Origin of the sequence: uncultured Brachyspira sp. (genome assembly GCF_910588665.1) — a bacterium.
Lineage (GTDB): Bacteria > Spirochaetota > Brachyspiria > Brachyspirales > Brachyspiraceae > Brachyspira.
Genome location: NZ_CAJUPR010000004.1, coordinates 78,693 through 136,363 on the forward strand (window position 1 = coordinate 78,693; position 57,671 = coordinate 136,363).

Genomic DNA, 57,671 nt, shown 5'->3' on the forward strand with positions numbered 1-57,671 from the left:
CAGCTAAACAGCTAAAAGTTTATCTTTTACATTCTATTGCCTTCCTTTCGGCATTGCATCAATTTATTGTTTTGATAATAAACATTATAGATATGATGTTTTATTATAATAAATTTATTTTAGTATTAAGGAGATTTTTTTAAATGAAAAAATTGTTAAAAATATCCTTTATTTTAATGATATTAAGCATATTTTTTATTTCATGCGGTAATTCGGTCACAGAACCTAAATCATTTTATGTAAGAGATTTAATAGGAAGATGGCAGACAAAAAATGATGCTTCAGATTATTTTCTTATTACAGTAGACGGCTATATTCAGCTTTCTAACGGAAATAAAGTACGCATAGAAAATTGGGCTCCGTATGAGTACGGTAATTCATATAAACTTACGGCACAAACTACAAATAATCATTTTATTACCTTTTTATTTGAAAGTACATCAAAATGTGAAGTTTCTGTTACTACAGGAGAAAAAAAGTATTATTATAAATTATAATTAACCTTTAGGCAGAAGTTTTATAGGATCTATAGATCTTCCCTGATATGATATTTTAAAATAGAGCTCGCTTTTATCTATCATTCCCGTATTTCCTATATTTCCTATATATTCTCCTTTTTTTACAATATCTCCAAGCTTAACATTAACTTTTGACAGATGAGCATATGAGGTGTTGTATCCGTTTTTATGTTTTAGTATTATAACTGTACCGAAACCTCTGATATTATCTGCATATTCTACTATTCCGTCATCGGAAGCCGCAACCTTATCTCCGACATCTCCTAATATATTAACTCCTCTGTTTGCATGATTATACGATGAGGCTCCGTATCCTGAAATTATTATGCCTTTATAGGGCCATATAAAAGAGCTGTAAGGAAGCATGCTGTCATCATTAAAAGAATAAGGTATCATTTTTATAGTTTTTATTTTTATAGTTGCGCCTGCATATAATTTATATTCGCCTGCATTTTTAATATTGTTTAACTGCATTAAATCTCTTAAATCCATTTTATTATTTCTGGCTATAGAATACAGACTATCTCCGCTTTTTACTTTGTAGTCCGATATAATTAATGATGCGGTTTTTTTAGCATTTGCATATACTTTAATCGTATCTCCCGCCTTTAATATGTATTTGTCATTAATATTATTCAAAGAGTATAATTCCACTAAATCCATTCCTCTAGACAATGCTATTTCGCTTAATGTGTCTCCGTTTTTTACTTTATAATTTTCCAGATTTCTGTATTCCGCAGGTTTTGAAGAGGCATTAATATTTATATTGTCATATATTTTCAGAATGTCTCCTATTTTAAGAACATAATTATTTTTTAATTTATTTAATTCTAAAAGTTCTTTTAATGACATTGAATTTTTTAAAGCTATTTCGCTTAATGTATCTCCGTTTTTTACTTTATAGTTTTTTACCGTTTTGCTTTGAGGGCTTGAATTATTTGACTTTGCATATATTTTTAATTTTTCTCCGATTCTTAATTTATATTTAAGAGGATCTTCTATGTTATTAATCTTTAGAAAATCATTTACGCTTATATCATTTTGAAAGGCTATGCCGTATAAAGTGTCTCCGCTTTTAACTATATAATTCTGCGTTTCATTTTTATATTGTTTATCAGAGACGATTTTTTTTTCAGACGGCGTTACATACATATTCTTTCCCACATAAAGTTTGTATTTTTCAGGATCTTCTATATTGTTAATTTTTAAAAATTCGCCTGCATTCATTCCATGCGAAAAGGCTATGCCGTATAAAGTATCCCCGCTTTTAACTTTATATATATCATAATTTTTTATATTATTACTGCCGCTTTCATACTTTTGATTTGAATTATTTGCCACTTTGAGAGTTTCGCCTATTTTCAGATTGTATTTATTTGCATCTTTTATATTATTTACAGCTAAAAATTCATTAGCCGTCATATTATGAGCAAAGGCTATGGCAAACAGAGTGTCTCCGTTTTTCACTTTATAGTCTTTGTATGCAGTTGATTCCTCTCCTTTTAATCCGTAAACTTTATTTTCAGAATCGTATGCCAAACTATATTCTGATATTTTTACCTTAAGAGTTTCGCCTATTTTCAGATTGTATTTGTATGGATCTTTAATATTATTTAGTCTTAGAAATTCATTTGCACTCATATCATGGGCGAAAGCTATTCCAAATAGAGTATCGCCGTTTTTTACTTTATAATTTCCATAATCTGCCGCAAGACCTATTGAAGCAAAAGCGTATCCTATAACGGAAGCATATTTAAAAATATTTTTCATAATTATTTCTGTTCAATTAAAGCCCTAGTTTACTATTTCAAAAATTTCATCTAGCGGAGGATCGCAGGGAGTAATAACAATATTTGACTCTTTTACGCTTGACATTTGAGGTCCTATTTTTATTTTTTCTGTAAATTCATCAATATCTTTTTTTGTCTGCAAATATCCTATAACCTCTACGGATCCGTCATAATTATTCCATACTTTTCCGCTTACTTTCATTTCATCAGCTATCTGCTTAGCATAGTATCTAAAACCTACGCCCTGAACTCTTCCTTTTAATATAATATTTACCTTAAACATATAAAGATTATCGGAAATATTTTTTATTGAATTTATATCTGTATATAAAAATTGACAATTTCTGTATATAATTATAAAATATATTTGTAATGCATAATATAGAAGTTGTAATAAAAGATATTAATTTAAAATTTATCACAAATAATAAGCTTTTTTCTCCCAGAAATATAGATATAGGCACATTGTCTATGCTTGAAGAGATAGATTTTAATAATGAGGGTAAAATTTTGGATTTAGGCTGCGGTTACGGAGTTGTTGGAATACTGGCTGCAAAAATAATAGGAGAAGATAAAGTTGTGATGTGCGATATAGACTCAGAAGCTATTGACACTGCAAAAGAGAATGCCGTTTTAAATAATGTATCAGGCATTGATATTCTGCAAAGCGACGGATTAAAAAATATATATGATAATAATTTTTCTTTAATTCTTTCCAATCCTCCATATCACAGCGATTTTTCTACAGCAAAGCATTTTATAGAATTAGGATTTTATAAGCTTATATTAAACGGAAGATTTTGTATGGTAACTAAAAGGCTTAATTGGTATAAAAATAAACTTATTTCTGTTTTCGGCGGCGTAAAAATATCGGAAAAAAACGGATACTATATATTTATATCAGAAAAAAGAAGCAGCGTTTATTCAAATAAATTAAAGAAAAAATTAAAAAAGAAAGAATAAATATCTATAAATGACCTATTACCGGGAGTCCTGTTATATAGAAAAATGCTAAATTAGTTAAAAAGCCTATCATAGTCCCGAAAATTATTCCGAAGATAACATCAAACGGATAATGCAGACCTACATATACACGGCTGAATGCTATCAGAGAGGCTATCGGATATAATAGAGCAGCTGAATATTTACTGTAGCTTCCTATTGAAAATGCAACAGCAAATGCCACCATAGTATGTCCTGATGGAAAGGAATGTTTATCTGGCGGATGCATAATCGGTATTTTTGAATGTTTTTTATACGGACGGGTTCTGCTGAAAAAACCTTTAATATAAAGAAAGAAAAATATACAGATAAAAATTCCGCTTACGGCTCTTGATAAATATAGAATTGGGTAATCTATTCTGAACATATAAAATATTAGATAAATTATTATCCATATATAACCGTCTCCCATTCTGCTCATAAATTTCATAAAGATTTTTACAGGACCTTTTCTATTATCTTTGAATATTTTGAGGAATAATTTGCTGTCTATATTGGATAAAAATTTTATTAGTGCAATATTATTTATATAATTAATTCTTTTTTGTTTTCTTTTTCTTTTTAGAATTTTTTTTATTTTCTTTTGATTTTTATAGTTATCATTAATATTGATTTTTTCATTATCCATTTAAAAAGCCCGAATTTAGCTATTTTATATAAAATATCATAAAATATAAATAAATCAACTATAATATATATTTTAAATTGAAGGCAATAATATAGTATTTTAAAATATTTAGTGATTTTTTAAAGTTTCCGAAGATAATAAAAATATTATATAAAAAAATTTAGTTTTAGGATATAAGAAAGTGCTTGTGGGAAATGATGCTTATGAAAAGTTTATTTATTATATAGAAAATAATATAAACTTTGATTTTTTATCGCATATACCTGGTTCGGACGATGCGGCTGAAATACAAAGAGAATCAATTATTAATTTGATAAAAAGATCTAATAATAATGAATCTTTTTTGGATTATATATCATATACCTATACAATATTTAAAAATGATATAATAAATCAATTGCTGTATTTATCTTGGATTAAAGGCAATGGAGAAGAAGATAAATTAATTAACGATGATAAATTCAATCTTAATGATAATGAGCTTATTAATTATATATCAATACTTTTAGTTTTAAGAGATATAATGCATACAAGTTATATAGCTTCTCTTCCAATATACTATGAATATAAATACGAGCAAAAAGAGTTTATTGATAAAGCTAGAGATATGATAGATCATTCAATATCAAATATATCAACATTGGAGCATATTAATCCGATATTCATAGCAATAGCGGCAAAAAGCGTCTTGCCTTATTCTGTAACAAACGATGAACTTTCCTCTTCATCTAAATTAATATCAATACTTTTTAATTTGTCAAGAATAATGGCATCATATCCTTATACAGATAAAATTATAGAGAATACTCAGCCTATATTTTCAAGCGCTTTGTATAATTTAGTAAATAATGCTTCTTTTTTAGGATTAGATTATAATATGATTAGAGTTATTTATGATAAAGCAAAAATAGGAGAAATAAAGTGGAAAAATTAAGTAAATATAATATTACCTTTATAGTATCTGCTGTATCGTCTTTAACTATAATATCAATGTGCGCATATATGATATTGGATATGCATACATATATTATAAGAGTATTAATATTTATAGAGTTTTTATGCTCTTTTTATTTTGTATGCGTTTTTTTTTATAAGATAAATAAATACTCTAGAATTGAAACATTTTTTTATCTTGTTATATATTTAGTTCCCTTTATATTATCAATATTCGGTCTTTTTTATGTAGTTAATTTCTTTTCGCTGAACAGAGTTTTTTTAAAAGAAAATATTATAGCCTCTTTTCTTACAAGAGGATATCATGTATTATTTATATTTTATATATCCCATATAATATATTTCTTTTACTTATTCAGTATGGAAAATAAAAATACTTTTTATTCTTTAATATCATCTCATTTTATTATTGCAGTTTCTATTATTATTGCTGTCATATTTATAATATTATACGGAATAATAAATTGGGTATTTGATAATAAAATAATAACTTCATATAAAAATACAAAAAATGAAATAATATATGAGGCGGGATTAGCTTTTTCTCAGAATATAAATACTGATGAGCTTGAGTATGAGGGATTTGCCAAGAGTTATAACATGTATTTGCTTTATTATGATAATGAATTAAAATACAGGTCTGATGATTGGGACGATTTTGAAGGAAGGCATTTGCTTTTTGAAGCATCAATTATGCAGGGCAACGGCTTTTTATTTATAGGAAGCGGAAAAGAATTTACTTATCCCTATTATATGTTTATACTTATATATGTTATAGTAAACTCTGTAATGATAGCTTTTTCCATTATATTTTTTAAATTATTTTTAGAGAAAAAATTCAGTAATTATATTAATATTATGATAAAAGGATTTAAAGAGGACAGCTATATATATGCAATAGATACCGATAATATTGATAATACTGAAATAAAGAAATTAGCGCAATTATATAATAAAAAATTACTTCCTTATAAATACAGAGAAAGATTTATAAAAATGTTTACCAGATAAAAACATCTGTCTTTATTATAATTAATATTTAACTATTAAGTCTTTATAATAGTGAAATTTGCTTTTATATGATATAATAATAAATAGTTATATAATAATTAGCAAATAGGTATCTGCATCTATGAACAGTATAATAGAAATAGTTGTTAAAAGACCCGTAACTGTACTTATGGTAATAATATCAATATTAATACTCGGTTTTATCAGCTTATCAAGACTTTCAATAGATTTTATGCCTAATATGCAGATGCCTTATATAAGCATATATACAAGATATGGAAATGCAGGACCTAATGAAATTGAAAAATCGGTAACTAAAATTATTGAAGGGGCGGCTGCAACAGTAAATAATATAAAAGAAATCAAATCCCAATCAATGGAAGGATTTTCATATATAAATATAGAGTTTAATTGGGGCACAAACTTATCTGAGGCTCTGGAAGATATAAGAGAGGCTTTAGAGGAAGTGAAAAATTTACTTCCAAGCGAAGCCGATAACCCTATTATAAGAAAATTTAATATTAACAGCATATCTTTAATGGAAATAGCCGTTTACGGCATAGATGATCAATCGGCATTATATAATATAGCATATAATCAAATAGCTCCTAAAATAAAACAGGCAAAAGGCGTGGCTCAGGCTGAGGTTTCAGGGGGATTAAAAAATGAAATAAAGATAGATGTTAATCAAAACAGATTAAAAGCATATAATATAAATATCAATGAAATAGCTTCAGCGCTTGCGAGAGATAATAATAATTTAGTAGGCGGGCAGGCAGATCAAGGATTTTATAAGTATACCATAAGAACTATGGGGGAGATAAAAACTATTGATGATATAAAAAATACTATTGTTTCTTTAAAAATAGGTAGCAGAAATAACACTTCTATAGTAAAAATACAGGATTTGGCAAATGTATATCAAGGATATGATGATAATTCCAGCATAATAAGAATCAATGGAGAGAGATCGGTATTTATATCAGTAAGCAAAGAATCCGAAGCTAATACTGTTGAGGTTTATAAAAATGTAATAAAGCAGCTTAAAGGATATGATTTTCCTATAGGTGTAAAATATGAAATAATGTTTAATACAGCCGAGAGTATAAATGAAGCTATAAAGGGAGTTCTTAATTCCGCTTTGCATGGATGTATTTTTGCGGTTCTGGTGCTTATGCTTTATATATGGAATATAAGAACTGTATCGGTAATAGCAGTATCCATACCGCTTTCTATAGTAATAACTTTTACGCTTATGTATTTTATGAAAATAACTTTGAATATAATTTCTCTTTCGGGTCTTGTTCTTGGCATAGGAATGATGGTTGATAATTCTATTGTAGTTCTTGAGAATATATTTTACTATAGAAATAACGGATTTGGAAAATATTCATCTTCTATTAACGGTGCTTCTAAGGTATCTCTTGCAATTTCTGCTTCTACTTTTACTACTATTGCTGTTTTTTTACCTTTTTTATATATTGACGGAATGGCAAGCCGAATTTTCAGAGATTTATGCTTAACCGTTACAATATCAATGATAGCTTCGCTTTTGGTTGCCATTTTAATAGTGCCTATGTTTGCTGCGGTTATTCTTACAAGCAGCAGATTAAAGATCTTTTCAAGATTAGAAATTTTAACTGATAAATATATACATAGCAGGATAAACGGTATTTACGGCAAGATTTTAAGTTTCTCAATTAAGAAGAAAAAAACTATTATAATACCTTCTATGGCTTTTGTATTAATGATAATAATAATTGGTATTATTTTTATCGGAAAAGAAGGATTTCCGCATTCAGATGAGGGGCAGTTTATGGTAATAGTGAATATGCCTATAGGTACAAAATATGAGCAGACAGAGTCTTTTATAGGTTTAATGGAAAATGATATAAAAGAAATTATTAAAGATGATTTGAAAAGAATGCAGTCATATATAAGGAAAGGAGATGAAGCCAGCAGCGCTTATATAAGAATAGAGTTAAAATCTAAGGCATTAGGAAGAATTGGAGATATTAATAATTATATAGAACATACAAGAGATAAACTTAAAGTATATCCTGCAAGAATAAATGTAAACTCATTATCATCAAGATATAGTTCAGGAGAGGGAGGATATGTTACTATAGAGATGCTTGGAGATGATATTGATAAAGCAAAGCAGCTTGGAAACAGAATAGTTAATGTACTTTCCAATATAAATGGTGTTAGCGCTGCTGTACTTGATATTGACGAATCCAACAGAGAACTTAAGATTTATGTTAATAGGGATATTGCTTCAAAAATGGGGCTTAAAGTCAGTGATATTGCAAGTATAATAAATACAAGTTTTTCGGGAAGAAAAGCAACTGCTATAACATCTGAAAGTTTTGATTTTACAGATATAGATGTTAATGTGAGATTAGAAAATGTTGATAATACCACAATAGAAGATATTGAGAAAGTAAGCATACCTGTTAATGGTGCTTTAATACCATTATCTTCAATAGCCGATATAGTAAAAAGCTACGGACCTAATATAATAAACAGAAAAGACAGAAAAAGATTTACAGCTGTGGAAACTTATATTTACGGCAGACCTTTAAATGAAATAATGACGGATATAAAATCTGCTATAAATGAAAATGTATTTATACCTTCAGGAATATCAATAAATTACGGAGGAGATTTTGAAGATATGAATGAAGCTTTCTCTCAGCTGATTTATGCATTAATATTAGCTTTAGTATTGGTATATGCCGTCATGGCAGGCCAATTTGAATCTTTTATAGCTCCTTTTGTTATAGCCTTTGCAATTCCGTTCGGTTTTGCAGGATCATTAATTGCTATGTTTATTACCAATACCACATTAAATCCATACAGTGCTGTTGGAGGCATAGTATTAATTGGGATTGCAGTTAATAACGGTATAGTATTGATTGATTACATGAATCAGATAATGCGTAAGAATAGCATAAACGGAGATGAAGCTGCATTGATTGCAGGAAATAGAAGATTAAGACCTGTTCTTATGACAACATTTACAACAATACTTGGAATATTTCCTATGACTTTTAGTGCTGAAAGCGGAAATGAGATGTATAAGCCTCTTTCCATAGCTTTATTCGGAGGGCTTATAGTTTCAACATTATTTACACTAGTTATAGTTCCCTCATTATATGCAGGAATAAGAAATAAAATACCTCTTAAAGATTATGATAAAAAAGATAATAAAAGTGCAGATGATTTTTATGTTAAATAATAATTTTTAATACTTTTATATCCGATTTTTATAATGATATTTTTTATCAGTTGTTTTTATTGTAAAAAAATTATATAATAAATCAGCAATTTAGGAGAACATATAATGAAACTTTATAAATATATTTTAATAATTTTAATTTTATCTGCAGCGCTTTCATGCAAAAAAACAAGCCTTACTGTAACACAGCCGGGTCCTGATTTCTTTTTAAATAAAATGAAAGATGGAAATTGGAAAGGAGTTACGGTAGACGGAGATAAATTAAGTATTAACGGAACAAATTATACATTTGAAAAACCTATATTGGGCGTAGGAGGCGTATATAATGACGGAAAAGGAGGATATATTCTTACTTTGCCTGCAGGCGATAGTTTAGGAACCGTTACTATGGATAAAGAAGCTAAAGAGACCATTGATGAAATAATTGATATAGTCGGAGAAAATAATGTATTAGGCGTTATCAGCGGTATAATAGACAGCGAGGATTCAGATAATATAGATGCAGATAGAATAACTGAAAAATTTGATATTACGGAAGAAGATAAAAAAAGAATAGAGAATTTAATTAATAACCTTAATGGAGAAAAACATTTCGGAGATCCTGAAATAATAGAATCAAATAATTGAATAAAAATATAGCAAAGTCTGAATATTCTGAATTATGAAAAAAATTATTTATTTATTTATAGTGTTTAATACATCATTAGTTAATTTATATGCTAACGGAATATCTCTGTCTTCAAATTCTGATACAAATACTTATAATTGGATTAAAGGAAGAAATATTATAAGCGTAAATTTAAGTCCCGGATATGCGGGTTTATTTCCTCCGCTTATCAATACTGTATTTAATAATTATAAAACTTTCACTGGTTTGCTTGGAATTAATTTGGGAACAATAGAAAAATTGGAGACAGATAAATATATAGATGCTGTAGATGCTAAGGGAATGTTTTGGTATGTGCCTAATATATCATATACATTACTGGTTCATCCGAGAGTGGGCATAGAAGTCGCATTAGGGGTGCAGTCAATGTCATTTAATCTGACTATGCCGAAAGATAAAGCCGCTGAAATAATTGATGCTTTAGGCATAAATATAGGAAATAACGGAAGCGTAAGCGGAAATATAATAGCATCAGATACGGCATTAAGAACATCAATGCTGTTCATTCCTGTAACTTTAGGAATAAAGTTCTACGGCGGAAAAAACAGGCAGGTTGTAAATACTTTCAGATTTGGCATAGAAGCTTTAATATCTAATGTTGAAACAGAAAACGGAATTACAGGTGTAAAAACAAAAAGGAATACTATTGACACAGGTCTGTATATATCTTATGAGCTTGGCTGGAGTATAGAATTATTTCCTTCTAAAGAATGGCGTGTTAAGCCTTATATTGATATATCATTATTTGAAATAGGTTATTATGTGCGTTCAGGTCTTCCCGGAGTTTACGGAGATGTTGTTGAAGGCATTAGTTTCTTTGGAAGCGGTATTATTGATATTGGCAAAACTATACCTTCTTGGAATTCTTTTCCTTCATGGGTTAATTATGTTTCTGCAATAAGATTTTCTATATTCCCCAGAATAGGTTTCAGCATAAGATTTTAGAGAGGCGGAAATATGAAAAAGAATATATTAATAACTTTATTTCTATTTATAATTGCCAATGCCTTATTTGCAGATGAAATTTCAAATATATTCATAGATAAATATACGGGTATTGATGTTGATGAAAGCAGCATAAAACTTCACAGACATTCTGCAGGAGTAAATTTCGGCTCAACTGTATTTTATACATTATTAGCGCCTGCTGTATTTAATCTTTTGCTTCCCAATAATAACAATAATAATTTAAAGCTTCAGGGAAATTTCGGATTAGATATTACATATACTTTCAGAGTTTCAAAAAAAATTGATATAAATGTTGATGCTGGTTTTTATGCTATGAAAACATACTATGATAATTCAAAAATATTATATAACGGAAGCGTATACGGATTAGGCTTGTCTGTAGGCGGAAGATTTTATTTTAATAAAAAAGACAGGGCTTCAGGATTTTTTTTAATGCCTAAGATAGGAACTACATTATTTATAACACATGGAAGAGAATATCAAAAGGATCCACATGTATATATAAATAAAAATAATAATATATGGGATTTTTATGTGTCTGGCGAAATGGGATTTAGAATAGATATGTCAATAGGCTCAGAAGCTAATAGAAAAGTATCTCCTTTTTTAGATATATCATTATTTGATATAGGATTTTCATATAAAAGTATAATAAGATTCGTGCCTCTTCCGAGACTGGCTATAGGAATATTATTTTAAGGAAATTATTTTATGATAAAAAAGTTTTTATTCGTTTGTCTGTTTATAATTTGCTTAACTAATATGCTTAAGGCTTATGATATAGGGCTTTATTTGGCGCCTAAATTTATATTTGAATTAGAAGGAAATAAAAATAATATGTATACAGGAGGAGGGCTTTCCATAGGTTATAATTTTGATATATTTAATAAATACAGCACCTTAAGAACAGAGTTTGAATATCTTTACAGAAATCCGCTGCCTGAAAATGTGTATAATAATAATATAAAATATATGCAAACTCACAGTTTCTTATTTGCATTTTATTATGATTTTAGTTTTTTATATGAGCAGTATAATGATAATGATTCTGTAAGAAGCAAATTAAATAACGGTAAAAGACCTATTATGTCAGTTTATGCGGGTGTACTGCTTGGGCTTAATTTAAACTCATATATTAAAGAGGTTTCTTTTAACTATAACGGAATATTTAAAGAAAGCACTTATTATAATAAAACCGAGTTTATTTACGGATTCGGATTTGGTTTTGCATTTCATATAACTTCTTTAATCAGTTTGGATTTAGGATATAGAATACTTCTTAATGAGAATGTTTCATATAATCATGATATTATTGCATCTTTAAGGCTTAATTTTTAGGAGCAGCTGAATGAATAAGAAAAAAAAATATACAATAGTATTTATTCTTGTATTTTTATTTTATAATACTGATAAGCTATTTTCAATTATTCCAGAAGGTTTATATATCACTCCTAAATTTATATTTTCGCATGACGGTAATATTGCTTATAATATAAAAACCGATACTAATTATTTGGGAGGAGGTTTTGCCTTAGGCTTGCATATACCAAGCATAAATAAATCGTCTCCTATAAGATTTGAGTTTGAATATTCGGCAAGAAAGTCAGTAGTCAATTATAATAATATTACTATGCATACTATTTTAGGCTCAATATATTTTGATTTGAATTTCTTTATGATTAAGGAGCAATTAACTGATGAAGCCTACAGAAAAACATTATTAAATCAATATCCGCCTTTTACAATTTATTTCGGTATTTCTATAGGCGGAAGAATAAATAATAGATTAGAAAGTAAATCAAAACTAATATATTCTGAAAGCACAGTAGTTTTTGCATTCAGCGGAGGAATGGCATTTAATGTACTGCCCTTTATGTCTGTTGATATCGGATACAGATATTTATTAGATACAAAAGCTGCAGGCTATCATGAGGCATTGATTGGATTAAGATTCAAATTTCCTAAATTATAATAATTTAAAATATGAATATTTTATTGATTTAATTAATTAAGCTTAAGATTTTTTTATTGTATAACTTCAATTATATCTTCAATATTAAATTCTCCTTTATAGTAAACTTTTTTCCATTCATATTTAGCCCAATTTGTAGTTGTGTAGATAGTTCCATTATTATTAGTTTCGGTGTAACTGTCAAAGTTTCCTAAATACAGGTAAGCTTGTTTTGCAGGTATGCCAGTCCATGCTGAACCATTTTGTCCTCCTGTAAAATCTAATCTAGAACCATAATATACAACATTTTTGAGATTTGTCACTCCTCCAAGCATATTACTATACATTGTATTAAAATTACTTCCTAAAATTATAGTTTCAAGATTAATACAGTTTGAAAATGCACTTTCTCCAATTTCAGTCATAACACTTGGAAAATACACTCCTGTAATATTTGTAACATTTGTAAAAGATCTTTCAGGCCATTTTTTATTTGTTTCATTAAAAATAGCATTTTCTGCATATAAAAAGACTTTTATATCAGGTTTTTCTCTTAAACATTGTGCTATATTAGTTATTGAATTCATATTTATAATCCCCCTAATTCCCAGTCTTTTTCCTCCGCTTCTATATATAGCATCATATATTAAAGGACATTGAAAAGTTGTGTTGGTTCCTATCAAATGAATTTGATATATCAAAAAATCTTTTTTTACAGCTTGATTATTCGGGTCTAAATATTGCAGATTGCAAGATTGAATTATAATTGATATAATACCTATAAAAAAATACATTTTTAATTTCATAATAAGACTCCTTTATAATTTCGGATTACCAATAAATCTATATACAAAAGGTATAAACATAACTGAAAAACTTTTTGAAAATACAGCATATTCAAATGATAATGACTGGTAAAAAATATCTATTGTAAGTCCAAGTCTTATATCGTAAGTGAAATAATTGTCTTTTATGGATATTTTTGGCATATCTACATTAAATTCATAAGTGTTATTGTTAATATTTTCAGTTATTTTATTTATACTAAATTGAGACTGAGAATCCGTAAAACTGTATATTAAATCCACTCCTATAAATGCATATACTGCAAAATAATCTATAAAGGGTACTCTTTCCTGAAATTTAAATCCTCCTACCAGTTTTGGTGTTGCAGAGAAACTTAGCCATTTGCTTTTTATAACAGCTGAGGTATTGAAATATGACCCTATATATTGTGCATTGTTAAAATCATAGTTATGAAAAATATTTCTGTTATTCATAAATTCTAAACTAAATTTTCCATAATCTACATTGATATCTGCTCTTGCATCAATAAAGAAATATTTATCTCTATAAATATAAAATTTTAAATCTAAGGCGGAATGAAGCCCTAAGCTTTCTATTTTTATATCCTTGACAAAAAGATTATAAAATTCACTATAACCTGGCATAAATGAAAATCTTAAACCTATAGATAAAGGAGCATTCCAGCAATTAATTGAAGTAAAAATTTGAATGTACGGAAAAGGTAATTTATCTATGTAATTTATAAGACGGGCAAAATCGTTATTATGTTTTAATGATGATTTTTTATCTTCAAGTTGGAAATTCAAATAAGTACCTATTCCTGCAGTGCCGAGAGGAAAATGCAGAGGAATTATTAAACCGTAATTATCGCCTGAAGCTGTATTAAAATTAATTTTTCTCTTAATTTTCTGCTCTATTGAATGTCTTGCCTGATTATTTAGATTGTAAACTTCGTATAAAAATTCTATGCCTGTCATTAAAAGCGCAGTATCAGTACTTTCAGGATATTTTTTTATTAATAATGGATTATTAGTTAATTCACTCCAATATTGAGAATTTATGTTGTTTATAAAATCTTTTGAGTTGCTAAAAAAATTACGCAGATACTGATTATTAGAAATAAAACTGATATATTCCGAATTATATTGATTTTTTACTTGAAAATATTTTGTTATAAAATTATAATATTCGTCATTATTTTGAGAAAATAATGTATTGGGTGCAAATAAATAAATAAATAAATAAATAAATAAATAAATAAATAAATAACCATTCATAATTAGTTTAAGTATAGTATAATATTTTAATAAATTCAACAAAAAATGATTAATTTAACAAAGGGCTTTCACATTTAAGCAAAACCCCTTTGTTAGTGTGTATTTAAAATTAACCCCAAATAATAAGCTTCATATCAAATTTATAACTTAAATCTTTATGATAAGGATACATTCTGATAGCATATCCGCTTTGACCGCTGTTGCTGCATTCTAAATTTCCTGAAAATGAATGTCTTCCGTTTCCTAAATCGGCGGAATGCTTCATTTCAACTATAATAGGCTCCAATATTTCTTCTTTCATACTCAATTTGCCATGATAAAGCTCTACTTTTACAGAATCTGGAGATATATCGCCTAAATTAACTATAGTTTTTACTTCAAATGTACTTCCTACTTTTAAATTACCTGAAGGCATTTCAGAAATTGTATTTTCAAATGAAACTTTAGACCATTTTGAAGCGATATCCTGTTTCCAAGATTTCAATTCCTTAGCTTTGGCAAATTCATTTTCTGTTATATTTAAATATCTTTTACTTGCATTATTATAGAATTTACGGAAATAATCGGCAACCATTCTATTGGTAGAGAATTCAGGACAAACCGTCTGCATACTCCATTTCATAGCGGCAACCCATTGTCTAGGTATATCGTCTCTTCCTCTTTCATAGAATAGAGGTATGATTTCGTTTTCAAGGACATTGTATAAGGCTTTGCTTTCAACCTCGTCTTGATACTCTAAATCGGTATATTCTTCTCTGTTTCCTATAGCCCAGCCGTTTTGTCCGTCATAAGCTTCGTCCCACCAGCCGTCTAATACGCTGAAGTTTAATCCTCCGTTCGGCGGAACTTTCATACCGCTTGTGCCGCTCGCTTCTAAAGGTCTTCTAGGATTATTAAGCCATATATCAACGCCCTGCACCATATATCTGGCAACATTTATATCATAGTCTTCCAAAAATACTATATGATCTCTTAAATCTTCGCCTCTGCAGATTTCAGCTATATTTCTTATTAATTCTTTTCCGCCGTTATCATGAGGATGCGCCTTTCCTGCAAATATTATTTGTACAGGTCTTTCAGAATTATTAATAATTTTCTTTAATCTTTCCAAATCCCTGAACAGTAAAGTTCCTCTTTTATATGTGGCAAATCTTCTGGCAAAGCCTATTGTTAAAGCTTCAGGTGAAAGTATCTGTTCGGCATGTTTTATTTCATTTTTAGTATAGCCTCTGTTTGTGATTTGAGTTTTTAATCTTTCTCTGCAGAAATCTATTAATCTTTCTTTTCTTCTTTCATGAGTTCTCCAAAGCTCCGCATCAGGTATTTTTTGAACTCTTTCCCAAATTTCATGTTCTAAAGGCTTAGTTCTCCATCTAGGTCCTAAATATCTGTCAAGAAGGTTCTGCATATCAAAAGATATCCAGCTTAAAGTATGTATGCCGTTTGTAATGGAATCTATAGGAAGCTCATTAACAGGCACTCCTTTCCAAATGTCTTTCCACATAGCTCTTGATACATTTCCATGAAGCTCGCTTACTCCGTTATTTTCAGCCGATAAATTAAGGGCAAGAACCGTCATGCAGAAGCTTTCTTTTTGATCATCTGGATTAATTCTTCCTAATCTGATAAATTCATCCATATTCATATCTATATTTTTAATATATTCTGAAAAATATTTCTGAACCATATCTATAGGGAATATATCATTTCCTGCAGGTACAGGTGTATGAGTAGTAAAAATATTTGAACTGTATACAATTTCTCTTGCAGTATTTTTATCTAAGTTGTTGTTTTCCATTAACTGCCTTATTCTCTCTAAAGAAAGAAAAGCACTGTGTCCCTCATTCATATGATATATAGTAGGTTTTATTCCCAATTTATCTAATACTTTAACTCCTCCTATACCAAGCAGTATTTCCTGCTGTATTCTTGTTTCTAAATTACCTCCGTAAAGCTGAGCTGTAATATCTCTGTCCTCAACGCTGTTTTCTTCAATGTTAGCATCTAAGTAATAAAGCTCTATTCTTCCAACATTAGCTTTCCATATTTGAGCATAAACTTTTCTTCCTGGCAGATTTACATCCACTTTCATTGTTTCGCCGTTTTTATCCAAAACTTTTTCTAAAGCAAGATTAAAGAAATCGTTTTCTATATCGTATTCCTGCTGCCATCCGTCAGCATTTAAATACTGCCTGAAATAACCTTTTCTGTATAAAAGACCTACGGCTACCAAAGGCAGACCCAAATCGCTGGCTGATTTTAAATGATCGCCTGATAATATGCCGAGACCTCCTGAATAGTTGGGTAAAGATTCATGCAGACCGTATTCAAAAGAAAAATAAGCTATTTTTTCATTTTTTGTTTTTTTATCATCATCTAAACTGTCATACCAGGTTTCCTGTTTCATATATGTTTTAAACTCGTCATAAACTTCAGCTAATCTCATCATAGCTGCATCATCCTGAAGCATAGCGCTAAAACATTCCTGCGAAGATTCTCCAAGCACCCTTATAGGGTTATGATCTATTTTATCCCAATTATCAATATCTATTGTGCTTAATAAATTCACCGCTTTTTGATTCCAGCACCACCAAAAGTTTTTAGTAATTTCTATAAGCGGTTCTAATTCTTTTGGTACTGATGGAGAAACCATATATTTGTTTAATTTCATAACATACTGCCTTAAAAATTATTTTTTATATTCTATAATACTTTGAAATAAAAATCAATTAATTTTTTATTATTGCTATGCCATTATTTCTATTAATGTTTTTACTCTCTGATTTCTTTCTCCTGTTCTTTTTTTGTTTTGTCAAAAAAAGAACAAATAAATTAAATAATAAAATACAATACCAGCAATATAGAATAATAAAAAATATAAAAATAAATAAAAGATAACACCAGAAAAGAAAAACATTAAATAAGTCAAGCACTGAGTATAACAATAATAAAAAAATCACTCTTCTAAATAAGCATAATTGAATTTATATCTTCCCAAAGGATCATCTATATAATTTTTTAATTTCGGATTAACTATTAAAAAATCTGTTCTATATATAAAAGGTATTATAGGCACTTCATCAAAAAGTATTGCTTCAGCCTCTTTTAAAGCCTCCATTCTTTTTTCAGCATCTGCCGAATCTGATGCATATTCTATTAAAGAATCGTATCTTTTATTAGAAAATCCTCCGTAATTTATATCGCTTTTGCTGGTCATAAATTGAAGCATAGTAAGTGGATCATTATAATCTCCTGTATGGCTTGTTCTTGCCATTTGATAATTGCCGGATTTTCTGAAAGGAAGAGTTATTTTTGATTCTTCCGTTCTCACTATTACATCAATATTAAGATTGGTTTTCCACATCTGCTGAACTGCCTCCATAACCGTAGTATAAAACCCTGATGATACTTTTATTTCCAATATAGGGAAGTTTTTTCCGTTCGGATATCCTGCTTCAGCCAATAATTTTTTAGCTTCTTTTACATTTTCATCATAATTATCAGCATCAATATAATTTACGCTTTCTTCTCTGAATGATTTTTCAAGTCCTTTTACTTCAGGCGGAACAAATGCCTCTGCGGCTGTTAATTTTCCGTAGCCTATATTGTGTACTATATATTTTCTGTCTATTGCAAGAGATAATGCTTTTCTTACTCTTTTATCGGATAATGTTTTATCTTTAGTATTTAAATCTATATAATAAACTCCTATAATGCCGCTTACAGCCATTAGATTTTCTTTTATGAGATTTTCTATTTCGCCTATAGGGGGCGCATTTATAGAAAAATCAATATTTCCTTTTCTGACAGCATTAAGAGATATATATTCATCGGCTATCAAAACAAAGTTAATTTTTTTTGCAATTTGATTTGTATAATTCCAATAATTAGTATTAAGTTCGAATACTATAAGCTCGTCAGGCTTTCTCTCCGTCATTTTATAAGCGCCGTTTGCAATATAAGTTTCAGGATTCCAAGTCCAATCATCTTTATATTTTTCTATTATATCTTTTCTTACTGGCATATATACGCCTCCCGAAGCTAATATATCAGTAAAATATAATGCTGGTCTTTCAAGTTCTATTATTAATGTTTTTTCATCTATTGCTTTAACCCCGAGATTTTCAGCAGGCTGCCTTCCTCTTATTATGTCTTCAGCGTTTTTTATATATTCCATTAAATAACTTAGAGGAGAAGCTGTTTTCGGGTCTGCCGCTCTTCTGTAGGAGTAAACAAAATCGTCTGCGGTTACTTCTTGCCCGTCACTCCATTTGGCATTATCTCTTAAATAAAATGTATATGTAAGATTATCTTCGCTTATATCCCATCTTTCGGCTGTTCCTCCTATTATATTGCCTTCTCTGTCCTTGCTTAGAAGTCCTTCAAAAGCATGATTAATATAAATATATCCGTAAGTTTTATCATTTAAAGCGGGATCTATTGTATTAATTTCATAGCCTAAATTTACAGTTATCTCATCTTTAATATTTTTTGTTTGTTTTGTGCATGATATTAATACAGAAAATAATAATATAATGATTTTTTGTTTTGAAGTCATAAAAATCTCCTTAAATATTTAAGAATAGAGTTTTTTATAATGCCGTTTGTTTTGTTTTATCGAATTTTTTAGTCTCGTTTGATTATACGATTTTAATAAAACAAGACCAACTTTAGAAAAGGTCTTATTTTATTAATCTTTGCAATTTGAAAATAATAAAATAGATAATTCCCTACGCTGGCATTACCCAAACAGGTTATAAGGGTCGAAGCCTAATTTATAATAAAAATTAAAAACTTCCTCTCAGCCTTTTCAAGCTCCCCGATTTATATATCAATATAATATAATATTTTTATTTTTTTATCAAGTTATTTTAATACTTTATTATGCAAAAATATTAAAATAATATATTACTATTATTAGTTTTTTATAGTTATAAATGTATATTTTAGTTATTATTATGAGTTATATAAATGCTGTTTAATTCTACGGATTTTTTGATATTTTTTCCTGTAACGCTTATTTTGTATTGGATATTTCCAAAAAAATTAAGATATATTTGTCTTTTTACAGCAAGCTATATATTTTATATGTTTTGGAATCCTAAATATGCATTATTAATGGGTGCTTCTACAGCTGTAACTTTTTTAAGCGGCATATTGATAGAAAAATTAAAGTATAAAAAAACGGTAGTTGCCTTCAGTTTTATAATAAATATTTCAATATTAGTATTTTTTAAATATTACGGTTTCCTGCTTTTAAATATTAATATGATTTTATCCGCATTTAATATCCGTATTATAGAAAAAACATTTGATATAATACTTCCAGTCGGAATATCTTTTTACACTTTTCAGGCTTTAAGCTATACAATAGATGTTTACAGAGGCGACATAAAGTCTGAGAAAAATATTATTAAGTATGCATTATTTGTATCTTTTTTTCCGCAGCTGGTAGCAGGACCTATAGAGCGTTCTAAAAATTTATTAACGCAGATACAAAATTTAGATAAAGTAAAAAGATTTGATTATAATAGAATAACAGAAGGCTTAACTTTAATGCTGTTTGGATATTTTCAGAAAATGGTAATAGCAGATAGGGCTTCTATTTTAGTTGATACCGTTTTTAACAGATATTATATATATAACTCAAGCGAATTGCTGCTGTCAGCATTATTATTTGCAGTGCAGATATACTGCGATTTTGCAAGCTATTCTCTTATAGCAATAGGAACGGCTAAGATTATGGGCATAGATTTAATGGAGAATTTCAATACTCCGTATTTTGCAAGAAGCATAAAAGATTTTTGGGGAAGATGGCATATATCTTTATCCTCTTGGTTTAGAGATTATCTTTATATACCACTTGGGGGAAACAGATGTTCAAAATTAAGAAGAAGCTTTAATATACTTGCAACATTTTTAGTAAGCGGATTATGGCATGGGGCTAATTTCACTTTTATAGTTTGGGGTGCTATTCATGGCATATTCTATTTAATAGAAGATATTACTTCAAAGTTTAGAAATAATATTTTAAATAATTTTAATGTAAAGGTGCAAAGCTTCAGCTTTAAATTTCTTGAAGTATTTATTACTTTTATTATAGTTGATTTGGCTTGGATATTTTTTAGAGCTGAAACTATATATGATGCTTTTTACTATATAAAGAGAATGCTTACTAAGTCGGATTTATGGCATATATTTGACGGTTCTTTATATAAGCTTGGCTTAGACAGTTTTGAAATTAATATACTTATAATATCTTTAATAGTTTTATTTTCAGCAGATGTTATAAAATATATAAAAAAAGAAACTATTTATGTATTTTTAAAAAATCAATGCTTATATTTCAGATGGGCATTTATATTTTTTCTGCTTTTTTTTATAATAATATACGGAAAGTACGGAGCAGGTTTTGATCCTAAGCAGTTTATATATTTTCAGTTTTAGATTATAGGTTTAATAATTATTTATATTTAAAAAAATAATAGGCTATTATAATATGATAAAAAACACTATAAAAATTATTTGCTTTACGGCTGTATTTATTACATTGCTCTGGTTTTCAAGCAGGGTTTTAAGATTTAAAAATGATAACGGAATATATCAAGGCGACAGTTTTTATGAGCAGAAAACTAATACCATAGATGTTGTTTTTTTGGGAAGCAGTCATGTGCATTATAATATTAATCCAGCAATTTTGTATAATGAATATGGAATTGCAGCTTATAATTTTACATCAGGAAGCCAGCCTATATGGAGCACTTATCATTATTTGATAGAAGTATTAAAAACGCAGAAGCCTAAATTAATTGTATTGGAATCGTATATTGCGGCTGCATGCAGAACTAATGTTGCAGATTATCAGATTGTAGCGGCTTTATATGCTTTAAAATGGTCTGAAAATAGAATAGAGTCTGCAAAGGTTACGGCAGGAGACAGATTTTACGAGTTTATTAATCCTATGTACAGATATCATAATAGGTATAAGGATTTAAAAGATGAAGATTTTATTTCTTATGCCGGCAATTATAATCATTATAAATATTTTAAAGGCTATTCTTTTCATAATAAAACATTTCCTATTAAAGAGCCTGATATTAAAAATATTAAAGACTCTCTTCCTCTGCTTGAACCTCAGGAGGCTTATTACAGGAAGATATTGCATCTTGCAAAGACTAATAATATACCTATAGCTGTAATAGCTTCTCCTTTTCCTATGACTGATGAAGAGGCTGGACATTTTAATAGGGTGGGGGAGATTGCAGAAGAGTATAATATTCCTTTTATGAATTTTAATCTTCATTATGATGATTATAATTTGGATTTTTGGGAAGATTATAATGATGCAGGACATTTAAATTATAAAGGAGTTGGAAAATATACTTCTTATTTGGGTAAATATTTAAAATATAATTTTGATTTGCCAGACAGAAGAGGAGATACGAATTATTATACTTGGGAGAAAAACGCTTTATATGAATACAATAGAGTATATGATATGAATCTCAGATGTATAGATAATATTCATAACTATATTGCAAAGATAACAAATCTTAATGATTATACTATAGTTATAAATATGCTTGGTGAATATTCTGCAAATGATGCAATTATAAAAAGTCTGCATCACAATTTTAATATAACTAATGAAATATATACTCATAATGCTTCTTATGTAATAGATAAAAATAATTTAGTATTTTCATCATCAGGTAAAATAGATTATCTTTATCATAAGGAACTTAATAAATATAATGATTTAGTAGTTGACAGCGGAAATAAAATTATGATAAGCAGAAGCAATCTTATAAAAACCACAAATGGAGTTAACATAATAGTATATGATAATATTACTTCAGAAGTGGCTGATTATTTTTATTTAACCTATACTAATAATTATATATCCGAAGAAATATATCGTTAGATAAAATAAAAAATAAGTCCATTATATAAAAATATATTATTGATTTTAATTTTTTTTCTATATATATTATAAAAAATAATATAATTATTTCGGGTATAAATTTTATGAGAGTATTAGTTTATGATTCGTCTTTGCAAATAAGAGATAGTTTGATCAGTATTCTTATTACGGCAGGATATGAGGTATTTGCCGTAAAGGATAAGAATAATATTTTGCCTATGTTCGGCAAGCTTCCTTTTTCCGTTGCTATTATAGAGACTGCGGAAGATGATACTGAGATAAAAGATATACTTGAGAAAATTTATTTAGATGACAGATATCATGGCGTTCATGTTATAGTTCATGTTGCAGATCCAAGCAGAGAATTTTTTACTGATATGATGAGACTTGGAATTTCAGGTTTTTTATTAAAGCCTTTTAATGAAAAAGATTTTTTAAATAGATTTAATTTACTTTTGGAAAAAGCTAATATAAAGATTAGAAAATTAAAGCATATTGTAGTGAATAATTTAGATAATTTCAAATTGGTATTCAGACATGACAGGGTAAGACAGATACTGCATGGCATAATAACGGAAATGTCGCCTATTGGAATAAAATTTATTATGCCGCCTGAGGAGGCTGATATTGAAATCGGGCATATTATAAAAGATGCCTCTATGTCTATTAATTCTTATAAAATTAATTTTTCTATTAATATACTTGATAAAATCGGAGATGAGTATATAGGAGAGTTTGAAGATTTATCCGTATTTAATTCCAAATTGATATGTAAGTTTATATACGATAAATATACAGAGAAAATAAAATAATTTTAAGTTTTAAGACTGGCAGTATAATATTTAGATTTTATTATAATAAAAAAGGACTTTATATTTTTATAAAGTCCTCTTAATTATTTCAATTATTTTATTTCTTTTAGTCTTCCTTTTAATGTCAATATATTATTTTCAAAAGTACCCTGTAAATCGCCTTGCCAATAAGGTATGCCTTCTTTAGGTTTATCAATTATCATATCAATATTATAAAAATCAGTATCATTAGATATTTGAGAAGAGCTTATTTTATTATTATCCGATCCATATCCTATTTTAAATATTCCATTAGTATCGGATTTTAATTCATAAACCCAAGGATAAACCGCAGGTCCTCCTGCATGTGCATATCTTATGGTAATAACTCCTGTTTCATCTTTAACAACACCTGTTCCTGTAATTTTTGGTCCGTTAGTACCGTTTGCAGTTTTTTGAGATATTCCGCTTCCGTTCATTCCGTCATATACAAAAATTTTTGCAGGCGATACTCCATATAATACAAAAAAACCAAGTCCTCTTTCCATTCTGTTATTTGCAGATTGACCATTCTGATATCTGTAAGAGTCCCAAGATTTAGTAGCTCCTGCAGGCGATGAAGCTCCTGTTGAGGCATCTACTTTAGCATCAATGCTGCCGTAAGTTCCTGAAACTTTTAAATATGAGTTTTGCATTAAATTATTATCGTCACCTGCTTTTTCATCAAATACGGATTGGAAGTCTATATCCATAACACCCGCTTCCGTACTTGATGAGTTTGTTTTTGTGCATGAAAGTATTAAAATAAATGCTGATAAAATGATAAATATTCTTTTTTTCATTTTTTCTCCTTGATTGATAGTTTTATTATTATACAGTCATATTCTTTTTTTTACAATATTGCTTTTTATTATTTTATCAGACTTGAAAAATCAAGCATATTCTTAAAAATATTATCAACTGAAGAGAGCAAAGCTATACGGTTATTTTTAATTTTTTCATCTTCTGCCATTACCATAATATCTTTGAAAAACTTATCCAAAGGTTCATAAAGACCTGCAAGCTCTGAGAAGGTTTCTTCATATTCTCTGTTTTTCATAAGTTTATTAACTTCTTTTAGTTTTTCTTTATAAACACTATATAAAAATTTTTCAGTATCTTCTTTTAAGAGTAATTCATCTAATTTTACATCCTCAGAATATTTAATAATATTTTTTACTCTTTTAAATACTATGAGCAGATTAGAGAATAAAGTATCATTTTTATTTCTGAATGCATCAATAGCTTCTATTTTTAAATAGGCATCATACATATCATCTATTTCTGTGGATAGAACTCCTGCCACGGAATCTTTAGAAAAATTAATATCATTTTCAAAACGGGATTTAAAAAACTCAAATATATCTTTTACTAAATCTAAGCTTTTATTATTTTTAGCCTCTTTCGGCATAGAATTAACAGCATCTTCTATTAATGTTTTAAGACTTATATGCTTTTTAGATTTTATAAGTATATTTATAATACCAAGAGCCTGTCTTCTTAAAGCATTAGGGTCTTGAGAGCCTGTTGGTATATCTCCTACATAAAAGCCTGATACTATATTATCCATTTTATCAAGTATGGCTATAGCTTTTCCCGTATCATTTGAAGGTATGCTGCCTGAAGCATATAAAGGCTTGTACTGTTCGCTTATAGCTAATGCAATATCATCATTAAGATTCATAGATTCGGCAAAGTATCCTCCCATTATTCCTTGAAGTTCAGGGAAATTATAGACCATGCTGCTTACTAAATCGGATTTCATATATTTAACTGCTTTAAGTATATTATCTCTGTCTTTATCATATTTCAGAAGTTTTATCAAAAGTTCAGAGTTTTTCTCAATTCTTTTCACTTTATCTGCCACGCTTCCAAGCTCTTTTCTGAACATAAGAGTTTCCAGTCTTTCATTCATCTCGTCCATGCCTTTTTTTATATCTTCCTGATAAAGAAATCTTCCGTCTGAAAGTCTTGCGGTTAATACTCTTATATTGCCCGCTATTATCTGAGGAGTTTCAGGCTGATTTGATGTTATTATAAATAAATTAGTTAAAGTACCGTCTTTTCGGCATAATGGAAAATATTTCTGATGTTCAATCATTTCGCTTGTTAATACTTCTTTAGGCACTTCCAAAAACTTAGAATCAAATTCGGCTGTAATAAGATAAGGTTCTTCTACTAAATTGACAACTATTTCAGATACTTTTTTCTTTGAAACAGCTTCATAGCCAAACTCTTTTTCAATATTTTCCAGCTGATTAATGATATTTTCTAATCTCTTTTCTCTTGATACAACAACATGTTTTTCAAGCAAAGTTTTTTCATAATCTTTAGGATTTTTAATTTCAGTAAATTCTGGAGAAAGCAGTCTGTGGCCTGTAGTTTTATTGCTTGTTTCCATTCCTGCAACGGATGTTTTAATAACTTCATTTCCGAATAAGGCTAATACATTTCTAATAGGACGCACAAAAGCAAAATCCTTATTGCCCCATCTCATTTTCTTTTTAAAATCTATTTTAGAAATAATATCTTCCAATACTTCTTCAAATAATTTTTTAGTTTCTATTCCTTTTTTCTTTTGTTTTACAAATAAATATTTTTTTCCGTTTATTTCTTTTATATAAGGCTTTTCAAAAGATTCGCTTTCATTTATATTTTTTATTAATGCAGGTTCAATATTATGAGCTTTTAAAAAACCTTCGCCCGCTTTTGTTAAAGCTCCGTCTTTTAAAGCGCTTTCAAATAAGGGTCCTCTAAATTCTGCAACCTCATCTTTAGATTTTTCCTGCACATCTTCGGCAATAACAGACAGTCTTCTTGGAGTTGTATAAGAAACTGCGGATTTGAAGGCTATACCGTAGCCGTTCAGCATATTTTCAATAATTTTTTTAAAACTTATGCTTGCATGATAGGCAAAATCTGCAGGTATTTCTTCAACCAATATTTCAATAAGTAAATCTTTCACTTTAATATTCCTTATAACTATTAATGCTCTACATTGTATATTTACAGCATAAAAAAAACAATATTTTTTATATATTAATTTATAATTTTATTGACTATTTGATTGTTTTAAAGGTTATTATATAGTATGCTTTAAATATTTTATTAAAATCCTTATTATACCGATAATAAGGATGTATATGGTATTGATTTTATATTGCTAATATACTATTATTAGAGAATGGAATTTTTAAATATGCAGACAGTAAAGATAAAACAGAATATATTAATTATAGATGATGAGGAAGATATACTTTCAGTATGTCAGAGTATTTTAGAAGATGAAGGCTATGATGTATATATAGCAAAAAATTATCAGGAAGCAGAAAGCATTCTCAGCAGTAAAAAAATAAATTTAGTATTTTTAGATGTATGGCTTCCTGATGTTGACGGTCTTGATATATTGGCTAATATAAAAGAAAAATATAATAGTGCGGAAGTAATTATGATGAGCGGTCATGCGGGAGTTGAAACGGCGGTTAGAGCTACTAAAATGGGCGCTTATGATTTTTTAGAAAAACCTATAAGCACATCTAAGCTTATATTAAGCTGTGCAGATGTATTTAAAGAAACGGAAAATAAAACCGATACCATTCATAATTCGGAAAATATGTCAGGTCATAATTACTGCAGTGATAAATATAAAATCAGACAGAGAACAATAGCTAAAAGTATAGTAATAAGCGGTTTTGCCTTGATGGAAGGCAGAAAAACGGCTTTAACTTTAGTGCCTGCCGAAATTAATACAGGTATAGTTTTTGTTGATATAAATACAAATACTAATATAAAACTCTCTCATAGCAATATACTCTCTAAAGATAAATCAGGAGCTGTTAATTCTACGGCATTAGTTGCAGGAAGCAGGTATATAAAAACCACAGAGCATTTTTTAGCTGCTCTTCATATGATGGGAATTACAAATTTGATAGTGAAATGCGACGGAGAGGTTCCTAATGTGGACGGTTCCGCTTTGGTATTTTGCAATGCTTTAAAAGAAGCTGGATTTTCAGAGCAGGACGCTTATATAGAGCCTATAATTATAGATAAGACTCTGACTTACGGAAATGTTAATGATAATGAAACATATATTATTCTTTCTCCTTATAACGGACTTGAGGTGAGTCTTCGTATAGATTTTTCAGGAAGTATAGGAGTGCAGGAATATACATACAGTTTCGAAAGCTTTGATCAATTTACGGAAGAAATCGGAAAGGCTAGATCTTTTAACACAATAGATAATATAGACTATGCTCAGAAAATGGGTATGGCTGGAAGCGGTATGATAGGAAGTCATATACTTCTTTGCGATGGAAAAGTAATAAATACCAAACTTCATTTTAATAACGAATTTGTAAGGCATAAAATTCTTGATATTATCGGAGATTTATATATACTTGCAAGACCTATAAGAGGTAAAATAACTGCAAATAAATCTTCGCATTCTTTTAATCATTCAGTTGTGCATGATCTTGCATACAGATATTTATAAATACTTGATTTTAATTAAGAAGATGATATAATTAAAAACTAATTTTTAATAGTAAAATATATTATAAAGATCATGATAAAAATGAATTTAGAGGAACAGAATAATATTTCTTTATATTTTGCAGATGCAAAAAGAGAAAAGCTATTAACCAGAAAAGAAGAAATAGAACTTACAAAGAGACTTAAAGAAGGGGATGCAGAAGCAAGAAATAAGCTTATTAGAAGCAATTTAAGATTCGTTATTACAATTGCAAAACAATATAAAAACAGCGGACTTTTACTTGAAGATTTAATCAGCGAAGGAAATATAGGGCTTATGATAGCTGCCGATAGATTCGATCCTGATAAAGGCTATCATTTTATATCCTATGCGGTATATTGGATCAGGCAAAGCATATTAAGGGCTATTAATGAAAAATCAAGACTTATAAGACTTCCTCTTAATAAAGCTATGGATTTGGTGGATTTAGAGAGGGCGGTGCATCAATACTATTATAAAAGCGGCTGCACTCCCGATATTAATGAACTTGCCGTTATTTTAAATAAAAATCCTAATGATATACTTCATATTATGTCTATGAGCACAGAGCATATATCTCTTGAAGGAGATAGTAATTATGACAGTATTAAAGACAGGCTTATAGATACCATAGAAGACAGATCTCTTAAAAATGTTGAGGAAATAGCTATAAATAAGGAACTTATAGAAGAATTAAAGACAGCTATTGAAAGCTTATCCGATATAGAAAAGCAAATAATTAATGCAAGATACGGCATAGATCAGGAAAGAAAAACTCTTAAAGAGGTCGGGGCGATGTTTTCTTTTACTAAAGAGCGTATAAGACAAATAGAAAAAAAAGCTTTAAGAAAAATGCATTCTCATAAATATAATTCTCTTAAAGATTTTTTAAAATAAAAAAATATGTCTGGACTTTATATACATATTCCTTTCTGCATCTATAAATGCAGCTACTGCAATTTTTATTCCATCATTAATATGAACAGCAGAGATATATATAAAAATTATGTTGAGGCTTTAATAAAAGAATTAAAACTTAGAATAAAAGATTATAAATCTGAAATAGAAACTATATATTTCGGAGGAGGTACTCCTTCGGTATTAGGTGCGGAATTATTAAAATATTTATTAAATAATATACTTCATATTGTTTATAAACATAATGAAAATAAATATTCAGTAAAAGAAATAACAATAGAATCAAATATAAATGATATTAACGGCGAATATATTAATTTTTTAGAGAATACGGAAAATATAAGGCTTTCTATTGGAATTCAGACTTTTAATGATAAGAGTTTATATATTATAAACAGGCATACAAATAAAAAAGATATTATAAATGCATTGAAATTAATAAATAAATCATCTTTAGAAAATATTTCAGCTGATTTTATATGCGGGCTTCCTATAAATACAGAAGCGCAGATAAGAGATGATATATTGTTTTCTTTTGACCTTCTTCCGAAAATAAAGCATGTATCCCTTTATTATTTGGAGCTAAACCAGTCTTTACAGAAAAAATGGGAAAAATTAATTCCAAACGATGAGGATTCTGTCATCTATTATAAATCAGCTTCAGGTACATTGGAAGGCTTGGGATTAATAAGATACGAAGTGTCAAATTTTTCTTTTTCAGATTATATATCAATTCATAATATGAATTACTGGCTTTTAAAAGATTATATCGGAGTAGGAGCTTCCGCTTCAGGCTGCTACAGTGATATCCGCTATGAAAATACAAGAATTATTAAAGATTACTTTGATTTTTTATATAAAGATATTCTTCCCGTAAAAAAAAGCGAGTATTTAGATATTGAAGTCAGAAAAAGAGAGTTTATATTTTTATCTCTTAGAACTGTAAAAGGCATTGCGGTAAAAAAATACAATTATATTTTTAATGAAAATTTTTATTTAAAATACCAAAAAATCATAAATAATAACAGGAAGTATTTTAATATATCTTCCGATTATATATCTGTAAAAAAATATTATTTTAATTATGTTGATGAGATTAGTATATTACTTATATGATTTGTTTAAATATTCTTGAAAATTTTTATCGCTTATAAGGTATTTATCCACTATTTCTGCTAATGCACTGTCTTGTTTTTTTAATTCTTTAGCGCCTCTTGTTATAGAACAGAGACTTGCATTTAACTGCTTGGCTATTTCATACTGCGGCATTTTCTTTCTTAAAAGAGTAACTATTCTAAGCCTCTGCTGTATCATATCCTGTTCGTCTTTTGTAAATAGTTCTGTTAAAAACTTTTTTATAAATTCTTCATTATTCTCATTTGCTAAAATATGAGCTAATAGATCCATTTTATTTCACCTTGAAATTATTTTTATTTATAATATTACTATATCAAAAGTATAGGATAAATATTAATTTTTTCAAGTTAATTTGTTATTATTATATTTTATAGTATTACAAATATATATAATTTTCTGTTTATTAGTAAAGGGCAAGTTATATTTATGAAAAAGCGCAGTAAAAAGAATAGAAAAGCTAAAAATAACAGAATAAATAATTGTTTTATATTTCTTTTTATATTATTTATATATTTATTTTACAGTAAAAGCTGTATGCCATTGAAGCCCGATATAAACGAATATGATTCTTCAGGAATGACAATAGTAATGAAGGCTTTGCTTAATGAAAATAATACGCTTAATATAAATGATATTAAAAGATTGATAAGAGATAACAGAAAAAATATAGATTATAAGATAAGAGATAAAGATAACAGAACGCTTTTAATGTATGCCGTATTTAACGGAGATTCGGATATAATAAAAGAAATAGCAAAATATTCAGGACAATTAAACAGTATTGATAATAATGGAAGAACCGCTTTGCATTGGGCTGTTTATTATAATAAATATAATGCCGTTATAACTTTAATAAAATTAGGAGCTGAATATAATATAAAAGATAATTATTCTCTTACCCCTATAGAAATAGCGGAATATGAGGGGTATGAAGATATATATAAGTATTTGTCAGATTTATAATTTAATAAAATATATTGTAAAAAATATTTTTTAATGTTAAAATATTGAAGTATGTTACAGTTTTTTAGAATTTAATAAAAAAGAGGAAGCAATGAGATTTAGATGTTTAAAAAAAGATATAGTAAAATCTATTGGCGTTACAGAAAATGTTGTTGAGGGAAAAGTAATTTATAATATAGAAAGCAATGTTCTTTTTTATCTTTCAGGAAATATGCTTACATTAACTGCCACAGACGGTTCCGTTTGGGCTAGAAGCAGAATAATACTTGATGACTGCGAAGGAGAGGGAGCGGTTGCGGTATATGCTAAAAAAATAAGCTCCATATTAAAAGAAATGCCGGACGGACTTATTACGATAAATGTTGAAGAAAATGAGAAGATAAATATAGAATCTGAAAACGGAAAAACTAAACATTTAATAATAGGCATGAAGACGGATGATTTTCCTGCATATCCTGAAAATAACGGAGATATAAGCTATATAATGCTTCCTACAAAAGAATTAGTTACTATGATTAATAAAACTATTTCTTCTATAGCTAAAGAACCGTTTAAGCCCGCTTTAAGAGGAATATGCTTTGAAAAAACCGACTCTAAATTTCTTGCAGTCGCCACTGACGGAAGAAGAATGGCAGTTATAGAGAGAGAATTTGAAGGAGTTGAAAACGGATCTTTCTCCATAATAATAGAGCCTAAAGTATTAAATGAAATACTTGTTACCGCCAATTATGATGAAGTGGAGCAGGTAAAAATGGGAGTTGACGGTCAGCAGGTTTATTTTCAGGTTGGAAAATATGATTTTGTATCAAGCCTTATAGAGGGAAAATATCCTAATTTCAGGCAGGTTATACCTAAAGAGTTTGCCTACAGCTTCAGAGTAAATAAAAATGATTTTCTTGATGCCATAAGAAGGGTTGTGCCTATGATTAATGATGTACGCTCAAAAAGAATGATATTAACTGTTTCTGAAGAATCGCTGAAAGTAAAAGGAATAAATCAGGAAATGGGCGAATCTATGGAAGAAATAGATATAAAATATTCGGGAGAAGAGCATTCTATAGCATATAATTATACTTATATACAAGATGTTATAAAGCAGATTGATTCAGAGATAGTTGCTTTTATGGTTAATAAAGATTCAAGTCCGACTATGGTAAAAGAAATAGAGAGAGAAGATTATTACTATATTATAATGCCTATGAGCATAGGCGAAGAATAATTTATTTTTAATTTATTAGTCTTTCATAAAATCCTTTCTGCAATTGCATGTTCTATAGGAGTATTGGTGAGTCTTTCCTGAGCGGTTTCTTTAAATCTCTCGTATATTACATGTCTAACTTCTTTCATAGCAAGTACAACTTTATCAGCGGTAATAATGCTTTTAAATACTGACAAAGCTATTTCGGCGGAAACGGCAGATATAACATTCTTCACTGTACATAGAACTTCTGCAAATCCAGCCATATAGCGAATAATGACGGCATAAAATATCCTTAATTTTTATATTTATACTTTAATATAATAAATTAATTTTGAATATATTATTTTATGATTTTTTATAAATTACAGATAAAAAAATATTGTTAATTTAAATTATTATTACTGTCAATAAAAATATTCTATATCATAATAACAAGCTTGTTTCAAGTCCCACTTTAGTTTCATAACCGAAATAACCTGACGCTCCTCTTGGCTTGCCGTAGGCAACTTTTAAAGATACTGCATATCTGTAAAATTCAACTCCTATGCTGAAGTTAACAGCTGCATTCCAAGGATTATTTATGAGTAATAATCTATCCTTTTTATCTAAAATAGCGGCAATATTTATTCCAGTAATTAAGCTTATTTCATCTTTATATATTGTGTATCTGTAATCAAGTCCTGTATGTATTCTAAAGAGCTGAGGACTGTTTCCTACAGCATTATAAGAAATTTCAGAACCTAAATAAATACTGAAATTTTTAATGTAATAATAAACAGATACGGAAGCAAATTCATAGCTGCTTCCGCTTTTTATTTTAGTATCTCCCCTAAATCCGTCTACTAAATGAGCAGATTGATGATACATAGGTATAAATCTTATTTTCATATTAATACCTGTAAGATTTTGAAGCCAAAGGTCTGCAAATACCATAAACTGACCTGAAAAATCATAAACATCAAATAATCCGCTGTTTCTTCCCAGTATAGATATTTCCATAGCGCCGCCCATGCCTACGGAAAAATATTTATTTCTATAAAACATTATCTCGCTTGCCAAACGCCCCTCAATATATACTGATACAGATTAAAATCCCAATTTGCATTCGGAGCAATAAGAGATAGGTTCTTCTCCATATTAAAGTTTTTAGCAAACAGTATTCTTCCTATAAAAGCCCTAGGATCCTGCCAGCCTGTATAATATTTATCAGTTTTATATATTCTAAAAGGATTGGTAAAAGTATAATCATCTTCTAAATAATTTAATTCATTTTCCTGAGCATATAATAATGTCATATTTAATAATACTAATAATATGATAATTATTTTTTTCATAATAAAATCCCAGAGTAAATTATAAAAAAGCAATGATAAAAAATATTAATTCAATTTATTCGGTATTCTTACATTTTTCAATGCTTCTAATCTTTGAATTATAGCCTTCTGAACATCAAAATTGCTGGGCTCCGCATTATCAAAATTATATCTGTTTGCAAGCAGCAGCACTTCTTTTTCTTTACTATAGCTGCGGGTTCTTCTGTATATTAAAGACATTCTGAATAATGATAATTTTTGTCTGTATCCGTTAATATATGATTTTCTGTAATAATCTATAGCTGCAGAGTATTTATTTCTGTTTCCGTAATGCTCTGCTAATCTGAAATATATTCTTCCTCTTTCTTCTCTTTTATAAGAATTTTCAGCCATAGAAATTATTTCTTTTTCTATGCCTGCATAATTATTTTCATCTATTAATTTTTCATATATATATAATAAACTGAAATATGAATCCAGTTTGTAAGCGGGTATTGTAAGATTGGAGGAAAGATTTATAGCCTTTCTGTATTCTTCTATAGCCAGACGATAAGAAGCCATTCCTCCCTGCTCTGCAGGATTGCCTCCCTCTTTTTCATATATAACGCCTAAAAAATAATGTGCATCTGCATTGTCGGGATAATACATCAGAGTTTTATTCATTATATAAAGAGCATAAGAAATATCTCCTTTATATATTGATCTTTTAGCCTCGCCTATATATACCCAAGCTGGTTCTAATTTGCCGTTAAATAATGATCCGTAAGCATTGGTATCTATGATAACTGTCTTTACCGAGTCTGATTCTATATTTTGAGTATTAAGATATTGTTCCTGAGGATATATTGAAAAACAAGTCAATACTGCTGTAATAAATATAAAAAATATATGCTTCATAATTTATCTGCTGAAATATTATATATTTGTTATCGGTATTATAAATTTTTACATTATATAATTTTTAATTAAATATGTTAACTATTCATGTATTTATTGACTATTTCATCATCATTCAAAGCGGTCAGTATTTCAACTCCGTCCTCTTTAACTGCTATGGTATGCTCATAATGCGCAGATAATGAACCGTCTCTTGTGATAATAGTCCAGTCATCATCTTCTATTAAAATAGCATGATGCCCCATATTTACCATAGGTTCTATTGCTATAACCATATTTGTTTTTAGTATAGGTCCTGCCCCTTGCTTTCCTCTGTTAGGCACAGGAGGTTCTTCATGCAGATTAGCACCTACGCCATGACCTTGAAATTCTCTTACTAAAGAATAACCTGCATCTTCAGCCGTTTTCTGTATGGCATAGGAAACATCGCCCAAATGTATGCCGTCTCTGATTTTTTTTACTCCGTTGAAAAATGATTCCATAGTGGTATCTACCAATCTTGAAGCCTCTTTTGATACATTTCCTACTTTGAAAGTAAATGCTCTGTCGGAATGATAACCTTTGAAATATACTCCTATATCGATGCCTATTATATCTCCGCTTTTTAGAATTTTATTTTTACTTGGTATTCCATGTATTACTTCATTATTTATTGAGGCGCATACGGAGCTTGGAAAGGGAGGATTGCCGTAGCCTTTAAATGACGGTTTTGCATTTTTTTTTCTTATATAGTCATATACAAATTTATCTATTTCTTTAGTGGATATGCCTGGCTGAACTATTTTTTCAACTTCTTTAAATACATTGGCAAGTATATTGCCGCTTTCTCTCATTAAATTTATTTCAGCCTGAGTTTTTATTTTTATAGCCATTTATTCATACACCTTTATAATTAAAAAATACTATTGCCTTAATTATTATCTGTAGTATTAAAAGTATTTTCGGATACATTATCTTCAGTTTTTATTCCTGTAAATGATTCATGAACCACTTTTGTAATATCTTTTTTCTGACCGCCTGTTATTGTCATTTCTCCCTGTATTACAGCACCTTCTCCTACATCTATTTTAGGAGCCTCAATATTTCCTAATACTCTTCCTGTTTCAATTAAAATAACTTCTTTTTGAGCATCTATATTTCCTATTAAAGTACCTGCTATTGTAATGCTTTCGGTTATAATAGTGCTTGTTTTTACTTTTCCGTTAGGTCCTATAATTAAATGTCCGTCTATTTTTAATTCTCCTTCAAATTTACCGTCTATCTGAAAAGATCCCTTAACTATAAAAGTACCTTTGAAAGATGATCCGTCTCCTATAACGCTATTTATCATATCTCTTTTTACCATAAATTTAAACTCCTAAATATATGCTTTAATTTTATAAGTATAGCTGTAAAAAGTCAATATTTATAATAATTTATAACATATTTTTATCTATTTTTCAGGTATGCAGAAAAGAATTGTCTCTCCTCCCCAAGGCGAGAATGTCCTTATATAATAATTATAATTCTCCGTTATATTTTTTATGAATATAGGAATTTTATAAAAATCTTCCATAAAAAGTTCGCCTCCATGATATACTGCAACGGCAAGAGATGGTCTGAATTTTTTTATCGTATTTACGCTTCCTTTAAGTATATTTATTTCGGCTCCTTCAACATCCATTTTTAAATAATCTATTTTGTTAAAATTATTGCTTTCTACAAATTCATCTACAGTAACGGCATTCATTTTTACAATAGGAGTATTCGGAGTCATAGATACAAAATCAATAGCTTCATTTTTACTGGAAAACAGCATATTTTCTAAAATTACATTATTCAGCTTATATTTTTCTTTTATAATTTTTAAAGTATCATAAGCATTTTTATCAGGCTCAAAAGCATAAATCTTTGCACCTAAGCTGCATTTTTTTGAAAAGAAATATGCTGTGTCTCCTTTCCAAGCTCCTATATCAAATATTACAGATTCATTATTTACTTCAAAAATATTTTTTATATTATACTGTTCAAGCCCGAATATATAAAAAAGCAGGAAATTTTCTATTTCTTTAGGATATTTATATTTCTGCAGACTAAATAAAAATCTTTTTATACCCCATGAAAATATATTAATAGCTCCGTATTTTATACTCAGCTTTATTTTTTCTTTTATATCAGTAAAGCTGTCTCTGTGAAATGATAGTATATATCTGTATTTTACTATTTTCTTAAATAGATTTTTTGAATATTCTTCTTCAAGCATATTATAAAAAATTTCAAAGCTGTTATCTCTTTCATTTTTTATAGCTTTTATAAAGCTGTCGCTGTTTTCTATTTTTTCAATTTCTTCTTTTGAGAATGTTTTATTAACTGTTTTTCTGCATTCTTCCAATATTTTAATTATTTCTTTCATAAATATTTAATTTTTATTCTGAGATTTCTATAATTTTTTTCAAATCAATTTTTCCTTCATATAAAGCTTTTCCTACTATAGCACCGTCAATATTCATATCTTTAAGAGCTTTAATCTCTTTTTCAAAAGTAATGCCTCCTGAAGCTATGATTTTGCATGAAAGTTTTTCTCTTAATTCCTTATATATTTCTAAATTGGTTCCAGATAATTTACCGTCTTTTGAAATATCTGTATATATTATTGTATCAATTCCCATACTGTCAAGTTTTATGCAGAAATCTGTAGAATCAAGTTCTCTTATTTCTTTCCAGCCTTTAACGGCTATCTTTCTGTTTCTTGAGTCTATTGATACAGCTATGCTTTTATTATATTTATTTATCATTTTTTCGGTAAAATTAATATCTTCAATTGCCATAGTTCCAAGTATGGTTCTTTTTACTCCTATATCCAAATATTTTTTTATAGTTTCTTCATTTCTGATGCCGCCTCCCACCTCCGTAAATAAGCTGCATTTTTTTATTATTTTTTCTATGGTCTTAAAATTAACAGTCTCTCCTTCGCTTGCACCATCCAAATCAACAATATGCAAATAAGAACTCCCGCTTTCTATAAAAAAATCCAATATCTCTGAAGGATCTTTGAAATAAATAGTTTTATTATTATAATCTCCCTCTGTAAGTCTTACTACTTCTCCGTTTTTTAAATCTATTGCAGGCAGTATATGCATTTTGTATACCTCTAATTTTTGTTATTTTCTTTTAAATAAAATATGTTTTTATTATATCATAAAAAAATATTTTTAATAATATTATATTTTAAAAAATTAAATCTGCTTTAAAGTTATATGAATGGAGTATTGGGATTATATATTGAATAATATTAATATAGTAAAAAGACATGTATTATTAATGCATGCTTTATATTTTAATTGATATAATTATATGTATATGTTAATATTTTAATATGTACAGGAGGTTTTATTATGAGATTTATTATATGCATACTTTTATCTGTATTAGCCCTTTTATCATGCGATCAGAAATCGGATATTTCAGAAAATCTGAATACATATAAAAATGAAGCGCCTTCGGATATTGACAATATAGTTCAGGATATGTTGCTCAAAGATGCTTTGGCAAAATATGAAGGAAGAACTTCTATGGGTATAATAGAAGATTTGCTTTCATCAGGTAATGTTAATAATACTCTTTCTGATACTGTAATAATAGTAAATGAAGATGATACGGAATACGATCTTAATGTAGCATTCTATGAAGGAACTACGGCTTTAATGATAGCATCTTATTACGGATATGCAGATTTGGTTAATGCGCTTATACAGAACAATGCTGATGTTAACTTAAAAAATAAAGAAAATTATACGGCTCTTTTATATGCTGCGGATATATGGTCAAGACAAGGTATCGGAATATATGACAGCAACTATAATGTTGTTGAGCTCTTAGTGTCTAATAATGCAGATATTAACGCCGTTAATAATTATGGATGGAGTGCTTTATTTTTTGCCGCAGGTAATTCTAATCCTGATGTGGTATCTCTTTTGACGGATAACGGAGCCGATATTAATTTGATATCTGATGAGGGAATAACTCCTCTTTTATTAGCTTATGATAATGAAAGCATAAAAATATTGTCAAAGACAACAAATATTAATATGGGTAATTTTGCAGGCGTAACTCCTTTGATAAAATTTTCAGGAGCGGATATATCTCCCGAAGCTATTAATATTTTAATTGAAAACGGTGCCGATGTAAATATAGTAGATAAAGACGGAGACAGTGCCCTTTCAGTTGCTATTGAAAACGGTAATTTTGATATTGCTTTAATACTTCTTGATAATAATGCCGATCCAAATTTGTCGAATAAAAAGGCTGATGAGCTTGCCTATATTGCCAGAGAATTAGGCAATGAAGAAATTGCATCTATGCTTTATAAATATTAATTATTTTGACAAAATCTATTTATTTAGTATAATTACTATATGAAATATAATAATTAATTGGAGTTTTGCATGTTTGATAATAATATTCACTATATAAGAAAGGAACTTGAATCTATTTATAAAATTATAGTGGAAAATTTAGGTAAGGAATTATTGAATACTGAAATTAAGCGTTTGGAATACGAGCCTAAAATGGATAGGATTAATATTAATAATTTTATTTTTATAAGACTTACCTTTGAAAATGAATATGATCATAAAGAATTATATTATGATATATATATTGAAGATGAAGACGGAAATGATGTAGAGAGGGCTTTAATCAGCGTGGAAAAGCCGTTTACTAAGGTTGTTGATAAAATAGATTATTTGGTAAAACTGAATTATTAGCCTTATAATTTACAATTTAATATTTTTACAGTAATAGTAAGAAACAAATTTTTTTGAATATTTCTTCCATTTATTTTGCACCATTTATTAAATAGTATATTTTCTAAATATTGAGTTCCGAAAATAATTAAAATTATATATCTTTTTATATGCAGAGATAGAAATTATAAAAATATTTTTGACAATTTTTTATATTATTTTATAATAAAAATATGGATTAACAGAGATAAAAACAGGGGTATTAATATGCTTCAATATGCCGTTATAGGAGTAGGTACTTTAGGTAAGGCTTTAATTTACAGACTTATGACAAAGCCTTCTATTGAGGTGTTTGCTATAGATAATGATATAAATGAAATAGAAGCTATAAAAAACAGCGTAACTCAGGCTATGCGTTTGGATTCTACTCAAAAAGAGGCTCTTGAAGCTATTGAAATTAATAAATTTGATGCCGTTATACTTACAATAGGCGAAGATATGATGACTAGTATATTAACTGCATTGCTTTTAAAAGAACTTAATGTAAAAAATATTATAGCCAGATATTCAAATGAAAAACATAAAGCTATACTTAGTATGATAGGCATAACCCATTTAGTAAGCCCTGAAGAGTCTATGGGAATACATATAGCGGAACAGCTTGAGGTAGGCGATACAGTTTTGCTTTATGATTTAACCGAATATCATTCTATAGTAGAGTTTCCAGTTCATGGAGGTCTTGCTGGTAAAAATTTCAAGGAGCTTGATTTAAGAAAAAAATATAAAATTAATGTTGTTGCCGTAAAAAAAGAAACAGTCGGAATATTGGGAGAAAAAAAAGTTATTGTTGATTGCACCCCAGACCCTGATGTTCCTATGACTGAGGGGGATATACTTATTATTGCAGGACATGATAAGGATATAGAAAAAATGCATAAAAAAATGGCTGAATAATTATGAATATTCAAATTGCTAAACTTTTTATAGTAATAGGTATTGTATTTATAATAATAGGAATTTTGTTTTTACTTAATATTAAAATACCTTTCGGCAAACTTCATGATGATATAGTAATAAAAAAATAGAATTTTATTTTTTATTTTCCTATGATGACTAGTATAATTGTCCATTGTATTATTATCTTTTATAATGTGGATAATATCTATATTTTATTAAAGTATTAAAATTAAATATATAAATATTATTTTATATAAAAAATAATCAATTTATAATTAAAAACAGCTTTTCTATATTCTAATAAGAATGATATAAATATTTTTATATTGAAGTTATATATAACTGCTTTAACAGTTTTAATGATAAGTATTATATAATTCTATAATTTTTTAAATGATAAATTATTAAAGAAAATAATATTCGCTATAACAATATATAGTCAGCAAAATTAAACCTATTGCTTATATTATTGACTTTTAACTGAAAGTATAATAAAATATGTACTACCGAAATTCAGGTGATATTTTATCTTTAATATTTTTACTTTTGATTGCAAATATTTTTTATTGATATAAAATATAATAAATCATTTCCGATAATATATTAACCGTTAAAATTATGGAGGCATAATAAATGGCAGAGCAGCAATCTGTGGAAAGTACAGAAAACAGAGCTGATATTGAAGATAGTACAAACCTTGTTACCTTTAGATTGGGTAACGGAGAATATGCTATAGATATCATGCAGGCTAAAGAAATAATAAAAATGGAGAAAATAACCCTTATTCCGAATGCCCCAGAGTTTGTTGAAGGCGTAATAAATCTGCGCGGTAATATTATTCCTATAATTGATTTAAAAAAGAGATTTAATTTAGAAGAGACAGAAGGCGATAAAAATACAGGTATTATAATAGTAAAAATAGAAGATGTTGATATGGGTATTATTATAGATGCCATATCCAAAGTAGTATCTATTTCTAATTCTGATATTCAGCCTCCTCCTCCTGTGCTGTCTGGAATAGGTCAGAAATATATTAAAGGAGTCGGAAAGTTAGAGGATAAGTTATTGGTAGTTTTAGATTTGGAAAAATTATTTGCATCCGATGAAGAAGAGGAAGAAGAATCAACTGATAATTAAAAAGATGCTGTTATTATCTTACTTTCGCTTATAATAATGTCTAATATTTCATCGTTATCGTCTTTAGGTATTGATGGTAATATTTGATAATCATATGCTAAGCCTACTCTTAAAGCATTTTTGTTTAGTTTCAAAATATTGTCATAGTATCCACTGCCGAATCCTAATCTTCCGCATTTCTCATCAAATACTAATGCAGGTATTATAAACATTGATACTTCTTCTATATCGCAGTCTTTGCAATATTCAAAAGGCTCTCCGTTTCCGAACTTTGTGTTTCTGTTAATATCTTTATCATAATCATTAATATATTTTAACTTCATATTATGATTATCAATTAGAAAAGGAACTGATATTTTAATTTTATTATCCAAAGCATATTTTATTATGCTGTAAGTGGAAACTTCATTATTGAAGTCTATATATACAGAAATAGAATTAAATTTATTTATATTTACTATATTTTTAAATTTTTTGTATATAATCAGGCTTTTTGTCTGCACAAAAGATAAATCTAAATTATTTCTTATAAGTTTAAAAGAGTTTCTTATTAATTGTTTTGCTTCTTTAACATTATTAAGAGAAGTTTTCATCTTTTAATTCTACTAAAATTTCCTGCAGAAGCTTATCTTTTATTATTTGGTCAATAATTTTTTGAGATGCCATTCCTATATCTACAAATTGCACTGCAAAACCTTTAGGCAAATCAGCTTTTTGATTTTCATTATTTATCCACACAACTTTGGCTTCCGTAAGAAGTTTAAAATCTTTAAAAGATATGGTAAGCCCCAGCATATCACCTTTTTCAGGTATATTGGTGTCTGAAGATATATATGCCCCGTTTCCGCTTATAGATAATATATTTCTGTCAATAGTTCCTCTTATTTTATCTTTATATGCAATAATTACATTTAAAGGCCAATTTACTCTGGAGTACTGCCTTCTTTTTTTACCGTCATCAGATATTTTTGATATTTCAATCTCTATAGCATTTACTATTGCAGAAATATCCGTATTTTTATTAAATATTAAAGCATTATCATATAAATTGCTGTTAAAATCTTCATCTACATCGGTAAGAACTAATTTTATCTGAGGATTTATCTGTTTTATTTTTTCTATAAATAGTGATATGCTATCTTTTTCATGATCATTATATTTCATAATATAAAAATATATATTCAGATTATTTTCTATAATATGCGGCAGAGAAGAACTTGTATCATTAAAAGTGCTTATATCATACATATTATTGAAAGCATTTTTATATTTCATTAAAACAGACGGATTATTTTCTATTATTACACCCTTCATTTGTTCTTTGTTCATTATTTTATTTCCTACCTTAATTATTTACCTTGCTTTTTAATTATAACATTAATTTATTATTTATGCAATATTTTAATATAAAAAATACAAATTGAAAATTATTTATAATTTTTTAGAATTATGTTATAATTATAAATAATTATAATTTTGTAAGGGTCTATTTATGGAAAAAGTAAATGATAAGGCAAAAAAATTATGGGATAATATTTCTTCAAATATTACTGCAGATAAATTAAAATCTATTATTGAGAAGTCTCAGAAAATATTAAGTTTATCTTCATCGCCTCATATTTCTAAATTTTTGAATAATATACAGATTATGATAAATATGATAGGAGATTATATTAATGGTAATTATAAAGATATACCATGGAAAACTATTGCATCTGTGGCGGGAGCTTTAATATATTTGATAATGCCTCTTGACGCCATACCTGATATTATACCTATTGCAGGATTATTAGATGATGCATTTATTATAGGCTTATGCATAAAATGCTTTTCAGACGATTTGGGAAAATATGCAAAATGGAAATATGCAGAGGATTATAAAGAAAATGATGATAAATCAGAATATCCAGAAGATAAACGGGAAATATAGTTTTGTCGGATAATAGCTACAGCAGAGATATATTCTCTAAAAGTATAAAATATTTAAAAGGCGTAGGTTCTAAGTATGCTGAGATATTGTCAAAAAAAGGCATAATTACATTATACGATTTAATAATGTTTTTTCCTAGAACTTATGATGACAGAAGAAAAACTTTAAAATTGTATGAGGCTTTAGAAAATAAAGAAAAAAACAGCGTTGTATATGTTGAGATTATAGATATATCAAGCTTTACTTTTCAATATAAAAATAAGCCTTTGATTATAGTTACCGACGGTGTTTCTATATGTGAGGTACCAATTTACGGAGGAAGACTTCCTAAAGGAGCTGCTAAGGGCGAAAAGCTTTATCTTACAGGTAAATTTTTAAGAAGCTCAAGAGGAAAATTACAATGCAGAATGACAGAATTTGAAAAGCCTTCCTCAAATGCATTATCCTATGGAAAAATAGTTCCAATATATCCTCTTACAGAAGGGCTTTCTCAAAAAAAACTTAGGACGCTTATTGTAAATGAGCTTGCAGTATTTGAAAAAAATATGAAATATGATATACCGAGCATCATAAAGAAAAAGTATAGGCTTAAAAGTTTTGTTTCATCAATTATGGAGATGCATTTTCCGACTTCTTTTGAGGCTCTTGATGAGGCTAGAAAAAGCCTTATTTTTGAAGAGTTTTTAACTTTTCAATATATACATTTAAGTGAAAGAAGACCTAATATCCTTTTAAAAGAAAAGAGATATAATTCTTCGGATATGCTTGAAAAAGTAAAATCAAATTTAACTTTTGAGTTGACATCTGATCAATTAAATATGGTAAAGGAAATAAAAGAAGATTTATTTTCAAACAAGCAGATGTTCAGACTTCTTCAGGGAGATGTTGGTTCTGGTAAAACTATAGCGGCATTTTTAACTGCATTAATACCTGCAGAATCTGGATTTCAAACGGCATTTTTAGCGCCTACAGAAATATTAGCTTTGCAGCATTATAATACTTTTAAGAAAATTATTAGAGATGCAGGATTGGAAGATATAGTAAAAATAGATATATTAACCTCTTCTGTAAATCAAAATGAAAGAGGCTATTTATTAAAAAGACTTAGAGAAGGAAAAATAAGTATATTAGTAGGAACGCATTCTATTATTTATGATGAAGTTGTATTTAAAAATCTTTCCTATGCAATAGTTGATGAACAGCAGAGATTTGGAGCTGCCCAGAGAAATAAGCTATTGTCCAAAGGCTCAAATGTGGATTATCTTCTTATGACGGCAACCCCCATACCTCAGTCATTGGCATTAACATTATTTGGAGAATTGGACTTATCTATTATAAAGAGTATGCCTGGCGGAAGAAAAGGAGTGCTGACAAAATATAAAGAACTTTATGAAAGGGATCATTGCTATAAATTTTTAAAAAGCAGAGTGTCAAAAGGAGAGCAGGGCTATATTGTGTTTCCTCTGATAGAAAATAACGATTCAAGTTTTATAACTCTTTCAAGCGAATTTCAAAGGGCTAAAACGACATATTTTTCAGATATGCAGATAGAAATAATACATGGAAAAATGAAAGATGAAGAAAAAGAATATATAATGAATAGATTTTTTTTAGGAGAAATAAAAGTATTATTCTCTACAACAGTAATAGAGGTTGGAATTGATAATCCTAATGCTACAACAATATTAATAGAAGGTGCAGAGCGTTTCGGTTTATCTCAGCTTCATCAGCTGAGGGGGCGTGTTGGACGTGGAGATAAATTAGGATATTGCTATTTGATACTTCACAGCGAATTAAATGATATTATAAAAGAAAGAATTAATATAATATGCGAAACTACTGACGGATTTAAAATATCTGAAAAAGATTTGGAATTAAGAGGGGCAGGCGAGTTTTTAGGAGATAGGCAAAGCGGTATACCTGATTTTAAGCTTGGAAATATTATAAAAGATAAAGAAATAATGCGTAAGGCAAAAGATGAAATGCGTTCTTTATTAAGAGATGAAAACTCAAAAGAAACTTTTTATAAAGAAAATGAAGATTTTATAATAAAAGCTTATTATTTAAAATCACGGATAGTTAAAGATGAATAATTTATTTAACGAGTTTTGAATCTTTATAATATAAAATTTTAAAATAATTTTATCTATAATAATATAATTTAATAAAAAATAAGCCTTATTTTTTAATAAGGCTTATTCAGTTTTTATTATTCTTTTATAAACTTTTTGAAATCATCTACTTTTTCTTTAGCGGCTGCAAGTCTTTTATCTTTGCTTTCTTTTACGCAGACTTCAAAGTAGAATTTAATTTTAGGCTCTGTACCGGAAGGTCTTATTGTAATTTTTGTTTTATCTGCAAGTATATATTGAAGAACATTAGATTTAGGGAGAGTAATATCTTTTATTTTTTTGCCTGTGTTATTATAAACTTCTTTTTTTTCATAGTCGCTTACAGCTTCAACTTGAACTCCTGAAATTTCCGCAGGTAAATTATTTCTGTAGTAAGTCATCAAATCTTCTATGGCTTTAGCTCCGTCGGCGCCTTTTTTAGTTATTGAAATGGTTTCTTCATAGAAATAACCGTATTTTTCATAAATGCTTTCCAAATAATCGGCTAAAGTAATATTGCTGTCTTTGCAGTAAGCCAGCACTTCGGCAAGCATTAAACATGAACTTACGGCATCTTTATCGCGTACATTTGAATTGATGCAGTAGCCGAAACTCTCTTCAAAACCGAATAAATATGTTCCTTCTTTATCCCTTTCTATAATATCTGCAATCCATTTAAAGCCTGTAAGCACATCATAAATATTAACATTATTTGCATCGGCAATAGCTTTTGCAAGCTCTGTAGTTACTATTGTTTTTACTATGTATGGATTTTTAATATTTTTTTTATTAGTAATAAGATAATATGCCATAATAGATCCGATTTGATTTCCTGTAAGGTATATATAGCTTCCGTCTTTAGTAAGCAAAGCGCAGCCCATTCTATCGCAGTCAGGGTCTGTGCCCATTACAAGTTCTGCTCCTATTTCTTTAGCTTTTTTTACGGCAATTTCCAATGCTTCAGGGTTTTCAGGGTTAGGCGATTCCACAGTAGGAAAGTTTCCGTCTGGAGGCTGAGCGGTTTCTAATGTTGTCAGATTAGTAAATCCAGCCTTTCTTAAAGCTTCAGGAACCATTTTATATCCTGATCCATGAATAGGAGTATAAACTATTTTTATATCATGATGTTTTTTTATTATATCTGGGTTAACTAAATAATTCATTAAATCATTCATATATTTATCTTCAATATCTTTTCCTATGATGGTAATTTTAGAAGGATCTCCCATTTTTACTTCTTCAGGCTTAACTTTCAATACTTCATCTATTATGTTTTTATCATGAGGAGGTATAACCTGAGCCCCGTCAGTCCAATAAACTTTATATCCGTTATATTCTTTAGGGTTATGACTTGCTGTAACAACTATGCCTGCTATACAGCCCAGACTTCTAACAGCATAAGAAAGAAGCGAAATAGGGTGAATATCATCATATAGGTAAACATTAATACCGTTTGAAGAAAGTATTTCTGCAGCTGCTTTTGAAAATGTATCTGAATTATTTCTTGAGTCATATCCTATAGCAACTTTATAATTGTTTTTGTTTTGTTTTAATATGTAATTAGCCAAGCCTTGAGTTGCCACGCCTACGGTATATTTATTCATTCTGTTAGTACCTGCCCCCATTATTCCTCTAAGTCCGCCTGTACCGAATTCCAAATCTTTGTAGAATGCATCTGTTAATTCTTTTTCATTTCCTGCATCCAGCAATGCTTTAATTTCTTTTTTAGTTTCTTCATCATAAGAACCGTTAAGCCATGAATCAATTCTTGCTTTTACTTCTTGTTCCATATACATACCTCTATATAATATTAATTTTTAAATAAATTTAAACAAAAAATTTAATAATGTCTATATAAATTATAGTATACAAAAACTATATAATCAAGTATAATATTTAATTATTCAATAATATCTTAAATATATTAGTTTCCATAAAAAGTAAAAAGGAATAAAACAATGAAAAAAATATTAGCTGTTTTAATTTTAATATCTTTTAATTTATATTCTCTAACTGAAAATGAAGCAAGCTTTATAGAAGCTGCAGAAAACGGAGATATTAAAAAAGTAAAAGAGCTCTTGGCTTTAGGAGCTGACATTAATATTCAAAATAATGGTGGCGATACTGCTTTAATATGGTCTGCATATTATGGTCATACTGAAACAGTAAAGGAGTTAATAAAAGCAGGAGCAGATATTAATATTCAAGATACTGAAGGCTTTACTGCTTTAATATTTGCTGCAAGTAAGGGTTATACTGAAACAGTAAAGGAATTAATAAAGGCAGGGGCAGATATTAATATTCAATATATTGACGGCTTGACTGCTTTAATATTTGCTGCAAGTAAGGGTTATACTGAAACAGTAAAGGAATTAATAAAGGCAGGAGCAGATATTAATATTCAAGATAATGACGGCCTTACTGTTTTAATGATGGCTGTAATTAATAGTCGTACTGAAATAGTGAAGGAATTAATAAAAGAAGGTGCGGATATTAATATTCAAAGTAATGAAGGCTTTACTGCTTTAGATTATGCAGAAGAAATGAATAATGATGATATTATAAAGCTTTTGAGTTCTTTAAATAAGAAAAAAATGAAAAAAGGAATAAAACAATGAAAAAATATTAGCTGTTTTAATATAAATTTATTATAATATGCGGTATGCTATTATAATAAATAAGTCATAAAATAATATTGATTTAAATATTTTTTATAATTATAATAGAATAATAATAGCTATATTTAAGGAATTAATATGATTCTTATTTATGAATTAAGAAGTAAAATATCTGCTTTGATTTTAATTAGCATAATAATATTAAGCTGTTCGCCAAATAATAAGAATAATGAAATAGAAAAAATAAAAACAGATTATTCTGATAAAAATAATTGGCTCAGCATACCTGAAAATATAAATGAAAAAGAAGCTGATATTTTTTATTTATACCCTACAATTTGGACAAGATCCGATACAAATGAAAGTATAATATGCCCTATAAACTATATTCCTATGAGACGCGGAACTACAAATGTAATGCTTGAGCAAACAGGTATATTTGAAGAAATAGGAAATATATATGCTCCGTTTTACAGGCAGGCAGATGCTTTATATTTGATGAATATAAAAAATAATATAAGCAGGGAAGAACAGTATAAATATTTTTATTCATATCCTAAAGAAGATGCTATTGCCGCATTTGACTATTATATAAAAAATTATAATAACGGCAGACCTTTTATATTGGCCGGACATTCTCAAGGTGCTATGATGATAAAAAAAATATTGATTGATTATTTTAAAACTAATGATAATATAAAAAACAGAATGGTTGCGGCTTATATATTCGGATATTCCGTTACAAAAAAAGACTTAAAAGAAAATACTCATTTAAGATTTGCAAACGGAGAATATGATACAGGAGTTATTATTTCCTACAATACTGAAAGTCCGAATTTTAACGGATATAATCCCGTAGTTCTTGAAGACTCTATAGCTATTAATCCTATAACTTGGACATTAGAAGAAACTTTAGCCTCCAAAGAAGAAAGCTTTGGAGCGGATATATTTAGTAATTTTGGTAAGCCTTCAAAAATTGCTGATGCTCAAGTAGACAAAGCAAGAGGCGTTGTAAAATGCGGAAGTATAAACCCTGATGATTTTTATTTAGAAACAGGGGGAGTTTTTGAAAAAGGTGTTTATCATATTTATGATATAGCTCTTTATTATTATGATTTAAAAGAAAATGCTAGAAAAAGATTAAATGCTTTTTGGAAGTAAAAAGAAGTAAAGTATTAAGATTTAAGAAAAATTATCAATTGATTATTGCTTCTTCTTGTTATTAATTTTTTTAGTTATTTTTGTATTAAAGAGTTTTAATTATAATTTATTTCTTTTCCGATGAGATTATTATTAAAGTTTCTGTTATTATAAACTATATTTCCCCGTACTATAGTTGTTAAAACTTTTCCGCCTCTTTTGAATCCTATATAAGGAGACCAGCCCGCTTTTGTAATTATATCTTTTTCTTCTATTTCTGAGTTATCATTTAAGTTCACTATAACTAAATCGGCATCATAATTTTCTTCTAATAATCCTTTGTCCTTTATTGAAAATATTTCAGCCGTATTTTTACTCATAATTTTTGTTAATAATTTTAAGTCTATGCTATTATCATTAACTTTTTTAAGCATAATTTCTAATGAATTTTCTGCCGAAGGTATTCCGAATGTAAGTTTTTCTAATTTTTCGCTTATAAGATGAGGCGCATGATCTGTAGCTATAGTATCTATTGTGCCGTCTAATACTGCATTCCATAATGCTTTATTATCAGATTTATTTCTTAATTCAGGCTTCATTCTAAGAAGCATTTTATTTTTATCATTTTTATTTACATCTTCACTATTAAAAAATAAATGATGAGGAGCAGCTTCTCCGTAAATAATCATTCCTGAATCTTTTGCTCTTTTTAAGGAATTAATTTCGCTTTCAAGCGATAAATGACATAAATATAGCGGGGTATTAGTATTTTTTGCTATTTTTATTGCCTTATCAGCCATTTTATCTTCCGCATGAACTGTAACTATTTTTGAAGATTCAAATAATTTCTCCAATACTTTATCATCTTCTACAAGCATATTTCCTGTTGAGGCATTAAGAAATATTTTTGTTGATGCGGCTTTATCAATAATATTTTTTATATCTTCGCTGTTATCCGATTTGCTTCCTCCAAAATGAAATCCGTAATCAACATAAGATTTTCCTATCATCATAGCTTTTTTAGAAAGTAAATTTTCTTTTGTTATGGTATTAGGAATTGTGTTCGGCATATCTAAAAATGTAGTGATGCCGCCTTTAGCGCAGGCTTTGCTTCCTGAATTGAAATTTTCTTTATGAGTGAGACCTGGATCTCTCATATGAGTATGTGGATCTATTATTCCGCAAAGAACAATATTATAATTTGCATCTATTATATTATTATCTTTATAGTTTTCGGTATTATTATTGGCGTCTATTTTTTTTATTTTTCCGTTTTCTATTATAATAGAAACAGCATTGGTATTATTTATAATTTTAGCGTTTTTTATAATCATATATATTTTTCTATTTCTCTATTACAATAATAACAGAAATCTCCGTATTCTTTTTTTATAACTTTATTTTTTGTCTGTTCAAAATGAGTAATGCATTTACTGTTAGTGCATACTATTTTATTATTTTCTTTAATTTCATAAGGTATTTCTTTTCTTTTATATTTAGATTCAATAACTCCAGAAGCTAATGCCATCATAGCCATTCTTGTAGGAACTCCGTTTCTAGCCTGTATAAAATATTTTGCATATTTAGTATTGTCTAAATCTATATTTATTTCATCAACCCTAGGAAGAGGATGCATTATTATCATATCATCTTTGCATTTTCCTAAAATAGACGCCTTAGAAATATTAAATGCATGCTTTACCTTTTCATATTCATTTGCATCTTCAAATCTTTCCATTTGTATTCTAGTCATATATAGACAATCTACTTCTTTTAATATTTCTTCATAGCTGCTTAGTTTTTTATATTTTATTTTTGCCTGATCCATTTCTTTTAATATATAATTCGGTATTTGTATAATGTTAGGAGATATAAAATAGAACTGCCAATTAAACATCATTAAAGCTTTAGATAATGAATGAACAGTTCTTCCGTATTTAGTATCTCCTACAAAAGCAATTTTTTTATTTTCAATAGCTGATAATTCTTCTCTTAATGTATATAAATCTAATAATGTCTGGCTTGGATGTTCATTGGAGCCGTCTCCTGCATTTATAATAGGACGGTTGGTAACTTCTTCTGCAAATTTTGCAGCCCCGTCAATATTATGACGAATAACTATTATATCAGAATAGGAGGAAACCATAATTATAGTATCTCTTAAAGATTCACCTTTTTTTATGGAGCTTTTATCAGGATTGTCAAATCCTAATTCTTTACAGCCCATTTTATAAGCTGCCGAAGTAAAAGATAATCTGGTTCTAGTGGAAGGTTCAAAAAATATACTAGCCATTATCATGCCGTCCATTATTTTTCTTCTTTTATTACTATCAGTGTTATCCAGTTCTTTAGTTACATCTAATACTTCAATTATTTCTTCTTTTGATAACTCTTTGATAGATATAAAATTTTTCATTTTTGCTCCCTTAAGAAACCTGTTATTGTTTTTTTATATTTAAATTCGGCATAAAAAAAGGAATAAAGTTCTTATATTTAAGAATTTTATTCCTTGTTTTTTAAAATTTCCAAATTCGAAATTTTTAAGTAAATCAAATAGATTATATAATAAAAAATAGCTTTATACCATAAGAATATATTTTTCATTTTTTATCCTATTGCTTATAAATTTGGAGAATTGTATCATAAATAATAAAAAAAATCAAGTATAAATTTATGATTTATATTTTTAAGAGACTAATATACTGTTATTATACTTTTTTATTTTATTATTATTTATACAAGTAATTATTACTGCAAATATACCATAATGTCTATATCTTTTAATTTATTTTCATCTATGATGTAAAAAAACAGACATTTATATTTTTTATAATTTTTACATCTATTCTGTCATTTTTTTTACTTAAAATATCATTGATATATTTAGATGAAAATACAGTTGGATCAGTCTCTATAAAAATAATATCTGCTAAATCTCAGTTTTTTTTAATTCATCATATATGCATACATAAGTTTTTTTCGTTATACTCTTTTACAAGTATAATAATATTTTCATTATCAAAAGAGTGATAATCTATAGTTTCAGTATATTTTTCAGATTTAAATATTTCATCCGTAGTTGTGATTATCACCTTATTATCTTTTATAGCTTCCTGCTATTTTTTCTATGTTATGAGTTTTTTCTCCCGCACCGCATACAATAATAACTTTAGACATAATTTTTAACCGATAGTTACATCGCCTGTAGGCAAATCTATTATGCCGTATTTACCCTGATCTATGGATCCTATGCTCATAAATAAGGTAAGATATCCCACTCTTCCTATAAACATAAGTATTATAAGTATTAATTTACTCCATACTGTAATTGACGGAGTTATTCCAAGCGAGAGACCTACCGTGCTTATAGCGGATACAACCTCAAACAGTATAGGCATCATAGTATTTGATTTTTCTATATAGAACATAATAAACGAAGAAAGTACCGAAATGCCTATGGCAAGCGTAACTATAGCAACGGATTTATTAACTGCATCATCTTTTATTTTTCTGCCATTAACTACAATATAAGGTCTGTTAAAAATAGCCGTAATTACTGAAAACATAAAAACAAATAATGTAGTAGTTTTTACTCCGCCCCCTGTACCATTAGGAGAAGCGCCTACAAACATTAAAAATATAATAACTCCTATGGTAACGCTGCTCATAGAATTATAGGCTATAGTTTCAAAGCCTGCGGTTCTAGGGCTTACGCTTTGAAATAATGAAACCAATATTTTTTCTTTTAAAGTCAGATCCTTTAAAGAATTAGAATATTCATTAAAAAATATAAAAACACTGCCTATGATTATTAAAATTACGCTTGTATATATTACTATTCTAGCCTGAACATCAAATACATATCTTTTTCCTTTTACCTTATTAAATATAGCCCTTGTAATTGTAAGCATTACTGGATATCCTATACCTCCCAATATTATAAGAAGCATAATTGCAGTATTAACCGTGATATTAGCTGAATACTGATGCAGATTATCTGTATAAAGAGAAAATCCTGCATTACAAAAAGCGCTTATAGAATGAAATACTGAATAAAATATACGTATGGCAAAACTATTATTTATGTCCATTACAGTAAATAAAGAAACTGCACCAAGCAGCTCTATTAAAAATGTTGATAAAAAAATAACTTTTACCGTTGATTGTATTATATCTTTATTCTGTGTATTGAACATTTCCAAAGTTCTAACTCTGTCTTGAACGCTTCCCTTATTTACGGAAAATAAAAGCACTATAGCCGATATGGACATAATACCTAATCCTCCTATCTGTATAAGTATAATTAATACAATTTGTCCGAATAATGTAAGCTCTTTAGAAACATCTATAACGCTTAATCCTGTAACGCATACCGCACTGGTAGCAGTAAATAAAGAGTCTATAAATGATAATTTTCCGCTTACTGTGCTTAAAGGCAGATATAGAAGCAGACTTCCTAATGTTATAACAAATATAAATGAAGCTATGATCATCTGATATAATGTAAACTTTGAATATGAAAGCCTAAACCAATTTATCACTATAACTAAAAAGAAAAGTATTGATCCTGCTATTGTCCATATTATTCTATTTGCATATATGTCATAATATTTTCTGCTGAAAAAATTCAGAAATAATAAACCTATAAGCTGAACAGCCGTCATTATAATATAAAGTTTTCTCGGAGCTATTCTTATCTGATCTATAAGTATAAATATAAAGCATATTGTAATAATATTGATGATTTTATCATAATTATATATATAAAAATTATTAGTATTAACCTGTCTTACCTGCATTAAAAGAACAAATATTGCAAATATGGATCCTGCTATTGCAGTTAAATTTGATATTCTTCTTAAAAACTCCTCTATAGACTGAACTACTGTTTTATTAGGATTATTTTGATTATTAATTTTATTATTAAAAATATTTTTCATAATTAATATTTACTCTTATTATATAATTATAATATTTTAATATATAATAGTTTATATGTAAATATATAATTTTATTTTTTATGAAGGCTTATAATATCTGTTAATATCAAAATCTCCTCTTTCTCCAGTAAGAATATATCCGATTTTTTGCATATTTTCTCTAAGACTTTTAACACCTTCGGCCGACTCGGCTCCCGCAGCTATTTTATCATTATAAAGCATATATTTTTTTCTCATATTAATAGGCGATAGATTAGGCATAACAACATTAGCACCATGAAGTATTCCAAGCTCTCTTCCGCCTTCTTTAATAGTGCCTAAAGCAGTAGTTGCAGGTATCAATGCCAAAGGAAAAATAAGACGAAGTATGCTTATAATTATTAAGGTAAGCTCAAGTTCTCCTTTTTTCTCATCTGCAAACGGCGTGTCCCTATGCGGCAAAAAAGGACCTATTCCTATCATCTCTGGATTAATTTCCTGCATAAATATTAAATCATCGGCAATATTTTCTAAAGTCTGATAAGGACTTCCTACCATTATACCTGTTCCAGTCTGATAGCCCAGCTTTTTTAAATTTCTTAAGCATTTTTTTCTATTATCTAAATTCATATTGTATGGATGAAGTTTTGAATAATGATCATTATCTGAAGTTTCATGTCTGAGTAAAAATCTATCAGCTCCTTTTTCTTTTAATACTCTGTAATAATCCTCTTCTTTTTCTCCTATTGATAATGTTAAAGCGCAGTTTGAGAATTTTTTTTTAATTTCATGCACAATATCAGACATTATGTCTATATTATAATAAGAATCTTCTCCTCCCTGAAGTACAAAGGTTCTGAAGCCTATATTATAACCGAGTTTGCAGCAGGATAAAATTTCATCTTTATTTAATCTGTAGCGCTCGGCATTTTTATTGCTTTTTCTTATTCCGCAGTATATGCAGTCATTTTTACAGTAATTAGTAAATTCTATAAGTCCCCGCATAAAAACATATTTACCAAATACTTTATCGGCTTTATCTCTTGCCTTTAATCTGAGATATTCTTTTAATTTTTTTATATCTTCATGTTGCCCTGAAGTAAACTCTTTTTTATTAATATCATTATTATATTCAAAAGACGATAATAGTTTTAAAGCATCTTTATAAGATATGCTTTCTTCGGCTGCAGTTTTATCAATAATTTCCTTTGCTGTTTTTATATTACTCAAATTAAATATTCCTTTTCAGTATTATATATATTTAACTCCGTTTATCTTTGCTATAGCCATACCATAATTAGTTATTGGAATATTCTGCTCTTTGCATATTCTTATTCTGTTTAATATATGTTTTCTAGTTCCCATACACCCTCCGCAATGTATTATCAAATCATATTTTGACAAATCATTCGGAAAATCGTTTCCTGATGTATAATCGATATCAAAATCAAAACCGAATTTATTTTTTAATAGGCTTGGAATTTTTACTCTGCCTATATCTCCTTCTAATGGAATATGCGTGCAGCTTTCGGCTATTAACAGCCTGCTGTTTTGATTAAGTTTATCTATAAAGCAGGCTCCTTTTTTATATATCTCTTCATCTCCTTTGTATCTTGCAAAAAGCACTGAAAATGAAGTTAGAAGACTATCCTCAGGCTTTAATTTTTCCACTTCTTTAAAAACTTGGGAATCTGTAATTATTATTTTAGGTGGCTTTCTTAATGACTTAAGCGCTTTTTCAAATTTATCAAAGGAGGAAGCAATAACCACAGCCTTATTATCTAAAATATCTCTTATAGTCTGAACCTGCGGAAGAATAAGACGCCCTTTAGGAGCCTGAATATCCTGAGGCATAACAAGCATCACAATATCATCTTCTTTTATTATATGACCTGTTATGCTGATTTCTTCAGTTTTAGGAATAGTTAATTTTATAGCTTCTATAAGCTTATTAATATTAAGTTTATTATAGGTGCTTATTGAAACTGTTTCTAAACCGAATATTTCTTTTATATTAATTTCCATATTTTTATAATTACAATTTAAATCTATTTTATTTAAAACGGCAATAATAGGTATTTCTAAACGGCAAAGATCATCTTTCCATTTTAATTCAAGCAGATAATCATTGCTGGAAAAAGAAGCGTCAAATACAAGCAAAGCAATGTCTGAGGATTCTATTATTTTTTTTGTTTTATGCATTCTCAAATCTCCGAGATATCCTTCATCATCAAAGCCTGCGGTATCGGTTATAGTGCATGCGCCTATTGTATTTATTTCTATAGATTTTTTTACAGGATCCGTAGTAGTGCCCGCTATATCTGAAACTATTGCGATATCCTGATTTGCAATTGCATTAATAATACTCGATTTGCCAGCATTCCTTCTTCCGAATATAGATATATGACTTCTGTTTGAATTTGGTGTATTGTTCATTTTTAACATTCCTAATTTAATACATTAAAATTTAAAATCTCTTGTTCCTTTGTCTATGCATTTCAAAGCATAAGCCAATTTTGTTTTTACTTTTTCGTTCGGCACTTTTTCTATTTCATTTATAATAACTTTATCTATGGATTTTTTAGTTTCTTCTTTAGCATAGTCATTTTCATATTCTTTTAATGTTATTAATGCATTAGCCTGACAGAAATTTTTTATCTGTCCGCTTTTAGCAAAAGCCATAAATCTGTCTCCTGTTCTCCCTTCTCTGTAGCAGGCTGTGCAGAAGCTTGGAAGATAACCTATATCAGCAAGCCATTTTACAATATCATCAAGCGAACGGCTATCAGAAATTTCAAACTGTTTTGAATTCTCATCTTCTTCTTCGGCATATCCTCCGACACTTGTTCTTGAACCTCCGCTTATCTGAGAAACTCCTACCTCCAACACTTCCTCCCTTGATTTTTTACTTTCTCTTGTAGAGACAATTATTCCAGTATATGGAACGGCAATTCTTAAAACAGCTGCTATTTTCTTAAATAAATTATCATCTATAGCATTAGGAAAACTTTTAACATCAACATCATCGGCAGGTCTTATTCTAGGTATGCTTATAGTATGAGGTCCGCATCCGAAAGTATCTTCCAAATGCTTGGCATGATAGAGCATAGCAGTAAAATCATATTTGTAATCATAAAGCCCGAATAATACTCCTATACCCGTATCATCAATACCTCCTTCCATAGCCCTATCCATTGCTTCTGTATGATATTCATAATTGCTTTTAGGACCGCTTGGGTGAACTTTTTCATAGGTAGGCTTATGATAAGTTTCCTGAAATAATAAATAGGTTCCTATGCCTGCTTCCTTTAACTTTTTATAATTTTCAACCGTAGTGGCCGCAATATTAACATTAACTCTTCTGATAGCTCCGTTTTTATGTTTAATATCGTATATCGTTTTTATAGAATCAAGCAGATATTCCATACTTGCATAGTCAGGGTCTTCTCCCATTTCCAATGCAAGTCTTTTATGTCCCATATCCTGCAATGCTATAACTTCAGATCTAATCTCATCTTGAGTAAGTTTTTTTCTTGCTATATGAGAATTTTTAGCATGATAAGGACAGTAAATGCAGCCGTTAATACAGTAATTTGATAAATAAAGCGGGGCAAATAATACTATTCT

Annotated in this window: 54 protein-coding genes, 1 pseudogene and 1 riboswitch (1 of these 56 only partly in view); of the genes and pseudogenes, 27 read left to right on the forward strand and 28 right to left on the reverse strand. The window is 28.4% G+C overall.

The window, feature by feature from the left end; genetic code table 11:
* Positions 1–143: 143 nt before the first annotated feature.
* On the forward strand, positions 144–497 hold the full coding sequence (locus QZ306_RS04030) for a hypothetical protein (RefSeq protein ID WP_295161403.1): 354 nt from the start codon (positions 144–146) through the stop codon (positions 495–497).
* Here the strand turns inward: QZ306_RS04030 and QZ306_RS04035 are convergent, their stop codons facing one another.
* Both QZ306_RS04035 and QZ306_RS04040 read right to left on the reverse strand, forming a co-directional pair.
* Positions 498–2,288: a LysM peptidoglycan-binding domain-containing protein gene (locus tag QZ306_RS04035; RefSeq protein WP_295161406.1), complete on the reverse strand. Its 1,791-nt coding sequence runs from the start codon at positions 2,286–2,288 to the stop codon at positions 498–500. It abuts the gene before it with no gap.
* A 24-nt stretch (positions 2,289–2,312) separates the two neighbouring features.
* The gene (locus QZ306_RS04040) at positions 2,313–2,591 is read right to left on the reverse strand and encodes an acylphosphatase (RefSeq protein ID WP_295161409.1); all 279 of its coding nucleotides are present in this window, start codon (positions 2,589–2,591) and stop codon (positions 2,313–2,315) included.
* 89 nt (positions 2,592–2,680) lie between these two features.
* Here QZ306_RS04040 and QZ306_RS04045 point away from each other — a divergent pair, with 89 nt between their 5' ends.
* Complete coding sequence (locus QZ306_RS04045; RefSeq protein WP_295161412.1) at positions 2,681–3,271, forward strand: methyltransferase; 591 nt, start codon at positions 2,681–2,683, stop codon at positions 3,269–3,271.
* A 4-nt stretch (positions 3,272–3,275) separates the two neighbouring features.
* Here QZ306_RS04045 and QZ306_RS04050 read toward each other — a convergent pair whose 3' ends face one another.
* Positions 3,276–3,938, reverse strand: a complete 663-nt coding sequence (locus QZ306_RS04050; protein WP_295161415.1) for a phosphatase PAP2 family protein — start codon at positions 3,936–3,938, stop codon at positions 3,276–3,278.
* Between the two features lie 181 nt (positions 3,939–4,119).
* Between QZ306_RS04050 and QZ306_RS04055 the strand changes: the two genes are divergently transcribed.
* From QZ306_RS04055 to QZ306_RS04090, 8 genes are all read left to right on the forward strand, one after another.
* Complete coding sequence (locus QZ306_RS04055) at positions 4,120–4,872, forward strand: pyridoxine kinase (protein WP_295161418.1); 753 nt, start codon at positions 4,120–4,122, stop codon at positions 4,870–4,872.
* Positions 4,860–5,903 carry a hypothetical protein gene (locus QZ306_RS04060; RefSeq protein WP_295161421.1) on the forward strand — a complete coding sequence of 348 codons (1,044 nt, stop codon included), beginning with the start codon at positions 4,860–4,862 and terminating at the stop codon, positions 5,901–5,903. The genes QZ306_RS04055 and QZ306_RS04060 overlap by 13 nt, the downstream gene beginning before the upstream one ends.
* Positions 5,904–6,024: 121 nt before the next feature.
* Positions 6,025–9,144, forward strand: coding sequence for an efflux RND transporter permease subunit (locus tag QZ306_RS04065; protein WP_295161424.1), 3,120 nt, complete (start codon positions 6,025–6,027; stop codon positions 9,142–9,144).
* 105 nt (positions 9,145–9,249) lie between these two features.
* Entirely contained in the window at positions 9,250–9,771 is a 522-nt protein-coding gene (locus tag QZ306_RS04070) for a hypothetical protein (protein WP_295161426.1), read from the forward strand.
* A gap of 34 nt (positions 9,772–9,805) precedes the next feature.
* Entirely contained in the window at positions 9,806–10,756 is a 951-nt protein-coding gene (locus tag QZ306_RS04075) for a hypothetical protein (RefSeq protein ID WP_295161430.1), read from the forward strand.
* 12 nt (positions 10,757–10,768) lie between these two features.
* The gene (locus QZ306_RS04080) at positions 10,769–11,479 is read left to right on the forward strand and encodes a hypothetical protein (RefSeq protein ID WP_295161433.1); all 711 of its coding nucleotides are present in this window, start codon (positions 10,769–10,771) and stop codon (positions 11,477–11,479) included.
* A gap of 12 nt (positions 11,480–11,491) precedes the next feature.
* On the forward strand, positions 11,492–12,118 hold the full coding sequence (locus tag QZ306_RS04085; RefSeq protein WP_295161436.1) for an outer membrane beta-barrel protein: 627 nt from the start codon (positions 11,492–11,494) through the stop codon (positions 12,116–12,118).
* A gap of 10 nt (positions 12,119–12,128) precedes the next feature.
* Positions 12,129–12,752, forward strand: coding sequence for an invasin (locus QZ306_RS04090; protein WP_295161438.1), 624 nt, complete (start codon positions 12,129–12,131; stop codon positions 12,750–12,752).
* Between the two features lie 53 nt (positions 12,753–12,805).
* On the opposite strand, the gene QZ306_RS04095 is transcribed toward QZ306_RS04090, so the two are convergent.
* From QZ306_RS04095 to QZ306_RS04110, 4 genes are all read right to left on the reverse strand, one after another.
* Positions 12,806–13,537, reverse strand: coding sequence for a leucine-rich repeat protein (locus QZ306_RS04095; RefSeq protein ID WP_295161440.1), 732 nt, complete (start codon positions 13,535–13,537; stop codon positions 12,806–12,808).
* 12 nt (positions 13,538–13,549) lie between these two features.
* Entirely contained in the window at positions 13,550–14,515 is a 966-nt protein-coding gene (locus tag QZ306_RS04100; protein WP_295161443.1) for a hypothetical protein, read from the reverse strand.
* Positions 14,516–14,924: 409 nt separating this feature from the next.
* On the reverse strand, positions 14,925–17,486 hold the full coding sequence (gene glgP, locus QZ306_RS04105; protein ID WP_295161446.1) for an alpha-glucan family phosphorylase: 2,562 nt from the start codon (positions 17,484–17,486) through the stop codon (positions 14,925–14,927).
* A 285-nt stretch (positions 17,487–17,771) separates the two neighbouring features.
* Positions 17,772–19,373 carry a peptide ABC transporter substrate-binding protein gene (locus QZ306_RS04110; protein WP_295161450.1) on the reverse strand — a complete coding sequence of 534 codons (1,602 nt, stop codon included), beginning with the start codon at positions 19,371–19,373 and terminating at the stop codon, positions 17,772–17,774.
* Between the two features lie 152 nt (positions 19,374–19,525).
* Positions 19,526–19,647: riboswitch (TPP riboswitch) on the reverse strand.
* Between the two features lie 139 nt (positions 19,648–19,786).
* Between QZ306_RS04110 and QZ306_RS04115 the strand changes: the two genes are divergently transcribed.
* The 3 genes from QZ306_RS04115 (at position 19,787) to QZ306_RS04125 (ending at position 23,551) form a co-directional block, all read left to right on the forward strand.
* Positions 19,787–21,262, forward strand: a complete 1,476-nt coding sequence (locus QZ306_RS04115) for an MBOAT family O-acyltransferase (RefSeq protein WP_295161453.1) — start codon at positions 19,787–19,789, stop codon at positions 21,260–21,262.
* A gap of 52 nt (positions 21,263–21,314) precedes the next feature.
* Positions 21,315–22,739: an SGNH/GDSL hydrolase family protein gene (locus tag QZ306_RS04120; RefSeq protein ID WP_295161455.1), complete on the forward strand. Its 1,425-nt coding sequence runs from the start codon at positions 21,315–21,317 to the stop codon at positions 22,737–22,739.
* Between the two features lie 104 nt (positions 22,740–22,843).
* Positions 22,844–23,551 carry a response regulator gene (locus QZ306_RS04125; RefSeq protein ID WP_295161457.1) on the forward strand — a complete coding sequence of 236 codons (708 nt, stop codon included), beginning with the start codon at positions 22,844–22,846 and terminating at the stop codon, positions 23,549–23,551.
* 92 nt (positions 23,552–23,643) lie between these two features.
* Here QZ306_RS04125 and QZ306_RS04130 read toward each other — a convergent pair whose 3' ends face one another.
* Both QZ306_RS04130 and glyS read right to left on the reverse strand, forming a co-directional pair.
* Positions 23,644–24,372 (reverse strand): hypothetical protein, encoded by a 729-nt coding sequence (locus QZ306_RS04130; protein ID WP_295161460.1) that lies wholly within the window; start codon positions 24,370–24,372, stop codon positions 23,644–23,646.
* 68 nt (positions 24,373–24,440) lie between these two features.
* On the reverse strand, positions 24,441–26,534 hold the full coding sequence (gene glyS / locus QZ306_RS04135; RefSeq protein WP_295161462.1) for a glycine--tRNA ligase subunit beta: 2,094 nt from the start codon (positions 26,532–26,534) through the stop codon (positions 24,441–24,443).
* Positions 26,535–26,768: 234 nt separating this feature from the next.
* Between glyS and lpxC the strand changes: the two genes are divergently transcribed.
* The 3 genes from lpxC (at position 26,769) to hemW (ending at position 30,113) form a co-directional block, all read left to right on the forward strand.
* Positions 26,769–28,061 (forward strand): UDP-3-O-acyl-N-acetylglucosamine deacetylase, encoded by a 1,293-nt coding sequence (gene lpxC, locus QZ306_RS04140; RefSeq protein WP_300747665.1) that lies wholly within the window; start codon positions 26,769–26,771, stop codon positions 28,059–28,061.
* 81 nt (positions 28,062–28,142) lie between these two features.
* Complete coding sequence (locus QZ306_RS04145; RefSeq protein WP_295161468.1) at positions 28,143–28,976, forward strand: RNA polymerase sigma factor RpoD/SigA; 834 nt, start codon at positions 28,143–28,145, stop codon at positions 28,974–28,976.
* Between the two features lie 6 nt (positions 28,977–28,982).
* On the forward strand, positions 28,983–30,113 hold the full coding sequence (gene hemW / locus QZ306_RS04150) for a radical SAM family heme chaperone HemW (RefSeq protein WP_295161471.1): 1,131 nt from the start codon (positions 28,983–28,985) through the stop codon (positions 30,111–30,113).
* Here the strand turns inward: hemW and QZ306_RS04155 are convergent.
* On the reverse strand, positions 30,102–30,404 hold the full coding sequence (locus QZ306_RS04155; protein ID WP_295161474.1) for a Trp family transcriptional regulator: 303 nt from the start codon (positions 30,402–30,404) through the stop codon (positions 30,102–30,104). The genes hemW and QZ306_RS04155 overlap by 12 nt on opposite strands.
* Positions 30,405–30,560: 156 nt before the next feature.
* Here QZ306_RS04155 and QZ306_RS04160 point away from each other — a divergent pair, with 156 nt between their 5' ends.
* Positions 30,561–31,097, forward strand: coding sequence for an ankyrin repeat domain-containing protein (locus tag QZ306_RS04160; RefSeq protein ID WP_295161477.1), 537 nt, complete (start codon positions 30,561–30,563; stop codon positions 31,095–31,097).
* 91 nt (positions 31,098–31,188) lie between these two features.
* Entirely contained in the window at positions 31,189–32,316 is a 1,128-nt protein-coding gene (gene dnaN, locus QZ306_RS04165) for a DNA polymerase III subunit beta (protein ID WP_295161480.1), read from the forward strand.
* 23 nt (positions 32,317–32,339) lie between these two features.
* Here dnaN and QZ306_RS04170 read toward each other — a convergent pair whose 3' ends face one another.
* The 8 genes from QZ306_RS04170 to hisA form a co-directional block, all read right to left on the reverse strand.
* Entirely contained in the window at positions 32,340–32,561 is a 222-nt protein-coding gene (locus QZ306_RS04170; protein ID WP_295161483.1) for a hypothetical protein, read from the reverse strand.
* A gap of 160 nt (positions 32,562–32,721) precedes the next feature.
* Positions 32,722–33,357 (reverse strand): hypothetical protein, encoded by a 636-nt coding sequence (locus QZ306_RS04175; RefSeq protein WP_295161486.1) that lies wholly within the window; start codon positions 33,355–33,357, stop codon positions 32,722–32,724.
* Positions 33,342–33,632, reverse strand: a complete 291-nt coding sequence (locus QZ306_RS04180) for a hypothetical protein (RefSeq protein ID WP_295161488.1) — start codon at positions 33,630–33,632, stop codon at positions 33,342–33,344. The genes QZ306_RS04175 and QZ306_RS04180 overlap by 16 nt, the downstream gene beginning before the upstream one ends.
* Before the next feature lie 45 nt (positions 33,633–33,677).
* A complete protein-coding gene (locus QZ306_RS04185; RefSeq protein WP_295161491.1) occupies positions 33,678–34,508 on the reverse strand; it encodes a hypothetical protein in 831 nt (276 codons plus the stop codon).
* A 77-nt stretch (positions 34,509–34,585) separates the two neighbouring features.
* Positions 34,586–35,380: a type I methionyl aminopeptidase gene (gene map, locus QZ306_RS04190; RefSeq protein ID WP_295161494.1), complete on the reverse strand. Its 795-nt coding sequence runs from the start codon at positions 35,378–35,380 to the stop codon at positions 34,586–34,588.
* A 38-nt stretch (positions 35,381–35,418) separates the two neighbouring features.
* Positions 35,419–35,853, reverse strand: coding sequence for a polymer-forming cytoskeletal protein (locus QZ306_RS04195; protein ID WP_295161498.1), 435 nt, complete (start codon positions 35,851–35,853; stop codon positions 35,419–35,421).
* Between the two features lie 87 nt (positions 35,854–35,940).
* Positions 35,941–36,900, reverse strand: a complete 960-nt coding sequence (locus tag QZ306_RS04200; protein WP_295161500.1) for an FkbM family methyltransferase — start codon at positions 36,898–36,900, stop codon at positions 35,941–35,943.
* A gap of 13 nt (positions 36,901–36,913) precedes the next feature.
* Positions 36,914–37,627: a 1-(5-phosphoribosyl)-5-[(5-phosphoribosylamino)methylideneamino]imidazole-4-carboxamide isomerase gene (hisA, locus tag QZ306_RS04205; RefSeq protein ID WP_295161504.1), complete on the reverse strand. Its 714-nt coding sequence runs from the start codon at positions 37,625–37,627 to the stop codon at positions 36,914–36,916.
* A 255-nt stretch (positions 37,628–37,882) separates the two neighbouring features.
* On the opposite strand from hisA, the gene QZ306_RS04210 reads away from it, so the two are divergent.
* The 5 genes and pseudogenes from QZ306_RS04210 (at position 37,883) to QZ306_RS04230 (ending at position 41,326) form a co-directional block, all read left to right on the forward strand.
* Positions 37,883–38,863, forward strand: coding sequence for an ankyrin repeat domain-containing protein (locus tag QZ306_RS04210; RefSeq protein WP_295161507.1), 981 nt, complete (start codon positions 37,883–37,885; stop codon positions 38,861–38,863).
* 69 nt (positions 38,864–38,932) lie between these two features.
* On the forward strand, positions 38,933–39,253 hold the full coding sequence (locus tag QZ306_RS04215; protein ID WP_295161510.1) for a hypothetical protein: 321 nt from the start codon (positions 38,933–38,935) through the stop codon (positions 39,251–39,253).
* A gap of 246 nt (positions 39,254–39,499) precedes the next feature.
* A complete protein-coding gene (locus tag QZ306_RS04220) occupies positions 39,500–40,186 on the forward strand; it encodes a TrkA family potassium uptake protein (protein ID WP_295161512.1) in 687 nt (228 codons plus the stop codon).
* A 2-nt stretch (positions 40,187–40,188) separates the two neighbouring features.
* Positions 40,189–40,408 (forward strand): annotated as a pseudogene (locus QZ306_RS10655) (DUF2905 domain-containing protein).
* A 414-nt stretch (positions 40,409–40,822) separates the two neighbouring features.
* Entirely contained in the window at positions 40,823–41,326 is a 504-nt protein-coding gene (locus QZ306_RS04230; RefSeq protein ID WP_295161518.1) for a chemotaxis protein CheW, read from the forward strand.
* Here QZ306_RS04230 and QZ306_RS04235 read toward each other — a convergent pair.
* Both QZ306_RS04235 and QZ306_RS04240 read right to left on the reverse strand, forming a co-directional pair.
* Positions 41,323–41,919: a 5-formyltetrahydrofolate cyclo-ligase gene (locus QZ306_RS04235; RefSeq protein ID WP_295161520.1), complete on the reverse strand. Its 597-nt coding sequence runs from the start codon at positions 41,917–41,919 to the stop codon at positions 41,323–41,325. The genes QZ306_RS04230 and QZ306_RS04235 overlap by 4 nt on opposite strands.
* Positions 41,903–42,655 carry a PilZ domain-containing protein gene (locus tag QZ306_RS04240; RefSeq protein WP_295161521.1) on the reverse strand — a complete coding sequence of 251 codons (753 nt, stop codon included), beginning with the start codon at positions 42,653–42,655 and terminating at the stop codon, positions 41,903–41,905. The genes QZ306_RS04235 and QZ306_RS04240 overlap by 17 nt, the downstream gene beginning before the upstream one ends.
* A gap of 163 nt (positions 42,656–42,818) precedes the next feature.
* Between QZ306_RS04240 and QZ306_RS04245 the strand changes: the two genes are divergently transcribed.
* A complete protein-coding gene (locus tag QZ306_RS04245) occupies positions 42,819–43,256 on the forward strand; it encodes a YkvA family protein (RefSeq protein WP_295161523.1) in 438 nt (145 codons plus the stop codon).
* Positions 43,257–43,258: 2 nt separating this feature from the next.
* On the forward strand, positions 43,259–45,349 hold the full coding sequence (recG, locus tag QZ306_RS04250; RefSeq protein ID WP_295161525.1) for an ATP-dependent DNA helicase RecG: 2,091 nt from the start codon (positions 43,259–43,261) through the stop codon (positions 45,347–45,349).
* A 116-nt stretch (positions 45,350–45,465) separates the two neighbouring features.
* On the opposite strand, the gene QZ306_RS04255 is transcribed toward recG, so the two are convergent.
* A complete protein-coding gene (locus QZ306_RS04255) occupies positions 45,466–47,157 on the reverse strand; it encodes a phospho-sugar mutase (protein WP_295161527.1) in 1,692 nt (563 codons plus the stop codon).
* A gap of 168 nt (positions 47,158–47,325) precedes the next feature.
* Between QZ306_RS04255 and QZ306_RS04260 the strand changes: the two genes are divergently transcribed.
* Positions 47,326–47,985 carry an ankyrin repeat domain-containing protein gene (locus tag QZ306_RS04260; RefSeq protein WP_295161529.1) on the forward strand — a complete coding sequence of 220 codons (660 nt, stop codon included), beginning with the start codon at positions 47,326–47,328 and terminating at the stop codon, positions 47,983–47,985.
* A gap of 138 nt (positions 47,986–48,123) precedes the next feature.
* Positions 48,124–49,146, forward strand: coding sequence for a DUF3089 domain-containing protein (locus QZ306_RS04265; RefSeq protein ID WP_295161531.1), 1,023 nt, complete (start codon positions 48,124–48,126; stop codon positions 49,144–49,146).
* Between the two features lie 95 nt (positions 49,147–49,241).
* Here the strand turns inward: QZ306_RS04265 and QZ306_RS04270 are convergent, their stop codons facing one another.
* The 7 genes from QZ306_RS04270 to hydG all read right to left on the reverse strand — a co-directional run.
* A complete protein-coding gene (locus tag QZ306_RS04270) occupies positions 49,242–50,459 on the reverse strand; it encodes a dihydroorotase family protein (protein WP_295161533.1) in 1,218 nt (405 codons plus the stop codon).
* Positions 50,456–51,541, reverse strand: a complete 1,086-nt coding sequence (pyrB, locus tag QZ306_RS04275; protein WP_295161535.1) for an aspartate carbamoyltransferase — start codon at positions 51,539–51,541, stop codon at positions 50,456–50,458. The genes QZ306_RS04270 and pyrB overlap by 4 nt, the downstream gene beginning before the upstream one ends.
* A 538-nt stretch (positions 51,542–52,079) precedes the next feature.
* Positions 52,080–52,217 (reverse strand): hypothetical protein, encoded by a 138-nt coding sequence (locus QZ306_RS04280; RefSeq protein WP_295161537.1) that lies wholly within the window; start codon positions 52,215–52,217, stop codon positions 52,080–52,082.
* 90 nt (positions 52,218–52,307) lie between these two features.
* A complete protein-coding gene (locus QZ306_RS04285) occupies positions 52,308–54,065 on the reverse strand; it encodes a potassium transporter TrkG (RefSeq protein ID WP_295161539.1) in 1,758 nt (585 codons plus the stop codon).
* A gap of 78 nt (positions 54,066–54,143) precedes the next feature.
* Positions 54,144–55,274, reverse strand: coding sequence for a [FeFe] hydrogenase H-cluster radical SAM maturase HydE (gene hydE, locus QZ306_RS04290; RefSeq protein ID WP_295161540.1), 1,131 nt, complete (start codon positions 55,272–55,274; stop codon positions 54,144–54,146).
* Positions 55,275–55,295: 21 nt separating this feature from the next.
* Positions 55,296–56,480 carry a [FeFe] hydrogenase H-cluster maturation GTPase HydF gene (hydF, locus tag QZ306_RS04295; protein ID WP_295161542.1) on the reverse strand — a complete coding sequence of 395 codons (1,185 nt, stop codon included), beginning with the start codon at positions 56,478–56,480 and terminating at the stop codon, positions 55,296–55,298.
* A gap of 24 nt (positions 56,481–56,504) precedes the next feature.
* Positions 56,505–57,671, reverse strand: the 3' portion of a protein-coding gene (hydG, locus tag QZ306_RS04300; RefSeq protein WP_295161544.1) for a [FeFe] hydrogenase H-cluster radical SAM maturase HydG. 252 nt of this gene lie beyond the right edge of the window; the window shows 1,167 of its 1,419 coding nt (coding positions 253–1,419); its start codon lies off the right edge, out of view — the gene reads right to left on this strand; the stop codon is at positions 56,505–56,507.

What these genes read in the sequence shown, in the direction of transcription:
- QZ306_RS04255 (WP_295161527.1), bottom strand. Translation starts at nt 47,157, where the DNA reads ATGGAACAAGAAGTAAAAGCAAGAATTGATTCATGGCTTAACGGTTCT.
- QZ306_RS04100 (WP_295161443.1), bottom strand. Translation starts at nt 14,515, where the DNA reads ATGACAGGCATAGAATTTTTATACGAAGTTTACAATCTAAATAATCAG.
- QZ306_RS04195 (WP_295161498.1), bottom strand. Translation starts at nt 35,853, where the DNA reads ATGGTAAAAAGAGATATGATAAATAGCGTTATAGGAGACGGATCATCT.
- QZ306_RS04045 (WP_295161412.1), top strand. Translation starts at nt 2,681, where the DNA reads ATGCATAATATAGAAGTTGTAATAAAAGATATTAATTTAAAATTTATC.
- QZ306_RS04090 (WP_295161438.1), top strand. Translation starts at nt 12,129, where the DNA reads ATGAATAAGAAAAAAAAATATACAATAGTATTTATTCTTGTATTTTTA.
- QZ306_RS04215 (WP_295161510.1), top strand. Translation starts at nt 38,933, where the DNA reads ATGTTTGATAATAATATTCACTATATAAGAAAGGAACTTGAATCTATT.
- QZ306_RS04210 (WP_295161507.1), top strand. Translation starts at nt 37,883, where the DNA reads ATGAGATTTATTATATGCATACTTTTATCTGTATTAGCCCTTTTATCA.
- QZ306_RS04240 (WP_295161521.1), bottom strand. Translation starts at nt 42,655, where the DNA reads ATGAACAAAGAACAAATGAAGGGTGTAATAATAGAAAATAATCCGTCT.
- hydF (WP_295161542.1), bottom strand. Translation starts at nt 56,480, where the DNA reads ATGAACAATACACCAAATTCAAACAGAAGTCATATATCTATATTCGGA.
- QZ306_RS04285 (WP_295161539.1), bottom strand. Translation starts at nt 54,065, where the DNA reads ATGAAAAATATTTTTAATAATAAAATTAATAATCAAAATAATCCTAAT.
- QZ306_RS04115 (WP_295161453.1), top strand. Translation starts at nt 19,787, where the DNA reads ATGCTGTTTAATTCTACGGATTTTTTGATATTTTTTCCTGTAACGCTT.
- QZ306_RS04200 (WP_295161500.1), bottom strand. Translation starts at nt 36,900, where the DNA reads ATGAAAGAAATAATTAAAATATTGGAAGAATGCAGAAAAACAGTTAAT.
- QZ306_RS04035 (WP_295161406.1), bottom strand. Translation starts at nt 2,288, where the DNA reads ATGAAAAATATTTTTAAATATGCTTCCGTTATAGGATACGCTTTTGCT.
- QZ306_RS04185 (WP_295161491.1), bottom strand. Translation starts at nt 34,508, where the DNA reads ATGAAGCATATATTTTTTATATTTATTACAGCAGTATTGACTTGTTTT.
- QZ306_RS04070 (WP_295161426.1), top strand. Translation starts at nt 9,250, where the DNA reads ATGAAACTTTATAAATATATTTTAATAATTTTAATTTTATCTGCAGCG.
- QZ306_RS04160 (WP_295161477.1), top strand. Translation starts at nt 30,561, where the DNA reads ATGAAAAAGCGCAGTAAAAAGAATAGAAAAGCTAAAAATAACAGAATA.
- pyrB (WP_295161535.1), bottom strand. Translation starts at nt 51,541, where the DNA reads ATGAAAAATTTTATATCTATCAAAGAGTTATCAAAAGAAGAAATAATT.
- QZ306_RS04220 (WP_295161512.1), top strand. Translation starts at nt 39,500, where the DNA reads ATGCTTCAATATGCCGTTATAGGAGTAGGTACTTTAGGTAAGGCTTTA.
- QZ306_RS04145 (WP_295161468.1), top strand. Translation starts at nt 28,143, where the DNA reads ATGAATTTAGAGGAACAGAATAATATTTCTTTATATTTTGCAGATGCA.
- QZ306_RS04065 (WP_295161424.1), top strand. Translation starts at nt 6,025, where the DNA reads ATGAACAGTATAATAGAAATAGTTGTTAAAAGACCCGTAACTGTACTT.
- QZ306_RS04180 (WP_295161488.1), bottom strand. Translation starts at nt 33,632, where the DNA reads ATGAAAAAAATAATTATCATATTATTAGTATTATTAAATATGACATTA.
- QZ306_RS04270 (WP_295161533.1), bottom strand. Translation starts at nt 50,459, where the DNA reads ATGATTATAAAAAACGCTAAAATTATAAATAATACCAATGCTGTTTCT.
- QZ306_RS04085 (WP_295161436.1), top strand. Translation starts at nt 11,492, where the DNA reads ATGATAAAAAAGTTTTTATTCGTTTGTCTGTTTATAATTTGCTTAACT.
- QZ306_RS04030 (WP_295161403.1), top strand. Translation starts at nt 144, where the DNA reads ATGAAAAAATTGTTAAAAATATCCTTTATTTTAATGATATTAAGCATA.
- QZ306_RS04260 (WP_295161529.1), top strand. Translation starts at nt 47,326, where the DNA reads ATGAAAAAAATATTAGCTGTTTTAATTTTAATATCTTTTAATTTATAT.
- glgP (WP_295161446.1), bottom strand. Translation starts at nt 17,486, where the DNA reads ATGAAATTAAACAAATATATGGTTTCTCCATCAGTACCAAAAGAATTA.
- QZ306_RS04235 (WP_295161520.1), bottom strand. Translation starts at nt 41,919, where the DNA reads ATGAAAACTTCTCTTAATAATGTTAAAGAAGCAAAACAATTAATAAGA.
- QZ306_RS04080 (WP_295161433.1), top strand. Translation starts at nt 10,769, where the DNA reads ATGAAAAAGAATATATTAATAACTTTATTTCTATTTATAATTGCCAAT.
- hemW (WP_295161471.1), top strand. Translation starts at nt 28,983, where the DNA reads ATGTCTGGACTTTATATACATATTCCTTTCTGCATCTATAAATGCAGC.
- QZ306_RS04075 (WP_295161430.1), top strand. Translation starts at nt 9,806, where the DNA reads ATGAAAAAAATTATTTATTTATTTATAGTGTTTAATACATCATTAGTT.
- QZ306_RS04170 (WP_295161483.1), bottom strand. Translation starts at nt 32,561, where the DNA reads ATGGCTGGATTTGCAGAAGTTCTATGTACAGTGAAGAATGTTATATCT.
- lpxC (WP_300747665.1), top strand. Translation starts at nt 26,769, where the DNA reads ATGCAGACAGTAAAGATAAAACAGAATATATTAATTATAGATGATGAG.
- QZ306_RS04120 (WP_295161455.1), top strand. Translation starts at nt 21,315, where the DNA reads ATGATAAAAAACACTATAAAAATTATTTGCTTTACGGCTGTATTTATT.
- QZ306_RS04125 (WP_295161457.1), top strand. Translation starts at nt 22,844, where the DNA reads ATGAGAGTATTAGTTTATGATTCGTCTTTGCAAATAAGAGATAGTTTG.
- QZ306_RS04095 (WP_295161440.1), bottom strand. Translation starts at nt 13,537, where the DNA reads ATGAAATTAAAAATGTATTTTTTTATAGGTATTATATCAATTATAATT.
- QZ306_RS04130 (WP_295161460.1), bottom strand. Translation starts at nt 24,372, where the DNA reads ATGAAAAAAAGAATATTTATCATTTTATCAGCATTTATTTTAATACTT.
- QZ306_RS04230 (WP_295161518.1), top strand. Translation starts at nt 40,823, where the DNA reads ATGGCAGAGCAGCAATCTGTGGAAAGTACAGAAAACAGAGCTGATATT.
- QZ306_RS04050 (WP_295161415.1), bottom strand. Translation starts at nt 3,938, where the DNA reads ATGGATAATGAAAAAATCAATATTAATGATAACTATAAAAATCAAAAG.
- QZ306_RS04245 (WP_295161523.1), top strand. Translation starts at nt 42,819, where the DNA reads ATGGAAAAAGTAAATGATAAGGCAAAAAAATTATGGGATAATATTTCT.
- QZ306_RS04040 (WP_295161409.1), bottom strand. Translation starts at nt 2,591, where the DNA reads ATGTTTAAGGTAAATATTATATTAAAAGGAAGAGTTCAGGGCGTAGGT.
- hisA (WP_295161504.1), bottom strand. Translation starts at nt 37,627, where the DNA reads ATGCATATACTGCCTGCAATAGATTTAAAAAACGGAGAAGTAGTAAGA.
- QZ306_RS04265 (WP_295161531.1), top strand. Translation starts at nt 48,124, where the DNA reads ATGATTCTTATTTATGAATTAAGAAGTAAAATATCTGCTTTGATTTTA.
- map (WP_295161494.1), bottom strand. Translation starts at nt 35,380, where the DNA reads ATGGCTATAAAAATAAAAACTCAGGCTGAAATAAATTTAATGAGAGAA.
- dnaN (WP_295161480.1), top strand. Translation starts at nt 31,189, where the DNA reads ATGAGATTTAGATGTTTAAAAAAAGATATAGTAAAATCTATTGGCGTT.
- QZ306_RS04110 (WP_295161450.1), bottom strand. Translation starts at nt 19,373, where the DNA reads ATGACTTCAAAACAAAAAATCATTATATTATTATTTTCTGTATTAATA.
- QZ306_RS04155 (WP_295161474.1), bottom strand. Translation starts at nt 30,404, where the DNA reads ATGGATCTATTAGCTCATATTTTAGCAAATGAGAATAATGAAGAATTT.